At 70.5% G+C, this 57671-nt stretch carries 43 protein-coding genes and 1 pseudogene (2 of these 44 cut by a window edge); 14 read left to right on the forward strand and 30 right to left on the reverse strand.

Annotated features, from left to right (window positions below):
• The 8 genes from AB0I77_RS41860 to AB0I77_RS41895 all read right to left on the reverse strand — a co-directional run.
• Nucleotides 1-1342 carry the 5' portion of a proline--tRNA ligase gene (locus tag AB0I77_RS41860; RefSeq protein ID WP_363288093.1) on the reverse strand. The gene continues 359 nt to the left of window position 1, outside the view, so the window shows 1342 of its 1701 coding nt (coding positions 1-1342); its start codon is at nucleotides 1340-1342; its stop codon lies beyond the left edge, outside the window.
• A gap of 73 nt (nucleotides 1343-1415) precedes the next feature.
• Nucleotides 1416-1946 (reverse strand): GNAT family N-acetyltransferase, encoded by a 531-nt coding sequence (locus AB0I77_RS41865; RefSeq protein ID WP_363288094.1) that lies wholly within the window; start codon nucleotides 1944-1946, stop codon nucleotides 1416-1418.
• Between the two features lie 80 nt (nucleotides 1947-2026).
• On the reverse strand, nucleotides 2027-2875 hold the full coding sequence (locus AB0I77_RS41870) for a GNAT family N-acetyltransferase (RefSeq protein ID WP_363288095.1): 849 nt from the start codon (nucleotides 2873-2875) through the stop codon (nucleotides 2027-2029).
• Between the two features lie 220 nt (nucleotides 2876-3095).
• Nucleotides 3096-4253 carry a flavodoxin-dependent (E)-4-hydroxy-3-methylbut-2-enyl-diphosphate synthase gene (gene ispG / locus AB0I77_RS41875; RefSeq protein ID WP_363288096.1) on the reverse strand — a complete coding sequence of 386 codons (1158 nt, stop codon included), beginning with the start codon at nucleotides 4251-4253 and terminating at the stop codon, nucleotides 3096-3098.
• Between the two features lie 181 nt (nucleotides 4254-4434).
• Nucleotides 4435-5727 (reverse strand): site-2 protease family protein, encoded by a 1293-nt coding sequence (locus AB0I77_RS41880; protein ID WP_363288139.1) that lies wholly within the window; start codon nucleotides 5725-5727, stop codon nucleotides 4435-4437.
• 8 nt (nucleotides 5728-5735) lie between these two features.
• Nucleotides 5736-6992, reverse strand: a complete 1257-nt coding sequence (dxr, locus tag AB0I77_RS41885; protein WP_363288097.1) for a 1-deoxy-D-xylulose-5-phosphate reductoisomerase — start codon at nucleotides 6990-6992, stop codon at nucleotides 5736-5738.
• A 118-nt stretch (nucleotides 6993-7110) separates the two neighbouring features.
• Nucleotides 7111-9042, reverse strand: a complete 1932-nt coding sequence (locus tag AB0I77_RS41890; protein ID WP_363288098.1) for an acyl-CoA dehydrogenase family protein — start codon at nucleotides 9040-9042, stop codon at nucleotides 7111-7113.
• Nucleotides 9043-9154: 112 nt separating this feature from the next.
• On the reverse strand, nucleotides 9155-9397 hold the full coding sequence (locus tag AB0I77_RS41895; protein WP_363288099.1) for a hypothetical protein: 243 nt from the start codon (nucleotides 9395-9397) through the stop codon (nucleotides 9155-9157).
• Nucleotides 9398-9499: 102 nt separating this feature from the next.
• Here AB0I77_RS41895 and AB0I77_RS41900 point away from each other — a divergent pair, with 102 nt between their 5' ends.
• The 3 genes from AB0I77_RS41900 to AB0I77_RS41910 all read left to right on the forward strand — a co-directional run bounded on the left by AB0I77_RS41900 (nucleotide 9500) and on the right by AB0I77_RS41910 (nucleotide 13934).
• On the forward strand, nucleotides 9500-10519 hold the full coding sequence (locus AB0I77_RS41900; RefSeq protein ID WP_363288100.1) for a LacI family DNA-binding transcriptional regulator: 1020 nt from the start codon (nucleotides 9500-9502) through the stop codon (nucleotides 10517-10519).
• A gap of 71 nt (nucleotides 10520-10590) precedes the next feature.
• Entirely contained in the window at nucleotides 10591-12633 is a 2043-nt protein-coding gene (locus tag AB0I77_RS41905) for a glycoside hydrolase family 31 protein (RefSeq protein ID WP_363288101.1), read from the forward strand.
• A gap of 113 nt (nucleotides 12634-12746) precedes the next feature.
• Complete coding sequence (locus AB0I77_RS41910; protein ID WP_363288102.1) at nucleotides 12747-13934, forward strand: sulfotransferase; 1188 nt, start codon at nucleotides 12747-12749, stop codon at nucleotides 13932-13934.
• Nucleotides 13935-13965: 31 nt separating this feature from the next.
• Here the strand turns inward: AB0I77_RS41910 and AB0I77_RS41915 are convergent, their stop codons facing one another.
• The 7 genes from AB0I77_RS41915 to AB0I77_RS41945 all read right to left on the reverse strand — a co-directional run bounded on the left by AB0I77_RS41915 (nucleotide 13966) and on the right by AB0I77_RS41945 (nucleotide 25096).
• Nucleotides 13966-14676, reverse strand: a complete 711-nt coding sequence (locus AB0I77_RS41915) for a hypothetical protein (protein WP_363288103.1) — start codon at nucleotides 14674-14676, stop codon at nucleotides 13966-13968.
• Nucleotides 14677-14723: 47 nt separating this feature from the next.
• Nucleotides 14724-17057, reverse strand: coding sequence for a glycoside hydrolase N-terminal domain-containing protein (locus AB0I77_RS41920; RefSeq protein ID WP_363288104.1), 2334 nt, complete (start codon nucleotides 17055-17057; stop codon nucleotides 14724-14726).
• Nucleotides 17054-19021, reverse strand: a complete 1968-nt coding sequence (locus tag AB0I77_RS41925; RefSeq protein WP_363288105.1) for a beta-galactosidase — start codon at nucleotides 19019-19021, stop codon at nucleotides 17054-17056. Before AB0I77_RS41925 ends, AB0I77_RS41920 begins: the two co-directional genes overlap by 4 nt.
• Nucleotides 19021-21243 carry a 1,4-beta-glucanase gene (locus AB0I77_RS41930; RefSeq protein WP_363288106.1) on the reverse strand — a complete coding sequence of 741 codons (2223 nt, stop codon included), beginning with the start codon at nucleotides 21241-21243 and terminating at the stop codon, nucleotides 19021-19023. The genes AB0I77_RS41925 and AB0I77_RS41930 overlap by 1 nt, the downstream gene beginning before the upstream one ends.
• A gap of 150 nt (nucleotides 21244-21393) precedes the next feature.
• Nucleotides 21394-22356, reverse strand: coding sequence for a carbohydrate ABC transporter permease (locus AB0I77_RS41935; RefSeq protein WP_363288107.1), 963 nt, complete (start codon nucleotides 22354-22356; stop codon nucleotides 21394-21396).
• A complete protein-coding gene (locus AB0I77_RS41940; protein ID WP_363288108.1) occupies nucleotides 22353-23387 on the reverse strand; it encodes an ABC transporter permease subunit in 1035 nt (344 codons plus the stop codon). The genes AB0I77_RS41935 and AB0I77_RS41940 overlap by 4 nt, the downstream gene beginning before the upstream one ends.
• Before the next feature lie 26 nt (nucleotides 23388-23413).
• Nucleotides 23414-25096, reverse strand: coding sequence for an extracellular solute-binding protein (locus AB0I77_RS41945; RefSeq protein WP_363288109.1), 1683 nt, complete (start codon nucleotides 25094-25096; stop codon nucleotides 23414-23416).
• Between the two features lie 342 nt (nucleotides 25097-25438).
• Between AB0I77_RS41945 and AB0I77_RS41950 the strand changes: the two genes are divergently transcribed.
• The gene (locus AB0I77_RS41950) at nucleotides 25439-28336 is read left to right on the forward strand and encodes a glycoside hydrolase family 3 C-terminal domain-containing protein (protein WP_363288110.1); all 2898 of its coding nucleotides are present in this window, start codon (nucleotides 25439-25441) and stop codon (nucleotides 28334-28336) included.
• A 126-nt stretch (nucleotides 28337-28462) separates the two neighbouring features.
• Here the strand turns inward: AB0I77_RS41950 and AB0I77_RS41955 are convergent, their stop codons facing one another.
• From AB0I77_RS41955 to AB0I77_RS41965, 3 genes are all read right to left on the reverse strand, one after another.
• Nucleotides 28463-29908 (reverse strand): aldehyde dehydrogenase family protein, encoded by a 1446-nt coding sequence (locus AB0I77_RS41955; protein WP_363288111.1) that lies wholly within the window; start codon nucleotides 29906-29908, stop codon nucleotides 28463-28465.
• A gap of 267 nt (nucleotides 29909-30175) precedes the next feature.
• Entirely contained in the window at nucleotides 30176-31864 is a 1689-nt protein-coding gene (locus AB0I77_RS41960) for a PucR family transcriptional regulator (RefSeq protein ID WP_363288112.1), read from the reverse strand.
• 103 nt (nucleotides 31865-31967) lie between these two features.
• A complete protein-coding gene (locus AB0I77_RS41965; RefSeq protein ID WP_363288113.1) occupies nucleotides 31968-34403 on the reverse strand; it encodes an ATP/GTP-binding protein in 2436 nt (811 codons plus the stop codon).
• A gap of 231 nt (nucleotides 34404-34634) precedes the next feature.
• Between AB0I77_RS41965 and gabT the strand changes: the two genes are divergently transcribed.
• Nucleotides 34635-35969, forward strand: a complete 1335-nt coding sequence (gene gabT / locus AB0I77_RS41970; protein WP_363288114.1) for a 4-aminobutyrate--2-oxoglutarate transaminase — start codon at nucleotides 34635-34637, stop codon at nucleotides 35967-35969.
• A 151-nt stretch (nucleotides 35970-36120) separates the two neighbouring features.
• Entirely contained in the window at nucleotides 36121-36939 is an 819-nt protein-coding gene (locus tag AB0I77_RS41975; protein WP_363288115.1) for a phosphatase PAP2 family protein, read from the forward strand.
• A 105-nt stretch (nucleotides 36940-37044) separates the two neighbouring features.
• Here the strand turns inward: AB0I77_RS41975 and AB0I77_RS41980 are convergent, their stop codons facing one another.
• The 7 genes from AB0I77_RS41980 to AB0I77_RS42010 all read right to left on the reverse strand — a co-directional run bounded on the left by AB0I77_RS41980 (nucleotide 37045) and on the right by AB0I77_RS42010 (nucleotide 44801).
• The gene (locus AB0I77_RS41980) at nucleotides 37045-37497 is read right to left on the reverse strand and encodes a hypothetical protein (protein WP_363288116.1); all 453 of its coding nucleotides are present in this window, start codon (nucleotides 37495-37497) and stop codon (nucleotides 37045-37047) included.
• A gap of 140 nt (nucleotides 37498-37637) precedes the next feature.
• Nucleotides 37638-39050 (reverse strand): FAD-dependent oxidoreductase, encoded by a 1413-nt coding sequence (locus AB0I77_RS41985; protein ID WP_363288117.1) that lies wholly within the window; start codon nucleotides 39048-39050, stop codon nucleotides 37638-37640.
• A 3-nt stretch (nucleotides 39051-39053) separates the two neighbouring features.
• The gene (locus AB0I77_RS41990) at nucleotides 39054-39854 is read right to left on the reverse strand and encodes an ABC transporter permease (protein ID WP_363288118.1); all 801 of its coding nucleotides are present in this window, start codon (nucleotides 39852-39854) and stop codon (nucleotides 39054-39056) included.
• Nucleotides 39855-40790 (reverse strand): ABC transporter permease, encoded by a 936-nt coding sequence (locus tag AB0I77_RS41995; RefSeq protein WP_363288119.1) that lies wholly within the window; start codon nucleotides 40788-40790, stop codon nucleotides 39855-39857.
• Nucleotides 40790-41950: an ABC transporter ATP-binding protein gene (locus tag AB0I77_RS42000; RefSeq protein WP_363288120.1), complete on the reverse strand. Its 1161-nt coding sequence runs from the start codon at nucleotides 41948-41950 to the stop codon at nucleotides 40790-40792. Before AB0I77_RS42000 ends, AB0I77_RS41995 begins: the two co-directional genes overlap by 1 nt.
• Entirely contained in the window at nucleotides 41947-43194 is a 1248-nt protein-coding gene (locus AB0I77_RS42005) for a spermidine/putrescine ABC transporter substrate-binding protein (protein ID WP_363288121.1), read from the reverse strand. The genes AB0I77_RS42000 and AB0I77_RS42005 overlap by 4 nt, the downstream gene beginning before the upstream one ends.
• Before the next feature lie 71 nt (nucleotides 43195-43265).
• Nucleotides 43266-44801, reverse strand: a complete 1536-nt coding sequence (locus tag AB0I77_RS42010) for a gamma-aminobutyraldehyde dehydrogenase (RefSeq protein ID WP_363288122.1) — start codon at nucleotides 44799-44801, stop codon at nucleotides 43266-43268.
• A 208-nt stretch (nucleotides 44802-45009) separates the two neighbouring features.
• Here AB0I77_RS42010 and AB0I77_RS42015 point away from each other — a divergent pair, with 208 nt between their 5' ends.
• Nucleotides 45010-45579, forward strand: a complete 570-nt coding sequence (locus AB0I77_RS42015) for an NADAR family protein (RefSeq protein WP_363288123.1) — start codon at nucleotides 45010-45012, stop codon at nucleotides 45577-45579.
• Nucleotides 45580-45609: 30 nt separating this feature from the next.
• On the opposite strand, the gene AB0I77_RS42020 is transcribed toward AB0I77_RS42015, so the two are convergent.
• Together AB0I77_RS42020 and AB0I77_RS42025 are read right to left on the reverse strand one after the other, a co-directional pair.
• Nucleotides 45610-46104 carry a DUF4190 domain-containing protein gene (locus tag AB0I77_RS42020; protein ID WP_363288124.1) on the reverse strand — a complete coding sequence of 165 codons (495 nt, stop codon included), beginning with the start codon at nucleotides 46102-46104 and terminating at the stop codon, nucleotides 45610-45612.
• A 116-nt stretch (nucleotides 46105-46220) separates the two neighbouring features.
• On the reverse strand, nucleotides 46221-46928 hold the full coding sequence (locus tag AB0I77_RS42025; protein ID WP_363288125.1) for a DUF4190 domain-containing protein: 708 nt from the start codon (nucleotides 46926-46928) through the stop codon (nucleotides 46221-46223).
• 88 nt (nucleotides 46929-47016) lie between these two features.
• Between AB0I77_RS42025 and AB0I77_RS42030 the strand changes: the two genes are divergently transcribed.
• Together AB0I77_RS42030 and AB0I77_RS42035 are read left to right on the forward strand one after the other, a co-directional pair.
• Complete coding sequence (locus AB0I77_RS42030) at nucleotides 47017-48186, forward strand: adenosine deaminase (protein WP_363288140.1); 1170 nt, start codon at nucleotides 47017-47019, stop codon at nucleotides 48184-48186.
• Between the two features lie 43 nt (nucleotides 48187-48229).
• Nucleotides 48230-48967, forward strand: a complete 738-nt coding sequence (locus AB0I77_RS42035) for a glycerophosphodiester phosphodiesterase (protein ID WP_363288126.1) — start codon at nucleotides 48230-48232, stop codon at nucleotides 48965-48967.
• Here AB0I77_RS42035 and AB0I77_RS42040 read toward each other — a convergent pair.
• Nucleotides 48949-50613, reverse strand: coding sequence for a sigma-70 family RNA polymerase sigma factor (locus AB0I77_RS42040; RefSeq protein WP_363288127.1), 1665 nt, complete (start codon nucleotides 50611-50613; stop codon nucleotides 48949-48951). The genes AB0I77_RS42035 and AB0I77_RS42040 overlap by 19 nt on opposite strands.
• 349 nt (nucleotides 50614-50962) lie before the next feature.
• Between AB0I77_RS42040 and AB0I77_RS42045 the strand changes: the two are divergent.
• Nucleotides 50963-51978, forward strand: a pseudogene (locus AB0I77_RS42045) (serine hydrolase domain-containing protein).
• Here the strand turns inward: AB0I77_RS42045 and AB0I77_RS42050 are convergent.
• Both AB0I77_RS42050 and AB0I77_RS42055 read right to left on the reverse strand, forming a co-directional pair.
• Nucleotides 51971-52492, reverse strand: coding sequence for a hypothetical protein (locus AB0I77_RS42050; RefSeq protein ID WP_363288128.1), 522 nt, complete (start codon nucleotides 52490-52492; stop codon nucleotides 51971-51973). The pseudogene AB0I77_RS42045 and the gene AB0I77_RS42050 sit on opposite strands and share 8 nt — an antisense overlap.
• A 145-nt stretch (nucleotides 52493-52637) precedes the next feature.
• Complete coding sequence (locus tag AB0I77_RS42055; protein ID WP_363288129.1) at nucleotides 52638-54077, reverse strand: gamma-aminobutyraldehyde dehydrogenase; 1440 nt, start codon at nucleotides 54075-54077, stop codon at nucleotides 52638-52640.
• A 167-nt stretch (nucleotides 54078-54244) separates the two neighbouring features.
• On the opposite strand from AB0I77_RS42055, the gene AB0I77_RS42060 reads away from it, so the two are divergent.
• From AB0I77_RS42060 to AB0I77_RS42075, 4 genes are all read left to right on the forward strand, one after another.
• Nucleotides 54245-54757, forward strand: coding sequence for an Lrp/AsnC family transcriptional regulator (locus AB0I77_RS42060; protein ID WP_363288130.1), 513 nt, complete (start codon nucleotides 54245-54247; stop codon nucleotides 54755-54757).
• Nucleotides 54742-56133 (forward strand): aspartate aminotransferase family protein, encoded by a 1392-nt coding sequence (locus tag AB0I77_RS42065; RefSeq protein WP_363288131.1) that lies wholly within the window; start codon nucleotides 54742-54744, stop codon nucleotides 56131-56133. The genes AB0I77_RS42060 and AB0I77_RS42065 overlap by 16 nt, the downstream gene beginning before the upstream one ends.
• Nucleotides 56134-56316: 183 nt before the next feature.
• Nucleotides 56317-57057: an ATP-binding cassette domain-containing protein gene (locus tag AB0I77_RS42070; RefSeq protein WP_363288132.1), complete on the forward strand. Its 741-nt coding sequence runs from the start codon at nucleotides 56317-56319 to the stop codon at nucleotides 57055-57057.
• Nucleotides 57039-57671, forward strand: the start of a protein-coding gene (locus AB0I77_RS42075) for a hypothetical protein (protein WP_363288133.1). The gene runs 735 nt beyond the window's last position; only the first 633 of its 1368 coding nucleotides appear in the window; the start codon lies at nucleotides 57039-57041; the stop codon falls past the right edge of the window. Before AB0I77_RS42070 ends, AB0I77_RS42075 begins: the two co-directional genes overlap by 19 nt.

Genomic DNA, 57671 nt, shown 5'->3' on the forward strand with positions numbered 1-57671 from the left:
CGATGCCGTAGGAGCCCATGGTCACGCGGACGGGCTTGCCGTTCTGGCCGAGGACGTCGAGCTTGAGGGCGTCGGCGTACTTGCGGCCCAGCTGGAAGATGTGGCCGATCTCGATGGCGCGGTCCAGCTTGAGGCCGGTGCCGCACCTGGGGCAGGGGTCGCCCTCCTGGACGACCACGACGTCGACGTACGCGTCGACCTCGAAGTCACGGCCGGCGACCACGTTCTTCGCGTGCGTGTGCTCCTTGTTGGCGCCCGTGATCCACGCCGTGCCCGGCGCCACGCGCGGGTCGGCGATGTACTTGAGCTTCTCCCGGCCCTGCGGTCCCACGTAGCCGCGGACGAGGTCGGGGCGGCCCACGAAGTCCTCGGCGGTGACCAGTTCGACGGCGGCCGGGGCGAAGTGCGCCTCGACCTTGCCCAGGTCGACCTCACGGTCGCCGGGCACGCCGACGGCGACGATCTCGCCGTCCACCTTGACCAGGAGGTTCTTCAGGGTGGCGGAGGCCGGGACGCCGAGGGAGGCGGCGAGGGTCTCGATGGTCGGGGTGTCGGGGGTGGGGATCTCCTCGGCCGCGGGGAGGCCGGAGGCGTCCTGCATGTGCAACTCGTACGTGATCGCCTCGGTGTTGGCCGCGAAGTCGCAGTTCGGGCAGTCGGCGAAGGTGTCCTCGCCGGCCTCGGCCGGGGCGAGGAACTCCTCCGACTTGGAGCCGCCCATCGCACCCGCGGTCGCGGCACAGATGCGGTAGTCGAGGCCGAGGCGCTGGAACACCTTCTGGTACGCCTGGCGGTGCAGGGCGTAGGACTGGGCGAGGCCCTCGTCCTCGGTGTCGAAGGAGTAGGAGTCCTTCATCAGGAACTCGCGGCCACGCAGGATGCCGGCCCGGGGGCGGGCCTCGTCCCGGTACTTGTTCTGGATCTGGTAGAGGATGACCGGCAGGTCCTTGTAGGAGGACGCCTGGTCCTTCACGAGGAGGGTGAAGATCTCCTCGTGGGTGGGGCCGAGGAGGTAGTCGCCGCCCTTGCGGTCCTGGAGACGGAACAGCTCGGGGCCGTACTCGTCCCAGCGGCCGGTCGCCTCGTACGGCTCGCGCGGCAGCAGCGCGGGGAGCAGCACCTCCTGGGCGCCGATCGCGTCCATCTCCTCACGGACGACCCGCTCCACGTTGGCGAGGACCTTCTTGCCGAGCGGCAGCCAGCTCCAGAGCCCGGCGGCGGTACGGCGTACATAGCCGGCCCGGACGAGGAGCTTGTGGCTGAGGACCTCGGCGTCCGCCGGGTCGTCGCGCAGCGTCTTCGCCATCAACTGGGACATGCGCTGGACCGTTGCGTTCGCCATGGTTGTCGTACTCCTGCTGCGAGTGGGTGATGTGCAGGAGGTTAACCGGGGGGTCCGGTCCGGTGGTAATCGGTTAACGGCGGCGCAGGGGCAGAGTCGCGCCCATCACGGCGTACGGCTTGGGGGCGCTGGGGAAGAGGACCTGGCGGGCGAGGTCCACATAGCCGAGGGAGTGGTACAGGCCCCGGGCCGGGCTGTCGGTGTCGATCGCGGAGAGGATCGAGCGGGGCTCGGCGGCGCTGTCGGTGATCGTCGTGATCAGGGTGCGGCCGATGCCGCGGTTCTGGTAGCGCGGGTGGACGTGCAGTTCGGTGATCACGAAGGAGTTGTCGAGCCAGTCGTCGAGGCCGCGGGCCCGGAGGTACGGCTCCACCACGGTGGACCACCAGTGGGCGCGGTCGTTGGGCATGCCGTACACGAACCCGACGAGGTTGCCTCCGGCACTCGCACCGAGGGCCCGCGCTCCCGGGTAGGCCATGTGGCGCAGGACGATCTGGCGGCGTACGGCGATCTCGTCGGCGCCGAGGCCGAAGGCGACGGCTTGGACGGCCAGGGCCTCGTCCACGTGGGCGGGAAGGTCCAAGGGGCCGATGACGAGGTCCATGCGGGGAGCGTACAGGGGGGTACGGGTGTCACGCCGGGTGCGGGCCGTCGGTAGCCGGGTGCGCCCACATGCAGGCAGGTTCAGAACAGCACGCTCATGAAGGCGCCGATCTCCTGGAAGCCCACCCTCCGATACGTCCTTCTCGCCGACGTGTTGAAGTCGTTCACGTACAGGCTCACCAGCGGCGCCACGTCCGCCAGGGCGTAGCGCAGGACCGCCGCCATGCCCGGTGCGGCGAGTCCCCTCCCCCGGTACTCGGGAGCCACCCACACGCCCTGGACCTGGCACGCGCGGTCCGTCGCGGCGCCGATCTCGGCCTTGAAGACGACCTTGCCGTCCGCGCCGAGGCGGGCGAAGGAGCGGCCCGCGCCAACGAGTTCGGCGACCCGGGCCTGGTACAGCAGCCCGCCGTCCCCTGCCATGGGCGATACGCCGACCTCCTCGGTGAACATCGCCACGCAGGCCGGCATGATCGTTTCCATCTCGTCCTTGCGGATGCGGCGGACGTAGGGATCCGGGGCGATGTCGGCGGGCACGCGGTCGGTGACCATGAGGGGCTGGTGGGAGCGGACCTCGCGGGCCGGGCCCCAGCTGGGTTCGAGCAACCGCCAGAGCTGGGTGGTCGATTCGGCGGGCCCCACGATGGAGGAGCAGCGCCGCCCCGCCCTGCGGGCCCGGTCGGCGAAGGCTCGTACGGCACGCGGAGTCGCGCAGATCGGGACCAGGTTGGCGCCCGCGTAGCACAGGGACGTCAGCATGCCGTCCTCGTACCAGCCCCACATCTCGCCGCCGAGCCGCCACGGGTCGAGGCCCGCGACCTGCACCCGGGATGTCACGAAGGCGTTCGCGACCGGCTCGCGGTCGAGGACGGCGAGCGCGGCGTCCAGGTCGCTCGGTTCGAGGACCCGGGAGGTGGTCTGGGTCAACACGGGCGGGGCCTCACACTCGGTCTGCTGATCTCCGCACTGTACCTGCGGAAGCTGAGCAGCGTCGCCCCGTGTGTGGTGCCGCCCGTTTGTAGGTGACCGTCGGCTGGTGGTGCCGTCCCTGGGGGCTGCCGCCCCCAGACCCCCGCTGTCGGCCCTTAAGGGGCCTCGTCCTCAAACGCCGGACGGGCTGAAATACCCTGACCGGCGCTCGAAAGAACGGTCAGCCGGCCACCGCGACCGACGGCTCGCCCGAAGCGACGCCGTCCGCCTCCATCTGCTCGGCCAGCTTCATGGCCTCCTCGATGAGGGTCTCCACGATCTTCGACTCGGGGACGGTCTTGATGACCTCGCCCTTCACGAAGATCTGGCCCTTGCCGTTGCCGGAGGCGACGCCGAGGTCGGCCTCGCGGGCCTCGCCCGGGCCGTTCACCACGCAGCCCATGACGGCGACGCGCAGCGGGACCTCCATGCCGGTCAGGCCGGCGGTGACCTCTTCGGCCAGCTTGTAGACGTCGACCTGGGCGCGGCCGCAGGAGGGGCAGGAGACGATCTCCAGGCCGCGCTGCTTGAGGTTCAGGGACTCCAGGATCTGGTTGCCGACCTTGACCTCCTCGACCGGCGGGGCCGACAGGGAGACGCGGATCGTGTCGCCGATGCCCTGGGAGAGGAGGGCTCCGAAAGCCACCGCCGACTTGATCGTGCCCTGGAAGGCCGGGCCCGCCTCCGTCACGCCGAGGTGGAGGGGGTAGTCGCACTGGGCGGCGAGCTGGCGGTACGCCTCGACCATCACGACCGGGTCGTTGTGCTTGACCGAGATCTTGATGTCCCGGAAGTCGTGCTCCTCGAAGAGGGACGCCTCCCAGAGGGCGGATTCGGCCAGTGCCTCGGGAGTCGCCTTGCCGTACTTCTGCAGGAGGCGCCGGTCCAGCGAACCCGCGTTCACGCCGATGCGGATCGGGGTGCCGTGGTCCTTCGCCGCCTTGGCGATCTCCTTGACCTTGTCGTCGAACTGCTTGATGTTGCCGGGGTTCACCCGGACCGCGGCGCAGCCCGCCTCGATGGCGGCGAAGACGTACTTCGGCTGGAAGTGGATGTCGGCGATGACCGGGATCTGCGACTTGCGCGCGATGGTGGCGAGGGCGTCGGCGTCGTCCTGGGTCGGGCAGGCCACGCGGACGATCTGACAGCCGGAGGCGGTGAGCTCGGCGATCTGCTGCAGCGTGGGCCCGATGTCGGACGTACGCGTCGTGGTCATCGACTGCACGGACACCGGGGCGTCGCCGCCGACCGCCACGGATCCGACCTGGATCTGCCGGCTCTTGCGGCGCTCGGCGAGCCTGGTCGGAACGGACGGCATGCCGAGAGAAATCGCAGTCATCTGTTGTGCAACCCCAAGTCGTGGATCAAGGTCCAGGTCCCGTCAGCGGCGGGCTCCAGGCTTCGAGATTACGGCACGGGCGAAGGCGCGAGCACATCACAGCCGTAAAGACACCCGATGGGAGGCGAAACGGAAGGCGGCCCGGAAGAGAGCCTTCCAGGCCGCCTCGAACGCCGTATGGCTAGGAGATTCTCACCGGGTTGACCACGTCCGCCACCAGGACGAGGAGCGTGAAGCAGATGAAGATCCCCGCCACCACATAGGCGACCGGCATCAGCTTCGCCACGTCGAACGGGCCCGGGTCGGGGCGCCTCAGTACCTTCGCCAGATTCCGGCGCAGGGACTCCCACAGGGCGCCCGCGACGTGGCCGCCGTCCAGGGGCAGCAGCGGGAGCACGTTGAACAGGAACAGGGAGAGGTTGAAGCCGGCGACCAGCATCAGGGCCATGGCCAGTTGCTGGGTCGGCGGGATGTCCAGGGTGAAGATCTCGCCGCCGACGCGGGCCGCGCCGACGACACCCATCGGGGAGTCCGCTGCGCGCGGGCCGTCGTCGAAGGCCGCGTTCCACAGGGCGGGGATCTTGCTGGGCAGGGCGGCGAGGGAGTCGACGGCGTCGCCGATGCGGTCGCCCATCCAGGTCACGGAGTCGCCGAAGTCCTGTTTCACGATGCCGGTGGCGGCGCTGAAGCCGAGGAAGCCGGCGGTGACGTACTGGCCCTGGACGTACTGGCCGCTGGAGTCCTTCTTGGCGACCTGGTTGGAGGCGATCTTCGCCTCCAGGGTCAGTTCCTGGCCCCCCCGGTCGACGACGATCGGCACCTCCTTGCCGGGGTTGGCGCGGATCAGGTCGGAGAGCTTGTTCCAGTCGTCCGTCTTGACGCCGCCGAAGGAGACGATCTTGTCGCCCGCCTTCAGGCCGGCCGCCGCGGCCGGGGAGGCCGGGTCGGACTTCTTGCAGTCGTCGCGGTTCTGGCTCTGGGCGATGACGCACTTGGAGACCGAGCTGACGGTGGTGGTCTGCTGGGAGATGCCGAAGCCCATCAGGACGGTGAGGAACAGCGCCACTGCCAGGACCAGGTTCGCGAGGGGGCCCGCGGACATCACGATGACCCTCTTCCACGGCTTGCGCGTGTAGAAGAGGCGGTTCTCGTCGCCGGGCCTGAGCTCCTCGAACGCGGCCGAGCGGGCATCCTCGATCATGCTGCGCCAGGGCGAGGTGGAACGCACCTCCAGGCGGCCGTCGGGCCCCGGCGGGAACATGCCGATCATGCGGATGTAGCCGCCGAAGGGGATGGCCTTGATGCCGTACTCGGTCTCACCCTTCTTGCGCGAGAAGATCGTCGGGCCGAAGCCGACCATGTACTGCGGCACGCGGATGCCGAAGAGCTTGGCGAAGGACAGGTGCCCCAGCTCGTGCCACGCGATCGACACCAGCAGGCCGAGCGCGAAAAGCACTATGCCGAGGATGAACATCAGGGTCGTCATGCACGCGCCTCCGCCGTCTGTGCCGCCAGTTGCCGGGCCCGGGTCCGCGCCCAGGTCTCCGCTTCGAGGACGTCCGCGACGGTGAGCGAGGTTCCGGTGCGCGGGGCGCCGTGCTCGTCCACCACCCGCGTCACCGTTTCCATGATGCCGTTGAACGGCAGCGCGCCGGTCCGGAAGGCCTCGACGCACTCCTCGTTGGCGGCATTGAACACCGCGGGGGCCGTGCCCGCGAGCTGCCCCACGTGCCGGGCGAGGCCGACCGAGGGGAACGCGTCGTTGTCGAGCGGGAAGAACTCCCACGTCGACGCCTTGCTCCAGTCGAAGGCGGGCGCCGCTTCGGGGACGCGTTCGGGCCAGCCGAGGCCGATGGCGATCGGCCCGCGCATGTCGGGGGGCGTCGCCTGGGCGATCGTGGATCCGTCCGTGAACTCAACCATCGAGTGGACATACGACTGCGGGTGCACGACCACCTCAATCCGATCGAAGGGAATGTCGTACAGCAGGTGTGCCTCGATGACTTCCAGCCCCTTGTTGACAAGGGTCGCGGAGTTGATCGTGATCACCGGGCCCATGGCCCAGGTGGGGTGCGCGAGGGCCTCCTCGACCGTCACCTGGGCCAGCTCGGCCTTCGTACGGCCCCGGAAGGGACCGCCGGACGCGGTGACGACGAGCTTGCGTACGTCCGCTCTGGTGCCGGCCGCCAGCGACTGGAAGAGGGCGGCGTGCTCGGAGTCGACCGGGATGATCTGCCCGGGCTTGGCGAGGGCCTTGACCAGCGGGCCGCCGACGATGAGCGACTCCTTGTTGGCGAGCGCGAGGGTGCGGCCCGCCTCCAGGGCGGCGAGGGTCGGGGCGAGGCCGATGGAGCCGGTGATGCCGTTGAGGACGGTGTGGCAGCCCGAGGCGGCGACCTGCGTGGCGGCGTCCGGTCCGGCGAGGATCTCGGGGAGCGGCTCCCCGGCCGCGTACCGGTCGCTCAATGCCTCGCGCAGCGCCGGTACGACGTCCTCGCGGGCGACCGCGACGGTCCGCACCCGGAGCTGATGCGCCTGCTCGGCGAGGAGCGCGACCCGGCCGCCGTTGGCGGAGAGCCCGGTGACCCGGAACCGGTCGGGGTTGCGCAGCACGAGGTCGATGGCCTGGGTGCCGATCGAGCCGGTGGAGCCGAGGATCACCACATCCTTCGGCCCGTCGCCCGCCACGGGGTCGTAGACCAGGTGGGGGTCGGCGAGTGGGGCTGGACTGTCGGTCATTCCCCCATTGTGGCCGTAAGGACGGTGTGTGAGGACAGCGCGTCCCCCTCGTCCCCCGCACGGGGGGGAGCTGAGGGGGACGCCCTGTCAGCTGAGGGGGACTTCTGTCATGCGCCGCTCACCGGATCGGGCGGTGTACGTTCTCCTTCTCGCTCGGGCCCGGTGTCGCGTCCGCGATCCACGGGCCCTCGCCCGACGGGTCGACGATCCCCTGCTCCAGCCACTCGTACGTGCCCGACAGCACGCCCTTGACGACCTTGCGGTCGAGGTCGTCGGTGTTGGTCCACAGGCGGCCGAAGAGCTCCTCGACGCGGATGCGGGACTGGCGGCAGAAGATGTCGGCCAGTTGGTAGGCCTCGCGGCCGTGGTCCTCGGTGGAGCGCAGGAGCTCGGCGCGTACGCAGGCCGCGCTCATCGCGAACAGTTCCGCGCCGATGTCGACGATCCGGGCCAGGAAGCCCTGCTTGGTCTCCATCCGGCCCTGCCAGCGGGACATGGCGTAGAAGGTGGAGCGGGCGAGTTTGCGGGCGGCGCGTTCGACGTAGCGCAGGTGCGGGGAGAGATCGATCCCGTGTTTGAACTCGCTGTAGGAGTTCGGGAGTTGGCCCTGACCCGCGACCAGCTTCGGCAGCCACTTGGCGTAGAAGACGCCGGCCTGGGCGCCCGCCCTCGCCTTGTCCGACAGGGACTTGTCCGGGTCGATCAGGTCGCCCGCGACCGACAGGTGGGCGTCGACCGCCTCGCGGGCGATCAGCAGGTGCATGATCTCGGTGGAGCCCTCGAAGATGCGGTTGATGCGCAGGTCGCGCAGGATCTGCTCGGCGGGGACCGCGCGTTCGCCGCGGGCCGCCAGCGACGCGGCGGTCTCGAAGCCCCGGCCGCCCCTGATCTGGACCAGTTCGTCGGCCATCAGCCAGGCCATCTCGGAGCCGTAGAGCTTGGCGAGGGCGGCCTCGATGCGGATGTCGTTGCGGTCCTCGTCCGCCATCTGGGACGACAGGTCCAGTACGGCCTCCAGGGCGAAGGTCGTCGCCGCGATGAAGCTGATCTTCGAGCCGACCGCCTCGTGGAAGGCCACCGGCTTGCCCCACTGCTCCCGCGCCGCCGACCACTCGCGGGCGATCTTCAGGCACCACTTGCCGGCGCCCACGCACATGGCGGGCAGGGACAGGCGGCCGGTGTTCAGGGTCGTGAGCGCGATCTTCAGACCCGCGCCCTCCGGGCCGATGCGGTTGGCGGCGGGGACGCGGACCTGGTGGAAGCGGGTGACGCCGTTCTCCAGGCCGCGCAGGCCCATGAAGGCGTTGCGGTTCTCGACCGTGACGCCCTCGGAGGCGGACTCGACGACGAAGGCCGTGATGCCGCCCTTGTGGCCCTCGGACTTGGGCACGCGGGCCATGACGACGAGCAGGTCGGCGACGACGCCGTTGGTGGTCCACAGCTTGACGCCGTCGAGGACGTAGTCGTCGCCGTCCGGGACGGCGGACGTGGCCAGGCGGGCGGGGTCCGAGCCGACGTCCGGCTCGGTGAGCAGGAACGCCGAGATGTCCGTGCGGGCGCAGCGCGGCAGGAACTTCTCCTTCTGCTCCTGGGTGCCGAACATCTTCAGCGGCTGCGGTACGCCGATCGACTGGTGGGCGGACAGCAGGGCGCCGATCGCCGGGCTCGCGGAGCCGACCAGGGCGAGGGCCTTGTTGTAGTACACCTGCGTCAGGCCCAGGCCGCCGTACTTGGTGTCGATCTTCATGCCGAGGGCGCCGAGCTCCTTGAGCCCGTTGATCGTCTCGTCGGGGATCTGCGCGTCCCGCTCGATCCGCGCCGAGTCGATCTTCGTCTCGCAGAAGTCGCGCAGCTTGGCGAGGAACTCCTCGCCGCGCTGGGCGTCCTCGTCGGGCGGCATCGGGTGGGGGTGGATGAGGTCGAGCCGGAAGCGGCCGAGGAACAGTTCCTTGGCGAAGCTGGGCTTGCGCCAGTCCTGTTCCCGGGCGGCCTCCGCCACCTTGCGTGCCTCACGCTCGGTGACGGTGGGTTGGGTGGGTGCTGCGGACATTGAGGCTCACCTCGCCGCGAATCGGGATCTTGGGACCGTATGGTTACCGACGGGTTCTACCCGATCGTATGTACCCGATCCGGGGCGATGCCACCACCCCTGGCGCGGTCGTTCAGCCGATGTCGACGGAGTACGCCTTGGTGTCCAGACGGCCCGTTCCCTTGAAAACCTCGGTGCCGGACTCGATGCCGGAGACGTATGTGTCGTCGCCGAGCAGCTTGCGCCGGACGAGTGCCTGGGTGAAGCCGTCCAGGTTCAGCGTGGCCTCAGTGTCCGCCGGTCCGTGAAAGGTTGCCGTGGGGAGGATCCGGTACGAGCAAGGTCGCGGCGAAGTCGTGTCGAAGCGCTTCGACATCCTATGGACACCCACTCCGGGTGGAGCTACTGTCGAACCACCCTCACCCGCCCTTATTCCCACTGCGCACTGTCGAAGCGCTTCACAAACTTGGAGAGCTGGATGGTCACCCTCGCCGAGGTCGCCCAGCACGCCGGAGTCTCGGCGAGCACGGTGAGCTATGTCCTCAGCGGCAAGCGGTCCATCTCCGGGGCCACCCGGCAGCGGGTCGAGCAGAGCATCCGCCAGCTCGGCTACCACCCGAACGCGGGCGCGCGCGCCCTGGCCAGCAACAAGTCGAACATCATCGCGCTGATGGTTCCACTGCGCACCGACATGTACGTGCCGGTGATGATGGAGATCGCCATAGCGGTCGCCACCACGGCGCGTACACACGGGTACGACGTGCTGCTGCTCACCGGCGAGGAGGGCCCCGACGCCGTGCGCCGCGTCACCGGCAGCGGGCTCGCCGACGCGATGATCCTGATGGACGTCGAACTCGACGACGAGCGGCTGCCGTTGCTGCGCGGGACCGACCAGCCGTCCGTCCTGATCGGAATGCCCGCCGACACCAGTGGTCTGACCTGCGTCGACCTCGACTTCAGGGCGACGGGCGCGCTGTGTGTCGAGCACCTCGCGATGCTCGGCCACCGTGACATCGCTGTCATCGGCGAGGCCCCCGCGGTGTACGAGCGGCACACCGGCTTCGCCGAGCGCACCCTCGACGGACTGCGCTCGCGCGCCCAGGAGTTGGGCGTGCGGCTGCTGCACCGGCCGTGCGAGGGCGGGTACGACGCGATGGCCGTGACCCTCGCCCGCGTCCTCGACGAGCGCCCGGGCACCACCGGGTTCGTCGTGCAGAACGAGTCGGCGGTCGAGCCGCTGCTCGCCCTGCTGCGCCAGCAGGGCCAGGCCGTGCCCGAGGACATGTCGGTGGTCGCGATCTGCCCCGACCAGGTCGCCGTCCAGGCCTCGTTGCGGCTGACGTCCGTCGCCATCCCCGCCCAGGACATGGGCCGCCACGCCGTGGAGCGTCTGGTCGCCAAGCTCGACGGCCACGCAGCCGACGAAGTCGTGCTGATCGCCCCCGAGTTGACGGTTCGGACGAGCACGGGGCCGGCCCCGGCCCGGTCCGGATCCTGACGCCGGAATCCGCCCCTGCCTCGCCCCGCCGGGGTACCGCCATGCCCGCACTCCTTCAAGGAGCACGCCACGTGAATCTGCCCGCCGAACAGCAGCACCAGGTCAGCCTCGCGCAGTCGTCACCCACCGTCGGCACCTTCCGCGAGCGGGACGGCGCGCTGGAGTGGAGCGGCCGCCAGGAGACCGTACGGATCGAGCCGTGGGGCCCCGACGCGGTCCGGGTCCGGGCCCGGCTCGGCGGACCGGTCCTCGAGGGGCTGCCGGGCGCGCTTGTGGACGAGCCGCCGGCCACCGAGTCCGCCGTCAAGATCGAGGGCGGCCAGGGATCCCTGACCGTCGGCTCGCTGAGCGTCGAGGTCAGTGCCGAGGGGCTGATCCGCTTCCTGCGGACAGCGGACGGCGACGAGCTGCTCGCCGAGGAGCGCGCCCACTTCTGGTGGCCCGGCTCGCGCCTGTACACCGCCGTCGGCAATGGCCACCACCGCCTGGAGCAGCGCTTCGCCGCCTACGAGGACGAGAAGCTGTACGGCCTCGGCCAGCACCAGCACGGCCGGCTGGACCAGAAGGGCCTGGTCCTGGACCTGGTCCAGCGCAACGCCGAGGTCGGCATCCCGGTGCTCACCTCCAGCCGCGGCTACACCGTGCTGTGGAACAACCCGGCGATCGGCCGCGTCGAGCTGGCCGGCAACGGCACCCGCTGGGTGGCGGACTCGGCCCGCCAGATCGACTACTGGATCACCGCGGGCGCCCCGGCCGACGCACAGCGCCGCTACAGCGCGGTGACGGGCCGTACGCCGATGCTTCCTCAGTGGGCGGCGGGCTTCTGGCAGTGCAAGCTGCGCTACCGCACGCAGGACGAACTCCTCGCCGTGGCAAGGGAGTACAAGCGCCGAGGCCTGCCCCTCGACGTGATCGTCTGCGACTTCTTCCACTGGACCCACCTGGGCGACTGGAAGTTCGACCTGACCGAGTGGCCTGACCCGGCGGGCATGGTGCGCGAGCTGGAGGAGCTCGGCGTCAAGCTGGTCGTGTCCGTCTGGCCGTCGGTGTCCCCGCTGAGCGAGAACCACCAACTGATGGAGCAGCGCGGCTACTTCATCGGCACCCAGTACGGCCCGATGGCGCACGCCGACTGGCCCGACAAGGAGGTCGCCTCCACCGTCCAGGTCGCCTTCTACGACGCCACCAACCCCGAAGCCCGCGAGTTCGTGTGGTCCCGCGTCCGCGACAACTACCTCGCCCCGTACGGCATCAAGGCGTTCTGGCTGGACGCCTGCGAGCCGGAGCTGAAGCCGGGCTTCGCGGAGAACCTGCGCTACTGGGCGGGCCCGGGCCTGGAGGTCGGCAACATGTACCCGGCCGAGAACGCCCGCACCTTCTACGAAGGCCTGCTGGCCTCCGGCGAGGACGAGGTGATCACCCTCAACCGCTCGGCGTGGGCGGGCAGTCAGCGCTACGGCGCCGCCCTGTGGTCCGGCGACATCGGCACCGACTTCCCGACCCTGCGCCGCCAGATCGCGGCCGGCCTCAACACCGCCCTGTCCGGCATCCCCTGGTGGAACACCGACATCGGCGGCTTCCACGGCGGCGACCCGGACGACCCGGCGTACCGCGAGGTGATGGTCCGCTGGTTCCAGTTCGGCGCGCTGTCCCCGCTGATGCGCCTGCACGGCTTCCGCGACCCGGGCATGCCGCTGGGCCCCGAGATGACCGGCGGCCCCAACGAGGTGTGGGCGTACGGCGAGGAGGCCGGCGCCATCATGGAGCGGTACCTGCGGCTGCGCGAGCGCCTGAAGCCGTACGTCCTGCGGGTGATGCGCGAGGCCCACGAGGAGGGCCTGCCGGTCATGCGCCCGCTGTTCCTGGAGTTCCCCGAGGACCAGGCGACCTGGTCGGTCGACGACGCCTACCTCTTCGGCCGGGACCTGCTGGTGGCCCCGGTGCTGACGGCGGGCGCCACGGCTCGCACCACGTATCTTCCGGCGGGCGCGGCCTGGACGGACGCGTGGACCGGTGAGACGTACGAGGGCGGTGCGGCCGTGACGGTCGACGCCCCCCTGGACCGCATCCCGCTGTTCCTGCGGGACGGGGCGCGGCTGCCGGTGGCGGAATAGCGGCTCCCGGGCGGGCGGCTCCCGGGTGGGGCGGTGGTTTCGCCAACTTTCGTGTTCCGCACACTGATGGGTGAACCCTCCGCCCCACCTCCCGGACAAAGGAACCCCGCCTCGTGTCTTCCGCTTCCCTCCCTCTGACGCTGGCCAATCAGTTACTGCGGCCCGCGTTCGGTTCCCGGCGCGACCCGGACCGGGTCTTCGACCGGATCGCCGGCAAGGCCGGCCAGACGGACGGCGACGAGTGGTTCACCGACGGCTTCAGGCTCCTGTTGCGTGAGTGGGCGGCCGACGAGGGCCTGTCACCGGTCGGCTGGCAGTCGGCGCGGTCCCACGTCCGCAGGCATCTCACCAACCGGGCCCGGATCCGGCGGCTGCTCGCCGAGCACCCCGCGATCGCGCGGGAGCGCATCGAGAAGCCGGTGTTCGTTGTGGGTCTGCCGCGCACCGCCACCACGCTCACCCACAGCGTGCTGTCCCTCTCCGACGAGCACCGCTGCCCCCGGCTGTGGGAGCTGCTCGCCCCCGGCCTCGCCCCTTCGCCCCGGGAGCGGCAGAAGGCGATCACGTCCGCGCGCCGGACCCTGGACGGCACCTACCTGCTCACCCCGCGCTTCCGCGACATCCACCCCATGACCGCCGAGGGCCCCGAGGAGTGCACCTTCCTGCTGCCGCACGCCCTGGTGCCGCTGTCCCAGGCCCACCTGCCGGAGTACCACGCCCGGCAGTTCGAGCGGGACTTCGTCCCCGACTACCGGCACCTCAAGGAGTGCTTCCAGGTGCTCCAGTACGGCCGCCCGCGCCGCCGCTGGATCCTGAAGTCCCCCATGCACACCGGGAACCTCGACGCCCTGCTCAGCGTGTTCCCGGACGCCACCCTCGTGTGGACCCACCGCGACCCGGCGACCGCCGTGGCCTCGTTCTGCAGTCTGGTCGAGTGCGGTATGGCCATCTCCCGCCGCACGATCGACCTGCCCGCCCTGGGTGCCACCTGGCTCGACCTGCTGAGCCGCTCGGTGCGGCGCGGCCTCGCGGCCCGGGCGGCCGTCCCGCGCGAGTCACTGGTCGACGTCCCGTACTCCTGGCTCGGCTCCGACCCGGCCGCCGGCGCCCCGAAGCTCTACGACGCGATCGGCGCCCGCTGGACCGAGGCCGACGCCGCCCGGCTGCCCGAGGTGGCCGCCCGCCCCAAGGGCAGCCGGCCGCACAGCTACGACCTGGCCCGCTACGGCCTCACCCGCGCCGACGTGGACGCGGCCTTCGGGGAGTACAACGCCCTGCGGGCCGAGGTCGACCGGGCCTGAACGGCACGGCCGACCCCGGCCCTGCGCTTGGTCAGCTGCTGCTGACGGTCAGGTTGTTGGTGGTGAAGTCCAGACCGCCGTTCGACGAGGTGATCTCGTAGCCGAACTGGACGTCACCGATGGTCTCGTCGCCCATCCACTTCTTGTCCTTGATCCACTTCAGGATCGGCAGGATGTTCACCGTGCCGGAGCTGGAGTTGGAGGTGCGGATGAACGAGAAGACCTCGTTGGCTCCGTTGGTGCCCTTGTAGACGTTCCAGGAATGGTCGCCGACGGTGACGCTGCCCTGCGAGGTGCCGATCGGGCCCACGGCTCCGGTCTTGTTGACCCAGAGCATGATCTCGTAGTCGTAGTCCGTGTCCCAGATGTCGTACGACGTGTTGTACGCGCCGGACGACGGGACGCTGACGTTGTAGCTGCTGGAGAGCGAACCGAGCGAGGTGATCGACTTGTTGATCACCTTCTTGGAGTTGGGGTAGGACTTGATGCCGCCGGTGTTGGGGTGGTTGGCGTTGACGCCCCAGTTGGTACCGGAGTTGGCCCAGATGCACTGGCTGCCGGCGCCGGAGCCCCAGATGTTGTTGTAGAGGGTGTAGCCGTTCAGGCTGGTGTTGCCCCACTGCTCGCAGGAGTTCCAGACGGCGGCCGAGGCGGGGGCGGAGGCGAGGCCGACGGTCGCGCCGAGCGCGAGGGCCGGGGCCAGCAGGACCTTGCTGATCCTGCTCAGGGTGTGTGTTGCCATGGTGTCCCTTCCATGGGTGGGGGGAAATACGGGGGATTTGCGGGGGGTTACCACGCCCTCAGGTCGAGAACGCGGTCTTCTCCGGCGACGAGGTCGAGCGGCTGTGCGCCGGAGGAAGTCCGGAGTTCGACCCGGTGCGTACGCGTGGGGCGTACGACCGCGGTCGCTTCGTGGGGGCTCCAGGTGAGGTCGATCCGGGCCCCGAACCGCGTGCGGATGCCGAGCAGTTCGCCCTTGGGGTAGGCCGCCGGGAGCGCGGGCAGCAGGACCAGCCGGTCCGGGGTCGACTGCACGAGCGTCTCGACGAGCACGGCGGGCAGGGTGTGCGCGGCGTCCGCGTTGTAGACGTCGCGGTGCGGGTAGTGCGCGCTCATCAGGGAGGCGTGGAAGAAGTCCCCCTTGAGGACCTGGCCGAGCGCGTGCTCGACCCGGTCGCCGTCGCGCAGGCGGGCGGCGATGAGGGCGTGGTGCAGATGGCCGTGGGCCGAGTCGTTCTCGGCGCCGCGCAGTTCGAGGGCTCGGTGGGCGGCGGTCGCGAGGTGCGGGGTGTCATACGGGTTGATCTCGTCGAGCGGCCAGACGGCGTAGAGGTGGCTGAGGTGGCGGTGGTCGTAGGTGTCGTCGAGGCCGGGCCAGGCCCATTCGGCGAGGGCACCGTCGGCGTTGATCCGGTGGGGCGGCAGCCGGTCGGCGAGCGCGCGCCAGCGGTCGGCTTCGGGGGTGTCTGGGTGGTACGCGGCGGCCGTGAGCAGGGCGTGCCGGGCCGCCGAGAGGTCCATGGCGGCGTTGAGGGTGCCCCAGCTCGCGTTCGCCGGGCGGTTCTCGGGCGAGTAGGAGGGGACGATGACGAGGTTGCCGTCCTCGTCGGTGCGGGTGAGGAAGTCCTCGTAGAAGAGGGCGACCTGGGCGAGGGCGTGGGCGGTGCGGGGATCGCGCTCGCCGCGGGTCTCGTCGTGGTCGACGAGCGGTTTGAGCAGCCAGTCGGCGCCTGCCGTCCACAGGTGGAGGGGGTATTCGCGGCTGAAGTGGTACGTCAGCCCGGACTCGCCGTCGGTGTGCGCGGGCGCGACGACGCCGCGAGCGCCGAAGATCGTGCGGGCGTTGTCTGCCCAGTCTGAGAGTTGACGGTGAATCAGGGAGGCGTGGGCCTCGGTCACTTCGGGGAGTGCGGCGGCTGCCGCTGACGCTGTCTGGAGGTTGAGGTTGGCATCGTTGGTGAAGGCCCCCGCCCAGGCGGTGTTCCAGTCGCCGGTCCACAGGCCGGTCAGGCGGGGTGGGAGCATCCCGCTGGCGGACAGGAGGTGGTAGCGGCCTGCGGCGAAGAGGCGTTCGAGGAGTGCGGGGCTGTCGGGGTGCTCCAGCAACTCCGAGCCTGGGAGGGCGCGTTCGGCGGTGTCCGCGTCCAGGTCGAGGGTCACGCGCTCGTAGGCCGTGCGGTGGAGGGGGGTGTGGCGGGCCAGGAGGCGGGTGTACGGGGTCTGGTGTTGGGCGTGCTCGTCGTCTGGGGTGTTCGGAAGTTCTCCGGCGTCTGGGATCAGGTCGCCGAGGGCGCGGGCGTGAGCCAGGGCGTCCGGCTCGGCGGTGGCAGGCTCGGTGGTGTCCGGGCTGTCCACGTGCGGACCGACGGCGTCCGGGCGATCCGCGTCCGAGCCAACCGCGTCCGGCACGCCCGTGTGTCGCAGGACGCGGGTGAGCAGCAGCACGGATCTCGCGCCGGTGACGCGCAGGCCGGGGGGCGTGAGTGCCGTACGGCCGCCCGTGACCACGACGAGTGTCACTCCGGTGTACGCGCGGTCGGTGCCGGGGTAGCGGACGCGCAGGGTGAGCAGGGCGCCCTCGGGGGTGAGGACGGCGCCGTGGCCGACGGCCAGGTCGTGGGGGACGCCCGGGAGCCGGTGGTCGAGGGAGATGTCCAGGTCGGGGGCCGTGACCTCCTGGACGATCACGTCGTCGGCGCGTGAGACGAAGACGCTGCTGCGCCGGCCCAGGCACTCCGCCGTCGCGACACCGGTCGAGAAGTCGACGGAGCGGCGGTACCCGCGCCGCTCATCCGGCGTCGTCCCGCGCAGCCGTATCTGGAAGGCCGGATGGAAGGGCTGGACCCACTGGAGAGGACGGCCGTCGGTGAAGGTCTCGGCGGCGGTCGCCTCGCCGGCCAGCAACCGGTCCTGGAGGGCGGGGAGTTCGGTGGCCAGCGCGGGCGGGCGGGCGTGTTCGCCGCCGCCCGGACGGACCAGCGTGTGATGGGTGACGATGACCCGCTCGTCGTTCGGATCGCCGAACACGAGGGCGCCGTGGTGGCCGTTGCCGCTCAGGAAGGCGTCCTCCCAGCGGGCGGCCGGCCGCGGCTCCCAGGTGCCGTGGACGGGACCGGCGCTCATGGCTTCAGCACCGCCACTCCGTAGCGGCCGAGGGTGAGCTCGTCCTGGACGGTCGCGCTCGTCAGCAGGTCGCGATGGGCGCCCGGCACCGCGAGCGTCACGGACTCGCGCCCGTGGTTGAGGAGGAAGAGCAGGTCACCGCGGCGGATCGCCTCCACTCCGGCGGGGAGCGCGTCGAGCACGGGGCGGGTGCCCGCGTCGGCGGCGATACGGCCGAGCAGGTCGCGCATCGCCTCCGGCTCGGGGAGCGTCGAGACGTACCAGGCACGTCCCTTGCGGAGTACGGCGGGCAGACCGTCGAGCTCACCGCCCTTGTACGCGACCTCCGCTTCGGCGTCCTCGGCCTTCTCGATCTCCTCCGACCACAGGGTGCCGCGGAAGCCGTCGCACTCGACGTGCTCCCCCGCGTCCAGCGGCCACCACTCGTGCAGCGTGCGGATGCCGAACAGCGCGCGCAGGCGGGCGTCCATGCCGCCGGGCCGTACCCGGTCGTCCTCGTCGGCGACGCCGGTGAGGAAGCCGCTGACGAGGGTGCCGCCACCGCGGACGTAGGAGAGGAGGTTGTCGATCGCCGCGTCGGAGAGGGCGTAGAGCTGGGGGACGACGACCAGTTTGTACGCCGTGAGGTCGTGCTCGGGGTGGGCGAAGTCCGTGGTGAGGTGGGCTTCCCAGAGGGCGCGGTGCCAGGCTCTCAGGAGTTCGGGGTAGTCGACCTGCGTGGACAGGCGGCCGTCCTGGGCGCCGGCCCACCAGGCGTGCCAGTCGTGCAGGACGGCGATGTCGTTGGGGGTGTGAGTGCCCGTCACTTCCGGGGCGATCCTGGCCAGTTCGGCGCCGAGCTGCTTGACCTCCTGATACGTACGGCCCTCCTCCCCCGCGTGACTGACCATCCCGGAGTGGAACTTCTCCGCGCCCTGCCGGGACTGGCGCCACTGGAAGTAGCAGACGGCGTCCGCGCCCCGGGCCACGGCCTGGAGGGACCAGAGGCGGTTGAGGCCGTGCGGCTTGGGGTGGTTGACGCCCCGCCAGTTGACCGGTCCTGCCGCCTGTTCCATCAGCATCCAGGGGCCGCGGGCCTGGGAGCGGGTCATGTCCTGGACGAGGGCGCCGTTCTGGGCACCGAGGGGGTCGCGCGGGTCGGGGTACATGTCGACCGAGACGACGTCCTCCTCCTCGGCCCAGCGCCACGCGTCCTGGCCGACCCACAGCGGCATGAAGTTGGTGGTGACCGGAAGGTGCGGGGTCGCCCGGCGGACGATGTCACGCTCGGCGACGTAGCACTCCAGGAGCATGTCGGAGGTGAACCGCTTGAAGTCCAGCACCTGGGTGGGGTTCTTCAGGTAGTGGGCGTGGCGGGGCGTGTGGATCTCGGCCCAGTCGCCGTAGCCCTGGCTCCAGAAGGCGGTGCCCCAGGCCTCGTTGAGCTCCGCGAGCGTGCCGTACTTGCTCCGCAGCCAGGTGCGAAAGCGGGCGGCGGCCTCGTCGCTCCAGTCGTAGGTGCAGTACTCGTTGTTGATGTGCCACAGGGTGAGGGCCGGGTGGGTGCCGTAGCGGGCGGCGAGGTCCTCGGTGATGGCGGCGGCGTAACGGCGGTAGGTGGCGCTGGAGTGCGAGAAGTGCTGCCGGCCGCCCCACCACTCGGTACGGCCCTCCTGGTCGACGGGCAGCGTGTCGGGGTGGAGGTGGCCCAGCCAGGGCGGGGGCGAGGCGGTCGGGGTGGCGAGGACGACCCCGATGCCGTTGTCGTGCATCAGGTCCATCAGCCGGTCCAGCCAGCCGAACTCCCTCGCTCCTGGGCGGGGTTCGAGCTTCGCCCAGGAGAAGACACCGAGGGTGACGGAGTTGACGCCGGCCGCCTTCATCAGGCGGACGTCCTCGTGCCAGGTCTCCTCGGGCCACTGCTCGGGGTTGTAGTCGCCGCCGTAGAGGATCCGGCCGTTCACCGCCGTGCTCAGGTCGGGCATCAGACGGGCTCCCCGTACTGGATGCCCCGCCCGTTGGTGGCGAGGTACACGCGGCCGTGGATCCGCGGGTCGCCGGTGATCACCTCACCGGTCCACCCCCATTGATGCTGGTCGTCGTTGATCCGCACCCAGGTCTTGGCCTCGTCGTCGGAGCGGTAGACGGCGGTGATGCTCTCGGTGGCGCCGACCTGATAGATGGCGGGGTACCGGGCTCCCTCGGCCGCCTTGCCGAAGCCGAGGGTGTGCGAGGCCCAGCAGCTGTCGACCTTGGCGAAGGTGGCCCCGCCGTCGGTGGACCGGTAGAGGCCGTTGGTCTTGGTGGAAAGCCACAGGTCACCGGACCTTCCGGGGGCGGCGACCAGCTTGAACTGGCTGTCGCCGGACGGCAGCCCGGTCGCACGCGCGGTGAAGGTCCGGCCACTGTCAGTGCTGGCGAGTAGCGTTCCTGTGTCGGTGTCGTACGCGTAGAAGAGCGTCGGGTCGGCCGGGTCGGCGACCGGCGTGGCGCCCTTCGGGAAGGAGGAGATCTCGGTCCAGGTGGTGCCGTTGTCCGCCGAGCGGTGGGCTGGGTACTTCGTGCCGTCCCAGTGCACGAAGGACCACAGCAGCACGCTGCCGTCGGCGTTGGCGGCGATCGGCCCCGGTGCGTCCTTGGCGATGGTGGGCTGGGCCTCGAAGGGCGCCCAGGTCTGTCCACCGTCGTTCGAGTAGGCCCCGTTGCCGTGGTCGCCCCAGCCCGCGCGGACGACGTACGCCGGCCTGGCCGCGGCCTGCGCGAGTCCCGTCGCCGACCCGAACACGGGGTTCGTCGCCATGCCGCGCGACGGAGACGCCGTGAGCCGCTCGTGGTACATCACGCCGATGTCCCCGAGTCCGCTGATCAGGTGCGCCTCCCCGACCGGGGGCGAGATCAGCTGGCGCACGGCCGTCTCCTCCAGACCGCGGATCTGCGGGGCCCAGTTCTTCAGGTCCCGGGTGCCGTAGAGGGTGGCGCCGGTGCCGTAGACGACGTGCTTCGAGTCGTACGGGTCGACGCCGACCGCCTGGATCCACCAGCCGAACTTCGGCTTGTCAGCACCCCAGTTGAGGAAGGGAGTCTCGGATACGTCGAATACGGCAGCGTCCTTGAGGGACGTCCAGGTAAGGCCGCCGTCGGTGGTGCGGTACAGGGTGTCGATCGCCGCCCAGCGGTTGTTGGTGGAGACGACGACGGTGCCGGGGCGGCGGGCGTCGACGGCGACCCCGCCGTAGCCGAAGCTGTCGGCGGAGCCGTCGCTCGTGGTCCCGCCCGGCTTCACCGGCGTGACCTCGGTCCACTTCCCGTCCGTGGTGCGCAGCTTGTGCACACTGCCGTCGGACTGGCCGTTGGGGCCGGGAGCGTTGGCGTACGACAGGTACAGCTCGCGGGTGTGTCTGTCGTACGCGGCGCGGATCGGGACCTTGGCGGCGGTGCCGGTGGGCCGGCCGGGGACGGCCTCCCAGGTGGTGCCGTCGGTGGTGCGGTACAGGTTGGCTCCGGCGGACGTCCCGTCGGAGTCGCCCCAGCCTGCGTAGAGGGTGCGCCCGGCGGCGACGAGAAGGGTGACGCCCTGCCCGGTGGCGCTCGGGGTACCCGGGAAGCCGCTCGCGGCTGCCCAAGTGGCGCCCCGGTCGGTGGACTTGAGGAGCCCGTCGTGCCGGGTCCCCAGCCACAGGGTGTCGCTGTCACGCGGATCCACCAGGAGCCGCTCCCCCGCACCCCGGCCGTCCTCGTTGGCGCCCAGCTTCACGGTGAGGTCGGTGCGGGCCCAGGTGGCACCACGGTCGTCGGAACGCAGCACCGCACCGTTGCCGGCCCAGGACTGGGCGTAGGTGCCGAGGGCGAGGTAGAGACGGTTGGGGTGGGCGGGGTCGACAGCGATCGCCTCCACGCCGAGGAGGTTCCAGTCGTCCCAGCCGAGGTGGTCGGTCAGCGGAGTCCAGCGGGCGGCGCGATCGTCCCAGCGGTAGGCGCCGCCGATGTCGGTACGGGCGTAGGCGAGGCCGCGGACCGAGGGGTGAAAGAGGACACAGGTGACGAATCCGGTGCCGCCGATGGCTGCGGTGCGCCAGCGGTAGGTGGGGGTAGCGGCCGGAACTTCGGCACCGTACGCACGTCCGTGTACTACGGGAACGGCGGTCAGCGCAGCGGCGGCCGCGGTCCCGGCGAGAACGGCACGACGACTCAGACGGGACGCGTACATGACACATACCTCGCTATACGAGAAAGGGTTTGGGGAAGTACCTCAGGGGCGCGGGGCTGTATCAATATGCGGCTCCGCCGCGTGGGCGCGACCAGCCACATACAACCCGCAGCCGCCGGACAACAGGAGCCCCCGTTGGGAACGCGCTGGTCAACCCTTGACCGCGCCCGTCAACATGCCCTTCTTGAAGTGCCGCTGCACAAACGGCGACAGCACCGCAACCGGCACCAGCGCCAGAACCATCACAGCCATCTGCACGGCCAGCGGCGCGAGCTGCCCCGTGTTGATCTGGGTGGCCAGTCCGATCGGCCGTTCCTGCTTCTGGACGAGCTGGATCATGACGTTCTGCAACGGCATCATGTCCTGGTCGCTCAGATAGATCGACGCGTTGAACCAGGCGCTCCAGTACCCGACCGCGTAGAAGAGCGCGATCACCGCGAGCACGGCCCGCGACAACGGCATCACGATCTTCCAGAGAATCCGCCAGTCCCCGGCCCCGTCGATGCGGGCGCTGTCGATGAGTTCCGGCGAGATGCCCATGAAGAACGCGCGCAGGACCAGGATGTTGAAGACGCTCACGGCACTGGGCAGGATCAGCGCGAGGTAGGTGTCGGTCAGCCCGAGGCCCTGCACCAGCAGGTAGGTCGGAATGAGGCCGGCGCCGAAGAACATGGTGGCGAGGATCAGCATCAGGAACCAGCGGTGACCGAGAGAGCCGACGCGCGAGAGGCCGTAGGCGCACAGGACGGACACCGCCATGCTGAACAGCGTGCCGACCAGGGTCACGCCCACGCTGACCAGGGCAGCGCGCTGGACCTGCCCGCCGCTGAGGAGTTCCTGGTAGGCGATGAAGGTGATGCCCTTGGGGACCACCACCAGACCGCCGGTCGCGTCGATGGTCTTCTTCGACGAGAGGCTGGTGACGATGACGATCCACAGCGGGAAGAGGATCGCGAAGCAGGCCAGGGTGAGGACGATCCCCTTGCCGGCGAGGCCCGCCTTCGAGGGCTCTTCCTCCCAGGCCGGCCGCTCCGGGGCCGCCCACGGGCTCGGCTTGGACGCGGCCCGGCCGGGCGCCGCGGTCTTGTCGGTCTTGTCGATGACGGCGCTCACTTCTTGTACACCCCCTGCTCACCCATGAGATGGGCGACCTTGTTCGCGGTCAGCACCAGGGCCAGACCGACCACACCCTTGATCAGGCCGGCGGCCGCGGCGTAGCTGAAGTCCTGGTTGCGGATGCCGTTCCACCACACGTAGGTGTCGAGGACCTCGGAGGCGCCTGGACCCACGGAGTCGCGTTGGAGCAGGAGCTGCTCGAAGCCGACCGTGAGGGCGTCACCGACGCGCAGCACCAGCAGCAGGGCGATCACCGGGCGCAGCGCGGGCAGCGTGATGTGCCACATGCGGCGCCAGCGTCCGGCGCCGTCCATCGCGGCGGCCTCGTACAGGTCGTTGGAGACGGCGGAGAGCGCGGCGAGGAAGACGATGATGCCCCAGCCGGCGTCCTTCCAGACGCCCTCGGCGGTCACCAGGAACTTGAAGATTCCCGGGTCGGTCATCAGGTCGAAGCCGTTGTGGCCGTGCTGGCGCAGGGTCTGCGCGATGATGCCGGCGCCGCCGAAGATCTGCTGGAAGACGGTGACGACCAGCACCCACGAGAAGAAGTGGGGCAGGTACATGATCGCCTGGGCGACCGCGCGGACCCGGGGCCTGATCACGCTGTTGATGACCAGAGCGAGCAGGATCGGGATGGGGAAGAACAGCACGAGCTGGAGGGAGAACAGCACGAAGGTGTTCTGCAGTGCGTGCCAGAAGCCGGAGTCCTGGAAGATCCGCTCGAAGTTCTCCAAACCGATCCAGGGGCTCTCGAACATGGCGACGAAGCCGTTGTCGCTGAGATACGGGTCGTAGTCCTGGAAGGCGACCACGTTGCCGAAGATCGGTATGTAGTTGAAGACGAGGAGCAGCAGAATGGCCGGCAGGGTCATCAGGATCAGCGTGCGGTCGCGTCTGAACCTGAGCCGCAGGCTCAGCTTTCCCGAGGGCCGCTCCCTCTTGGGTCCGGCGGCGCCACCGGACGCCGCCGGGGTCTTCTCGTCGGTCTTCGCCTCGGCCCTGGGCCGAGGCACCGTGCTGTGGGACACGGCTTTCTCCTTGCCTCAGCCCTGGGTCAGTTGGCCGTGGAGCCGTTGTCGTCGAGCAGCTTCTGGTACCAGTCGCGCAGCCCGTCGCCGCCCTTGGACTTCCAGTCGGACACGGCCTGCTGGACGTCGCTGATCTTCTTGCGGCCGCGGACGACGTCGTCCTCCAGCTGCTCGAAGTCGTTGGCGAGATTGGTGAAGCGATTCGGCTCGGTGATGGTCAGGCCGTAGAAGGAGGACTTCTTGGTGAAGGCGCCCATGCGCTGCTGCCACTCGACCTGGAGCTTCGCGATCTCGGGGAGGTCGGGGTGGGCGAGGTAGGAGGCCGGGTCGCCGGTGTAGTCGTAGGCGCCGAAGACCTCGTTGTTGCCCTTGGTGGTCTTCGTGGGCATGCCGTCCTTCAGCGTGTAGTCGGTGCCCTCGACGCCGTAGACGGTGAGCATGTACTCCTTGGTGCCGTACGGCGCGGCGCAGAAGTTGGCGAGCGCCAGGAAGTCCTTGATCTGCTGCTCGGACGCCTTCTTGTTGACGAAGGTGAAGATGCCCGCGGGCTGGGTCGCCCAGATGGTGGGGTCGCCGCCGTCGGGGCCGAAGATGTCGAACGCGCCCATCTCGAAGTCGGTCTTCTGGATGCGCTGTTCGGCCGTCGAGCTGTACCAGTAGGAGATGTCGCCGTTGAAGACGAGGGACTGGCCGGCGGTGAAGCGGTTGGACGCGTCGCCCTTGGCGGCCTTGGCGTCGGGGTGGACCGCGTCGGCCGCGTAGAGCTTGCGCATCCACTCCAGGGCTTCGAGGTACTCGTCGGTCTCGATGCGGTTGACGAGCTTGCCGTCCCTGAGGTTCCACCACAGCGCCTTGTCGCTGCCGTTGAAGACGCCGTAGATGTTGAAGGCGGTCCACTTCAGGTCGTCGCAGGCCCAGACCTTCGCCTTGGCGTCGGTGGCCTCCTTCGCCCAGGCCAGGAACTCGTCGGGGGTCCCCGGGAGTTCGTAGCCCTTCGCCTCGAAGATGTCCTTGCGGTAGAAGGGCAGGATGTTGGGGACGTACGAGGCGGGCATCGGGATGGCGCGCAACTGGCCGCCGAAGATGGAGCGCTGCCAGGCGTCGGTCGGAACCGCCGCGAGGTTCGGGTACTCCTTGACCTTGTCGCCGGACAGGTAGGGGCCGAGGTCGGCGAACTTGGCGTTGATGGCGCTGGGTATCTTGCCGTTCAGGTTCCAGCCCGGGACGACCACCACGTCCGGGATGTCGCTGGAGGCGAGGACGGCGCCCAGCTTCTCGTCATAGGTGTTGCCGTCCTGGTTCTGCCAGGTGACCTTGACGCCGACGGCCTTGTTCACGGCCGTGTAGTACGGGTTGCCGTTGGAGGGCGGGCTGCCCCACATCGGCGCCATGATCTTCAGCTGGCTGCCGCCGCCCAGTTTCTTCGGTACCGAGGTCTTCAGCGCGTCCAGGTCGATCGGCTTGGTGAAGCCGGCCGACGAGCCGTTCTTCGAGGGGATGTCCGGCACGACGACGTTCGACGCCACGAAGGTCGGGAGGAGCTTCTCGGCCGCCTTCCCGGAGGTGGTGCCGTCCTTGCTTCCGCTCTGGCCCCCGCCGCAGGCGGCGAGCAAGGGCATCCCTCCGGCCACCGCTGCGGTGGCGACCGCGGTGGAGGCGAGGAAGCTTCTCCGACTCGGGGCGGAGGAGGCGGCGGCGTTCGGCGTCATTGCGTCAACCCTTCATGGCGCACCAGGACACCCGGCGGTGGAGCCGTCGGCTGCGGTGTCTTGAGTGGAACTGGCTGAGCTGAAGCGGTCGTAGCGACTGGTCGAAATAGTCGAAGCGCTTCGATGTTGCTGCGAGGTTAAGTGAACACCCAGGGGTGCACAAGAGTCGCTCCCAAGATTCCTCCGAGGTATGGAGGAAACAACCGAGCGCTTACGCGACTTGAAATGTCGGTCGGGAGTCCGACTTGTTGCCCAGTGGTGTCTTGACACCCACCCCCGAGTCGAATGAGCATCGAAGCGCTTCGAAAGCGCTTCGCCGCTCCATCGCAAGGGGATCCCCACGTGACCGCACATACGCCGCCTACGACGCCTTTCCGCGATCCGCGCCTGCCGTTCGCGAAGCGCATCGACGACCTGCTGTCGCGGCTGACCCTCGACGAGAAGGCCGGGTTCCTGCACCAGTTCGCCCCGGCCGTCGAGCGCCTCGGCATCGCCGCCTTCCGCACCGGCCAGGAGGCGCTGCACGGAGTGGCGTGGATGGGCCCGGCGACGGTGTTCCCGCAGGCGGTGGGCCTCGGCGCGACCTGGAACACCGATCTCGTACGACGCGTCGGCGAGGCGGTGTCCAAGGAGACGCGGGCGATGCGCGCCCGTGACGACCGGGTCGGGCTGAACGTCTGGTCGCCGACCGTCAACCTCCTCCGCCACCCCCTGTGGGGCCGTAACGAGGAGGGCTACTCGGAGGACCCGAAGCTCACCTCGGCCATCGCCACCGCCTACACCCATGGCCTGCGCGGCGACCACCCGACGTACTGGCGCACCGCTCCCGTCCTCAAGCACTGGCTGGCCCACAACAACGAGACGGACCGCTCCACCGCGTCGAGTTCGGTCCGCCCGCGCGTGCTGCACGAGTACGACCTGCGCGCCTTCCGCGAGACGGTCGAGGCGGGCGCGACGGCCGGTGTGATGCCGGCGTACAACCTGGTCAACGGCCGCCCGAACCACGTCTCGCCCTACCTGCGCGAGCACTTGCGCACCTGGACCGACGAGGACCTGCTGGTCTGCTCGGACGCGGGCGCGCCCTCCAACCTGGTCGACTCCGAGCACTACTTCGACACCCACGAGGAGGCCACCGCGGCCTCGCTCCTGGCCGGTGTCGACAGCTTCACCGACCACGGCACGGACAGTTCGGAGATCGTCGCACGGGTCCAAGGCGCACTGGAACAGGGTCTGTTGACCGAGGCCGACATCGACACCGCCGTCCGCCGCCAGCTCTCGGTCCGCTTCCGGCTCGGCGAGTTCGACCCGCGCTACGACCCCTACGCGGACACCTCGGACTTCGACACCCCGGCGCACCGCGCGCTCGCCCAGGAGGCCGCAGAGCAGGCGATCGTCCTGCTCAAGAACGACGGCGTGCTGCCGCTGGCCCACGACACCCGCATCGCCGTCGTCGGCCTGCTCGCCGACGAGTGCAAGCTCGACTGGTACAGCGGCACCCTCATCCACCGCTCCACCCCGCTGGAGGGCCTGTACGAGCGGTTCGGCGCGGAGCGCGTGGAGTTCGCGGAGGGTGTGGACCGGGTCCGGCTCAAGACGCGTGAAGGCACGTTCCTGCAAGTGCCGGTGGTGGACGACTCCGGCAACGACGACGTGCGCGGCGCCGAGGGCGCCCTCGACCCGGCGTTGCTCGCGGGCCGCACGGACCTCCCCCCGCTCACCACCGACTCGACCGGCACCGAGTTCGCACTCGTCGACTGGGGCGAGGGCGTCCTGACCCTCCGCGCCCCCGACGGCCGCTATCTCTCGGTCGCCGAGGACGGCTACGTCCGCGCCTCCGCCGACCAGCCCGGAGGCTGGGTCGTCCAGGAGACATTCCGCCTGGAACCGCACGAGAACGGATACCTCCTCAGGCATGTCGGCACCGGTCGCCACGTCTCTGTCGCCGCCGACGGCGTCAGAGTTGCCGACGAGAACGACGACGGGAACGACGACCGGAACGACGACCGGAACGAGAGCGGTCCCGAAGTCTTCGAGCTGATCATCGCCGAGCGCGGTGAGGACGCGGTGGCCCGGGTCGCCGCACAGGCCGACGTGGTCCTGGTGGTCGCGGGCAACGACCCGCACATCAACGGCCGCGAGACCGAGGACCGTACGACGCTGCGCCTGCCCGCCCAGCAGGAGCGGCTGCTGCGCGCCGCCCACTCGGCGAACGCGAACACGGTGCTGGCGCTGGTGTCGGCTTACCCCTACGCGGTCGACGTCGCCGCCCTCCCGGCGGCGCTGTGGACAGCACACGCCGGCCAGGCGGCCGGCACCGCGCTGGCCCGGGTCCTGGCCGGCGACGTCTCCCCCGCGGGCCGGCTCCCGCAGACCTGGTACGCCGACGACACCGACCTGCCCGACCTCCTCGACTACGACGTGATCGGCACCCGCCAGACGTACCTCTACTTCGAGGGCACGCCGCTGTTCCCATTCGGCCACGGGCTGTCGTACGCGTCCTTCTCGTACGGCGATGTGGCGGCGCGGGTCGACGACGGGGCGGTGCACGTCTCGTTCACGGTCACGAACACCGGTGACAGGACGGCCGACGAGGTCGCCCAGCTCTACACCCGCGCCGTGGACCCGACGGTCCCGCGCCCGCGCCGCGAACTGGTGGCGCACCGGCGGGTCACGCTCGCGCCGGGGGCACGGGCCGAGCTGGCCTTCGAAGTCCCGTTGCGCGCCTTCGAGTTCTGGGACGTGGCGCAGGGCCGCTGGCGGCTGGAGCCGGGCCCGTACGAGTTGCTGGCCTCAGCCTCCAGCGAGGACGTCCGCCGGCGTACGACGGTCCTGCTGGACGGCGAGCCCGCCGCCCCGCGCCCGCTCCTCGAACGCGGCCTGGACGCGGCCGACTTCGACGAGCAGAGCGGCATCGACATCGTCGACCGGACGAAGGCCTCGGGCGACGCGGTGACGGCGACGCCGGGCCGGACGGGCGGTGAACTGCTCTACCGGAACTGCGACTTCGGCGCCGGCGTCACGAGGGTGATCGCGACGGTGGCGGGCGAGGGCACGCTCGAGGTGTCGCTGGACGGGGGCCCGGCGCTCGCCGTACTGACACCGGCCACGCCCACCACGGACCCGTACGACTACGGCACGCTCACCGCCGCGCTGGCCACCTCCGGCGTGCGCGGCTTGCACGACGTACACCTCAGACTGCGCGGCCCGCTGCGGCTCGCGCACGTCGGCTTCTCCGGTTGAGGGGCTGGAGAAGACCGACGCAGAGAAGGGGCCCGGCACCGGAAGGCATCGGTGCCGGACCCCTTCGCGGAGCCTACATGAAAATGGTTCCCATGAGCTAGATGCTTGGGGCGGCCGGGGTTCAGGTCAGAGCGCGAGCCCGGTCAGTACCAGCACCCGCTCGTACGTGTAGTCGTCCATCGCGAACTTCACGCCCTCGCGGCCCACGCCGGACTGCTTGGCGCCGCCGTACGGCATCTGGTCGGCGCGGTAGGAGGGAACGTCGCCGATGACGACACCGCCTACCTCCAGGGCACGGTGGGCGCGGAAGGCGGACTGGAGGTCGTGCGTGAAGACGCCCGCCTGAAGGCCGTACTTGGAGTCGTTGACGGCGGCGAAGGCCGCGGCCTCCCCGTCCGCCCTCGCCACGGTGAGGACGGGTCCGAAGACCTCCTCGCAGGAGATCGTGACGTCGGCCGGTACGTCGGTGAGGACCGTCGGCGCGTAGGAGGCACCGTCGCGCTTGCCCCCGGTGCGGAGGTTCGCCCCGGCGTCGACGGCTTCCTGGACCCATGCCTCGACCCGCTTGGCGGCATCCTCGCTGACCAGCGGTCCGACGTCGGTCTTGTCGTCGGCCGGGTCGCCGGTGACCTGGGCCTCGACGGCCGCGACGACGCGGGGCAGGAGGCGGTCGTAGACGGAGGCGTCGGCGATCACCCGCTGCACCGAGATGCAGGACTGCCCGCCCTGGTAGTTGGAGAAGGTGGCGATACGGGTCGCGGCCCGGTCGAGGTCCTCGTCGCTCGCGTAGTCGCCGAGGACGACGGCCGCGCCGTTGCCCCCCAGCTCCAGCGTGCAGTGCTTGCGCGGCACCGAGTCCATGATCGCGTAGCCGACCTTCTCGGAACCGGTGAAGGAGATGACCGGCAGGCGCGCGTCCTGGACGAGGGCCGCCATGCGGTCGTTGGGAACGGGGAGGATGCTCCACGACCCGGCGGGGAGCTCGGTCTCGGCGAGGAGTTCGCCGATGACAAGGCCGGAGAGGGGGGTGGCGGGTGCCGGCTTGAGGATGATCGGCACGCCTGCCGCGATGGCCGGGGCGATCTTGTGGGCGCACAGGTTGAGCGGGAAGTTGAAGGGCGCGATGCCCAGGACGACGCCCTTGGGGAAGCGCCGGGTGAGGGCGAGACGGCCCTGGCCGCCGGCGTCGGTGTCGAGGCGCTGGGCCTCGCCGCCGTTGAAGCGGCGGGCCTCTTCGGCGGCGAACCGGAACACGGAGACGGCGCGGCCGACTTCACCCCGGGCCCACTTGATCGGCTTGCCGTTCTCGGCGGAGATCAGCCGGGCGATCTCCTCGGTGCGCTCGGCGAGCCGCCTGCTGACGTGGTCGAGGGCGGCGGCGCGTATGTGGGCGGGGGTGGCGGCGAAGTCCTCGCGGACGGCGTACGCGGCGGCCACGGCCTCCTCGATCTGGGCGTCGCTCGGCACGGCGACCTTGCCGACGAGGCTGTCGTCCCAGGGGGAGGTGACGTCGAAGGTGTCCTCGCCGGTGGCTTGGCGGCCGGCGAGCCAGAAGGCGTGAGCGGGGGTCACATTTTCCTTTGGCATGGTGGGGTCCGGCCCTTCCTGTGGTCTTGGGAGTCGGGGTCCACGGTAGGGCGGGGGCGGGTGATGGGTGCTTGTCCGAGTCGTAGGGGTGGGGCGTGGCAGTGTGCCGGAATGGCAGGGTGGGGGTTGGACCGGTCCCGCCCGGTTGGCTGTGTGGCTGGCCATTCATCCAAGCGAGTCGGGTGGTGGGTGGGCATAGGCCGGGGGTCTGGGGGCGGAGCCCCCAGCAACGCCCGCACCAACCCCCCGCACCTACCCACCAGACGTAGCCTTCAACGCCAGCCACAACTCCATCCGCACATCCGGATCATCCAGCGACCGCCCGAGAATCTCCTCCACCCGCCGCATCCGATACCGCAACGTATGCCGATGCACCCCAAGATCCGCGGCAGCGGCATCCCACTGCCCATGCCGCGACAACCACGCCCGCACCGAGGCCACCAGATCCCCCCGCCCGTTCGCGTCATGCTCGTGCAGCGCCCGCAGCAACCCGTCCGCGAACGCCTTCACCGCGTCATCGGCCAGCAGCGGCAGCACCGACCCGGCCGCCATCTGCTCGTGCTCGACGAACACCCGCCCCCGCCGCCGGGCCACCGACAGCGCCTGCTCGGCCTGCTTGTACGCGGCCGCCGCGGCGATCGGACCGGCCGGTGCCGACAGCCCCACGACCAGTTCGTCCTCGGCACCGCCGACGGCCTGCTCCCGGCCCGCACCGCCACCGCCGGCCCGCGCCGCCTCCAACGCCGCCGCATACTCCCCGCACGCGGCCACCGCGGCGCCGCCGTCCACGGCCAGCACCACCAGCCGCTCCGCCTCGCCGCCGTTCTCCGGCACCACCAGCACGGCCTCACCGGACCGGGCCGCCGCCGACTCCAGGACCTCGACCAGCGCCCCGAGCGGATCCCCGTTGGTGTCGGCGGCGGCGAGCGTGGCGGCCGTCGGCTTGGTGAGCGGCACGCGCGCGTGGGCGTCCCTGTGCGTCCGCCCGGCCGACGCCGAGACCGACTCGGCGACGATCATCCGGAAGGGCGCGTCCAGCAACCCGCCGTACAGCTCCCCGGCCACCGTGCGCGCATGGTCCGGCTCGCCGGCCAGCAGCATGCGCAGCACCGCCGCTCCGATCCGCTGCTCGGCCTCATGCAGGGACCGCGAGCGTTCCGTGGTGAGCGTCAGCAGGGCGATGGCCGAGTGGAGGGCGTACCGCTCGGCCGTGCCGAGAGCCGCGGCCGTCCCGACAGCCAGCGCCGCCCGCGGTCGCCGTCCCGTGCCGAGCGAGTGCAGTTCGACCCGGTCCTCGTGCTCGGGGCCTCCCACGACCGACGAGGCGGGCGCGGGCCGTTCCCGCAGCCGTTCGACGTCCGCCGTCAACCGGGCGGCCCGGCGTCCCGCCCACTCCGGTGCCGTCGCGACCACCGCGCCCGAGGCGTCGTACAGCGCCGCCCATCCGTCCACGTGCGAGGCGAGCGCGGCGAGCAGCCCCTCCGGTCCGTCCGCCAGCGTCTGTCTGGTCAGTTCGCGCTGGGCGGCGAAGCCCGCCGTCACCGCCTGGTACTGGTCGGCGGCGATCGCCGCCGACACGGCCTTGCTGATGGCGAGGAAGGGCGTGCGGCGCGGCACCTCCAGCAGCGGCAGCCCTTCCTGCTCGGCCGCGTCGACGAGCGCCGCGGGGATCTCCTCGTAGTTGACCCCGACGCCGAAGCCGAGCCCGACCACCCCCGCGCCCACCAGCCGCTTCACATAGCGCCGCATCGCCTGCGGATCCTCGGCGTCCAGCTTCAGCGCGGTGATCAGCAGCAGCTCCCCGCCCTCCATGTACGGCACGGGATCGGCGAGCTCGCTGACGTGCGCCCAGCGGACGGGGACGTCCAGGCGGTCCTCGCCCGCCCGCACGGTGAGCTTCAGCGCGGAGTGGTGGACGAGCGAGGCGAGCGTGGGAGGCATGGGGCCTTCAGGTGTGTGACCGTCGTGATCTTTGTGAGCATTTGGCCGCCGAGTATGAACGGCCTGTGCCGATTCTGCCTCACCGTACGGTCATCACGTGACCTCAGCCGCGCAGGTCCACCAGCAACGGCGGCGCGTGCTCCCCCTTCACGTTCGTCAGCGACAGCACCGCGTGCCCCGGCGGCACCCCGTGCGCCAGCTCGGACGCGGACCACCGCTCCCGCTCGACCTGGCGGACGGTCACCGCCTCCGTGGTCACCGCCTTGCCGGTGACCATCTTGCGCAGAGCGTGGATGGCGCGGGTCATGGGCTGGTCGGCGAAGACCGTGTGCTTGGCGACCTCCGTCGTCTCCACCCACTCGGTGCCCCAGGTCTGCGCGAACCGGCTGCCGTCCCACGTGGTCAGGCCGGAGAACGCCATCCGGCAGCCGAAGGCCCCGTACAGCGGGCCGTGCAGCGGTGCGGGGACGTCGCCGATGGTGCGCAGCGCGAGCACCACGCCTGCGTTCTTGGAGCGCAGCCGCTGGATCCGGCGCACCGACTCGGCGGTGAGTGCCCCGGTGGCGTCGTCCAGGACCAGGCAGGCGAAGTGCGTGCGTCCGCTCTCCTGTACGACGGTGTCGAACTGGGCAAGGACCAGCCGGGTGATCAGCCGGGCGGCCTCCTCGTGCCCCCGTTCCGGCAGATCGATACGTACCCGCAGCGGATGGTGGGCGATGGCACGCAGCGAGAACCCCCGGTGCGCGCCGCCCGCCGCGGGTGCGGGCCGAGCCGCGCCGCCCCCGCCGAAGAACTCGGCGAAGGCCGGCCGGTTCAGCAGCGCGAGCCGTTCGGCGAGGACGCGGCCCGCATCGCCCGGGGCACCCGTCTGCCGGATGCGCGCATCAAGTTCGCGGCGCATGACCTCGTCCCCCGCCACGGCCTCCCGCAGCGCGGACAGCGCGGTCGGCTCGCCCTCCAGAAGCTCGCGCAGCTCCAGCAGGGAGGGGAAGCGGCCGTGCACGGACCGATAGGGGCCCAGCAGCTGGGCGAGCGCGGTGGCGGGGCTCTGACCGGGCATGGTGTCGAGGTCACCCATCAGGGCCTCGGCGAGGACGGCCGCCGCCTCGTCCGGGTCGTCGGCCTCCGCGTACGGGTCGAGGTCGTGGACGGACGACGGGTCGCCGATCCGGACGATCACGTCGAACGCGGAGTCAGTGCCGAGCGGGCTCCCGGCGGCGGAGACCGCTACGACCGCGCACCCTCCTGTGAGGGCCTGCAGGGCCAGCGCCTCGGTGACAGGTTCGATGAGGGTCCGCGTCTTGCCCGAGCCGGACGGCCCGACCGCGAGCAGCGAGGTGCCCAGCACCTCCGGACCGAGCGCGGCGCCCGCGTCGCGGTAGACGGCCGGGGCGCGTTCTGCGGCCACCCAGCTGCCGATACGCACCTGGCCCGCGAGCAGATCGTGGCGCGCGGCGGTGCGCCGGGGCAGATCGCGGGCGCCGGAAGGGTGGGTCCAGGCCGCGCCGCCCTCCCGCAGCACGGTGTCCCGGAAGTCGGCGGGTCCCATGTCCCACACGCGCGCCACGCGCGCGCAGTCGACGTCGTTCATCCGCCCGGCGGCGACCTCTGCGGTCAGGAGCTCGGCCGCCTCGTACTGCCCGGCGTCGCGTAGCTGGGGCCACTGGGCGCGCGGCCGCACGACGGCCGTCGGCGCGGTGCTGTGGGCCGCCGCCGAGCGGCGGGCGGCGAGTCGTTCCTTGGCGTACGGCCACCAGCCGCCGACCCGGGCGAACGGCCACACCACCAGCAGTGTGACGACCACGTCCAGCGTGTCCTCGAGCCGGCCACCAGCGAACACCTCGTAGCCGCCGGAAATCAGGATGATGAGGGACATGAGCGGGTCGATGACCGGCAGCGGGTTCCAGCCGATGCCCGGGAAGGCTTCGGGGAACACGAGGCTCAGCGCGGCCAAGGCGCACAGGAGGGCGAGCAGGGCCCGCGCGGGCTGCGGCCGGCGGCCGATGACGTGGCGGACAACCGCAGGCCAGCCGCCCAGTCGGCTGACGGCCGAGACAAGCAGAGCGAAGAAGACACCGTCGTTGACCACCAGGGCGTATCGCCCTGGCCATACCACCGGCTGCCCCTCGAACTCCTTGGGCGAGGCGATCGTGCCGCCGTACCACCAGTCATCCGGGGTCACCAGCCGCAGAGGCGCGAACTGGTACGGGATGACGCCCTGCCGCCAGAAGGACCACACCACGAGCGCCACCACCAGCGGGATCAGCATCCCGACGACCGTGATCGTCGCGAGCCGCTCCGACGCCCGCGCGGCCTTCGGCATGCGGTACCCGAAACGCCAGATGCCGGGCCGGGCGGCCGGACGGTCCTCGTCGAGCCACTCGGCGACGGCTGACCGCCTGACCTGCGCGGCCTCCTGCGGAACCCCCGGGGCCGCAGGCGGCCGCGGCGGCATCGCCGGAACCTGAGGAGGTCCCGCCGGACGTGGCACAGGGTTCGCATGCGTACCCCGCGTGTCCCTCGTCCCGTCGCTGTCCATCGCCCTCGCCCCTTGACCAGCCGTTCCGTCCACCATCAGCCGTCAATCTAACGCCCCCGCCTGGGGAGTTCACCGCTTACGCGGCCGAGCCCGCTCCACTCCGCCATGTCCACCGCGGACAACCGGCACCTCCGACACCGCCCACATGGAGCATGCCCGCCCTCCGCTCCCCGCCCTAGCCTGCGAGAAAGAGAGCGAAGGCAAGCGTCCGCGACACCCCAGGAGCCCCTCATGACCGCACTTCCGCAGGAGCGCCGCGTCGTCACCGCCATCCCCGGCCCGAAGTCGCAGGAGCTGCAAGCCCGCCGCGTCGCCGCGGTCGCGCAGGGGGTGGGTTCCGTGCTGCCCGTGTTCACCGCGCGCGCGGGCGGCGGGATCATCGAGGACGTCGACGGCAACCGCCTCATCGACTTCGGCTCCGGCATCGCGGTGACGAGCGTCGGCGCCTCCGCCGAGGCCGTCGTACGCCGGGCCTCCGCGCAGCTCGCCGACTTCACCCACACCTGCTTCATGATCACGCCGTACGAGAGCTACGTGGAGGTCGCCGAGGCGCTCGCCGAGCTGACCCCGGGCGACCACGCCAAGAAGTCGGCCCTGTTCAACTCGGGCGCCGAGGCCGTCGAGAACGCCGTCAAGATCGCCCGGGCGTACACCAAGCGGCAGGCCGTGGTCGTGTTCGATCACGGGTACCACGGGCGCACCAACCTCACGATGGCGCTGACCTCGAAGAACATGCCGTACAAGCACGGCTTCGGCCCGTTCGCGCCCGAGGTCTACCGAGTGCCGGTGGCCTACGGCTACCGCTGGCCGACCGGCCCGGACAACGCCGGTCCCGAGGCCGCCGCGCAGGCCATCGACCAGATCGCCAAGCAGGTCGGACCGGACAACGTGGCCGCGATCATCATCGAGCCGGTCCTCGGCGAGGGCGGCTTCATCGAGCCGGCGAAGGGCTTCCTGCCGGCCCTCGCCCAGTTCGCGCGGGACAACGGCATCGTCTTCGTCGCCGACGAGATCCAGTCCGGCTTCTGCCGGACCGGCCAGTGGTTCGCCTGCGAGGACGAGGGCATCGTCCCCGACCTGATCACCACCGCCAAGGGCATCGCGGGCGGTCTGCCGCTCGCCGCCGTCACCGGCCGCGCCGAGATCATGGACGCCGCGCACGCGGGCGGCCTCGGCGGCACCTACGGCGGCAACCCGGTCGCCTGCGCGGGCGCGCTCGGCGCGATCGAGACGATGCGGGAGCTGGACCTCAACGCCAGGGCCAAGGCCATCGAGGCCGTCATGAAGCCCCGCCTGACCGCCATGGCCGAGAAGTTCGACGTCATCGGCGACGTCCGGGGCCGCGGCGCGATGATCGCCATCGAGCTGGTCAAGGACCGTACGACGAAGGAGCCGGACCCGGAGGCGACCACCGCCCTCGCCAGGGCCTGTCACCAGGAGGGCCTGGTGGTCCTGACCTGTGGCACGTACGGCAACGTGCTGCGCTTCCTGCCCCCGCTGGTCATCGGCGAGGCTCTGCTGACCGAGGGTCTCGACATCATCGAGCAGGCCCTCGCGCGCATCTGATCGACAGACCGCACAGCTGATTCCGCGAGCGGCAGACCGTGTGAAGAAGGTGTGCGAGGTGGATGGGAGGACGCCCTTCCGCCTGTCTTCCGCCCATCCCCTGTCGTAGGTTCTATTCCAGATGAGAGATACACCCCGCCCACAGGGGACTGTGGGTGATTTCAGGCCGGGGCCTCCCCAGCTTCGACCTGGTCGTGCCCTCGCGCACACAACCGGGGCCTCCGGCTCCGGATCTCCTCACCGATCGGACAGTCGCCCGCCCCAAACCCCCCGGGGCGCGCGACCATCCGATCCGATCGACTGCCCCGGAACTACCCCCCCTGTTCCGGGGCAGTCGACCTCCTTTCTTCTTCTCGGGCTATTCGGCTTTCCGGCCCTTCTCTTCGCGCTGATCACCTGGCAGGTCGTCGTCGACGGCCCGCTGGCGCGCGCGGACGAGCGCGCCAGCCGCGCCCTGGTCCACCCGGACCGCGTCTCCGGACTCCTGGCCGACCTGGGCAATGTCCAGGTCGCGGTCCCTGTTCTCGTCGTCGCCCTGGGGTACGCGGCCTGGCGGGCCCGCCGCATTGGTGCAGACCGCTGGTGGCTGCCCGCGACCGCGGCGGCCCTCCTCATGGCCTTCCTCCCGGCGCTGATCGTCCCGCTCAAGGAACTGATAGCCCGCCCGAGCACCCCGGTCATGCCGCCCAGCACCGGCTACTACCCCTCCGGCCACACCGCCACGGCCACCATCGCCTACGGCGCCGCGACCCTGCTCCTCCTGCCCTGGCTGCGCTCGGCGTACGCCCGGCGCATCCTCCTCGGCGGGTGCGCCGCCCTCGTGCTCGGCGTCTCCTTCGGCCTGGTCCGCAGCGGCTACCACTGGCCACTGGACGTGGTGGCCAGTTGGTGTCTGTGTGGGGTGCTGCTCTCGTCGCTGTGGCTGTTGCTCGGGCGGGGGACGCCCGGCCCGGCCGAAGAGCCGAAGTAGCTGATGAAGTAGCCGAAGCAGCCGCTGAATCGGCTGGGGAGCCACGGGAAGAGGCCGTCCGCGTCGGCCGCACGGGCGGCCGACGAGAGCCCAGTGATCATGTGCCTAGTCGTTGTCCTCCGTCACCCGCCCCGCCGCCGCCTCGTGCATCGCCAGTTCGAGCAGTCCCGGGTCGGTGAGGGTGCCGGAGCCGTCCGGGGGGACCAGCCAGCGGACTCCGCCGGTCGTGCGTCCCGGGTACGGCACCACGATCCAGGTGCCGGCACCCGCCGTACGGATGCCCGTGCCGAGCCAGCGGGCCGCGGTCCCCGGCGGCACCAGGAAGCCCATCCGGGCGTCGCCGAAGTCGACCAGTACCGGGCCCGGCTGGTCGAGGATGCGGGTGAGGACGTCGAGCGTGGGGTAGCCGAGTTCGCCCGGCAGGATCAGTACGTCCCAGGCCTTGCCCGCGGGCAGCAGCGCCACCCCGAGGGGGTTGCGTTCCCACTCCCAGCGGCAGGCCTGGGGATCCGGTGCCACGGATGCGAGCCACTCCACCGCCGTCTTCGACCCAGCCATGAGGAGACCTCCTTCTTCGTCGGGACGCGAGTCGCGTCACGAGAGAGAGGGAGGTCCCTGGCAGGCATTACGCGGGTTTCGGCACCCCGTTGGAGTGAACCGGCTCACAGGCGGCGGTTCACCGGATCACGGGCGACGGCTCAGCTGTCGAAGCCCAGCCCCAGCTTGTCCATCGTCCGCAGCCACAGGTTGCGCCGGCCGCCGTGCGTGTCGGCCCGGGCCAGCGACCACTTGGTGAGGGCGATGCCGGTCCAGGCGAAGGGCTCGGGCGGGAAGGGCAGCGGCTTCCTGCGGACCATCGCGAGCGAGGTGCGCTCCGTGGACTCCCCCGCCAGCAGGTCCAGCATCACATCCGCGCCGAACCGGGTCGCGCCCACGCCCAGGCCCGTGTAACCCGCCGCGTACGCCACCTTGCCCCGGTGCGCGGTGCCGTAGAACGCCGAGAAGCGTGAGCAGGTGTCGATCGCGCCGCCCCACGCGTGCGTGAAGCGGACGTCCTCCAGCTGCGGGAAGCAGGTGAAGAAGTGCCCGGCGAGCTTGGCGTACGTCTCGGGGCGGTCGTCGTACTCGGCGCGCACCAGGCCGCCGTACGGATAGATCGCGTCGTAGCCGCCCCACAGGATCCGGTTGTCCGCGGACAGGCGGAAATAGTGGAACTGGTTGGCGCTGTCCCCGAGCCCCTGTCTGTTCTTCCAGCCGATCGACGCCAGTTGGCCGGCGGTCAGCGGTTCGGTCATCAGCGCGTAGTCGTAGACCGGGACCGTGTACGCGCGCACGCGCCTGACCAGGTTCGGGAAGATGTTCGTGCCGAGCGCGACCCTGCGGGCGCGGACCTGGCCGTACGGAGTGCGTACGGCCATTCCGGCGCCGTACGGCTTCAGGGTGAGCGCGGGGGTGTGCTCGTGGACGCGGACGCCGAGGCGGAGGCAGGCGCGTTTGAGGCCCCAGGCGAGCTTGGCGGGGTTGAGCATGGCTACGCCGCGGCGGTCGTGGAGCCCCGCCTGGAATGTCGGTAAGTCGACTTGTTCCCGTACCGCGTCGGCGTCCAGGAACTCCACGCCGTCGGCGAGGCCCCGGCGGTCCATCTCCTCGTACCAGTCGCGCAGTTCCCACGCCTGGTACGTCTCGGTCGCGACGTCGATCTCGCCGGTGCGCTCGAAGTCGCAGTCGAGCTCGTGCCGGGCGACCGCCTTCTCGATCGCGTCGAGGTTGCGGGCGCCCAGCTCCTGGAGCTTGTGGATCTCCTCCGGCCAGCGGGCGAGGCCGTTGGGCAGGCCGTGGGTGAGGGAGGCGGCGCAGAAGCCGCCGTTGCGGCCCGAGGCGGCCCAGCCCACCTCGCGGCCTTCCAGCAGGACGACATCCCGCCCCGGGTCGCGCTCCTTGGCGAGGAGCGCGGTCCACAGTCCGCTGTAGCCGCCGCCGACGACCAGCAGGTCGCAGGTCTCGGCGCCGGTGAGCGCGGGCTCGGGGTGGGGCTTGCCGGGGTCGTCCAGCCAGTACGGGACCGGCTGGGCGTCGGACAGGGACTTGGTCCAGTCATTGCCACGACGCATCGGTCACGCCTTCTGTTTGGTGCGGCGATTGCCGATGACCATCGACGCCAGGACGAACAGTACGGCGATCAGGAACATGGCCGTACCGATGACATTGATCTGAACGGGCGTTCCGCGCTGGGCCGAGCCCCAGACGAACATGGGGAAGGTGACGGTCGAGCCCGCGTTGAAATTGGTGATGATGAAATCGTCGAAGGAGAGCGCGAAGGCGAGCAGTGCGCCCGCCGCGATTCCGGGGGCGGCGATCGGCAGGGTGACCCGGACGAAGGTCTGGAACGGGCCGGCGTAGAGGTCCTGGGCCGCCTGTTCCAGCCTCGGGTCCATCGACATCACGCGTGCCTTGACGGCCGTCACGACAAAGCTGAGGCAGAACATGATGTGGGCGATGAGGATCGTCCAGAAACCCAGCTGCGCGCCCATGTTGAGGAACAGGGTGAGCAGCGAGGCCGCCATGACGACCTCGGGCATCGCCATCGGCAGGAAGATCAGCGAGTTGACGGCGCCCCGCGCGCGGAAGCGGTAGCGGACGAGCGCGAAGGCGATCATCGTGCCGAGGATCGTGGCGCCGAGCGTCGCCCAGACGGCGATCTGGAGGCTGATCGACAGCGAGCCGCACAGGTCGGAGACGCCGCACGGGTCCTGCCAGGCGTCCGTGGAGAACTGCTGCCATTCGTAGTTGAAGCGCCCCTTCGGTTTGTTGAAGGAGAACACCGTGACGACGACGTTCGGCAGGAGGAGATATCCGAGGGTCAGGAGTCCCGCGATGACGACGAGATGGCGCTTGAGCCAGTTGACGAAGGTCATTTAAACCAGATCCTCCGTGCCGGACTTGCGGATGTAGACCGTGACCATCACGAGAATCCCGGCCATGAGGATGAAGGAAAGTGCCGCAGCTGTCGGATAGTCGAGGATCCGCAGGAACTGGCTCTGGATGACGTTTCCGACCATGCGGGTGTCCGTGGAGCCGAGCAGGTCCGCGTTCACGTAGTCGCCGGCCGCCGGGATGAAGGTCAGCAGCGTGCCGGAGACCACGCCCGGCATCGACAGCGGGAAGGTGACCTTGCGGAAGGTCGTCAACGGCCGCGCGTACAGATCGCCCGCCGCCTCGTGGAGGCGTCCGTCGATGCGCTCCAGGGAGCTGTAGAGCGGCAGGACCATGAACGGCAGGAAGTTGTACGTCAGACCGCAGACGACGGCGAGTGGCGTGGCCAGCACCCGGTCGCCGGAGGTCCAGCCGAGCCAGCCGGTGACGTCCAGGACGTGCAGGGTGTTGAGGGCGCCGACGACCGGGCCGCCGTCCGCGAGGATCGTCTTCCAGGCGAGGGTGCGGATGAGGAAGCTGGTGAAGAACGGCGCGATGACCAGGATCATGATCAGGTTCCGCCAGCGGCCCGCGCGGAAGGCGATGAGGTACGCGAGCGGGTAGCCGAGGACCAGACACAGCACCGTCGCGGCGGCGGCGTAGGCGATCGAGCGCAGGAACTGCGGCCAGTACTCGCTCAGCGCGTCCCAGTAGGTCGCGAAGTGCCAGGTGACCTTGTAGCCCTCCTCCAGGGAGCCCGTCTGCACGGACGTGGAGGCCTGGTAGATCATCGGCAGCGCGAAGAAGACGATCAGCCAGAGGAGACCGGGCAGCAGCAGCCAGTACGGGACGAGACGGCCGCGTCTGCGCGGGGGCTTCTTGTCCGGGGCGGGCGGGGCGAGGGGCGGGGGCGCCTCGGCTTCGGTGAGCGTCGACATCAGGAAGCCACCACTTCATCGGTGCCCGCGTCGATGTCCTGCGCCGCGTCGAGACCGAAGGTGTGCGCCGGGCTCCAGTGCAGGACGACCTCGGCGCCGGGCACGAGCCGGGCGTCGCGGTCGATGTTCTGGGCGTAGACCTCGAACTCCGGGCAGACCGGGCTGTCGATGACGTACTGCGTGGAAACGCCGATGAAGCTGGAGTCGGCGATCTTGCCGGTGATGCGGTTGCGGCCCACCGGGATCTCGCCCGCGTCGTCGGCATGAGTGAGGGAGACCTTCTCCGGGCGGACGCCGACCAGCACCTTGCCGCCGGTCGCCGTCGGCGCGGAACAGCGCGCCTGGGGGAGGACGAACTTGCCGTCGCCGGCCTTCAGCACGATCTCGTCGCCGCTCTTGGAGTCGACCTCGGCCTCGATGAAGTTCGACGTGCCGAGGAAGTTCGCGACGAACGTGGTGTTCGGGTTCTCGTAGAGGTCGGTGGGCGAGCCGAGTTGTTCGACGCGGCCCGCGTTCATCACGGCGACCGTGTCGGCCATGGTCATGGCCTCCTCCTGGTCGTGCGTGACATGGATGAAGGTGATGCCGACCTCGGTCTGGATGCGCTTGAGCTCCAGCTGCATCTGGCGGCGCAGCTTGAGGTCGAGGGCGCCGAGGGGCTCGTCGAGGAGGAGCACCCTGGGGTGGTTGATCAGGGCGCGGGCGACGGCGACGCGCTGCTGCTGACCGCCGGAGAGCTGGTGCGGCTTCTTGCGCGCCTGCTCGCCGAGCTGGACCAGCTCCAGCATCTCCTCGACCTGCTTCTTCACCGACCTGATGCCCCGGCGGCGCAGGCCGAAGGCGACGTTCTCGAAGATGTCCAGGTGCGGGAAGAGGGCGTAGGACTGGAAGACCGTGTTCACCGGGCGCTTGTAGGGCGGGAGGTCGGTCACCTCCTGGTCGCCGAGGAAGACCGTCCCGGAGGAAGGTTCCTCCAGGCCCGCGATCATGCGCAGGGTGGTGGTCTTGCCGCAGCCGGAGGCGCCGAGCAGGGCGAAGAAGGAGCCCTGGGGGACGGTCAGTTCCAGCGGATGCACGGCGGTGAAGGAGCCGTAGGTCTTGCTGATGCCCGAGAGGCGGACGTCGCCGGAGGTGTCGGTCTTGTTCGTCATGGTGGTCACGCCCCAGTCAGCTTCGCGAACTGCTCTTCAAATGCCGTGTCTTCCTTCGAGCTCAGCGAGCGGAAGGCATGGGACTTGGCGGCCATGGCCTTGTCGGGGATGATCAGCGGGTTGTTCGCCGCATCCTTGTCGATCTTCTCCAGCTCGGGCTTCACACCGTCGACGGGACATACGTAGTTGATGTACGCGGCGAGCTCGGCGGCCGGCTCGGGCTCGTAGTAGAAGTCGATGAGCCGTTCGGCGTTCGTCTTGTGCCGGGCCTTGTTGGGGATCAGCAGGTTGTCGGTCGACGTCATGTAGCCGCTGTCCGGGATCAGGAAGTCGATGTCCGGACTGTCCGCCTTGAGCTGTACGACGTCACCGGCCCAGGCGATGCAGGCGGCGAAGTCGCCGCTGGTGAGGTCGGAGGTGTAGTCGTTGCCGGTGAAGCGGCGGATCTGCCCCTTGTCGACGGCCTTCTGGAGGCGGGCGATGGCCGCGTCGTAGTCGTCGGCGGTGAAGGTCGCCGGGTCCTTGCCCATGTCGAGCAGAGTCATGCCGATGCTGTCGCGCATCTCGGACAGGAAGCCGACGCGGCCCTTGAGCTTGGGGTTGTCGAGCAGGTCGGAGACCGACTTCACCTCGACGCCGTCGAGCGCCTTCTTGTTGTAGGCGATGACGGTCGAGATGCCCTGCCAGACGTACGAGTAGGCGCGGCCCGGGTCCCAGTCGGGTTCGCGGAACTGCGCCGACAGGTTGGCGTAGGCGTGCGGCAGATTGGACGCGTCCAGTTTCTGGACCCAGCCCAGGCGGATGAGGCGGGCGGCCAGCCAGTCGGTGAGGACGATCAGGTCGCGGCCGGTGTCCTGCCCCGCGGCGAGCTGCGGCTTGATCTTGCCGAAGAACTCGTTGTTGTCGTTGATGTCCTCGGTGTACTTGACCTTGATGCCGGTCCGCCGGGTGAACTGGTCGAGGGTGGGGTGGCGCTTGCCGCCGTCGTCGACGTCCATGTACTCGGTCCAGTTGGAGAAGTCGACGGTCTTCTCCTTCGCCGAGTGGTCGTCGGCGGAGACACCGCCCTGCGTCTTGCCCGCCGCGGGGATGCCGCAGGCGCTCAGCGCCCCGAGACCGCCGACGGCGAGCGCGCCGCCCGCGGAGGCGCGCAGCAGGGACCGGCGGGTCAGGGCGGCCCGGCCGTTCCTGAAGCTGCGCCGCATGGCGGCCAGTCGGGCCGGGGACAGGCGGTCGGGCTCGTACTGCTCCATGCGCGTGATGCCCTTTCGGGAGTGCCCTTCTGGGCGGGTGTGCGGCCGCGGGTCAGGCGGCCCGAATACGGCTATCGGTCCCCGAAGATCGTGCGGTGCCAGTCCTTCCGGGCCACCGCCGTGTTGTCGAACATGACGTGCTTGATCTGCGTGTACTCCTCGAACGAGTACGCGGACATGTCCTTGCCGAAGCCGGACGCCTTATATCCGCCGTGGGGCATCTCACTGATGATCGGAATGTGGTCGTTGACCCACACGCAGCCCGCCTTGATCTCGCGGGTGGCGCGGTTCGCCCGGTAGACGTCACGGGTCCAGGCGGACGCGGCGAGGCCGTACGGGGTGTCGTTGGCCAGCCGGATTCCCTCGTCGTCGCTGTCGAAGGGCAAGGCGACGAGGACCGGCCCGAAGATCTCGGACTGCACGATCTCGCTGTCCTGGGCGGCGTCCGCTACCAGGGTGGGGCGGTAGTACGCGCCGTTCACGAGATCCCCCTGCGGGGCCTCGCCGCCGGTGACCACGCGCGCGTAGGCACGCGCCCGGTCGACGAAACCGGCGACCCGGTCGCGCTGGACGTGCGAGATCAGCGGGCCGAGGTCGGTGCCCGGCGCGAAGGGGTCGCCGAGCCGGACGGTCTCCATCAAGGGGGCCGTCCGCTCGACGAACGCCTCATAGAGGGGACGTTGTACGTACGCGCGCGTGGCGGCCGTGCAGTCCTGCCCGGTGTTGATGAGCGCGCCCGCGACCGCGCCGTGGACGGCCGCCTCCAGGTCGGCGTCGTCGAAGACCAGGAAGGGTGCCTTGCCGCCCAGCTCCAGATGGAGGCGCTTGACGGTGGCGGTGGCGATCTCGGCGACGCGCTTGCCGACGGCGGTGGAGCCGGTGAAGGAGGTCATGGCCACGTCCGGGTGGCCGACGAGGTGCTCACCGGCCACCTTGCCGGTGCCGACGACGATGTTGACGACGCCGTCCGGGATCCCGGCGTCGGTCGCGGCCTGGGCGAAGAGCAGCGAGGTGAGCGGGGTGAGCTCGGCGGGCTTGAGGACGATGGTGTTACCCGCGGCGATCGCCGGGAGGATCTTCCAGGCGGCCATCTGAAGGGGGTAGTTCCAGGGGGCGATGGAGCCGACGACACCGATGGGCTCGCGCCGGACGTACGAGGTGTGGTCGCCGGAGTACTCGCCCGCGGACTGCCCTTGGAGGTGCCGGGCGGCGCCCGCGAAGAACGCGGTGTTGTCGACCGTGCCCGGGACGTCGAACTCGCGGGTCAGCTTCAGCGGCTTGCCGCACTGGAGGGACTCGGCGCGGGCGAAGTCCTCGGCACGGTCGGCGAGCACGGCGGCGAAGCGGTGCAGGGCGTCGGAGCGTTCGCCCGGGGTGGCCGAGGACCAGCCCGGGAAGGCCGCGCGGGCGGCGGCGACGGCCGCGTCGACATCGGCGGCGCCCGCCAGCTCGTAGGTGTACACGTCCTCGCCGGTCGCCGGGTCGACGACCGCGTGCGTGCGACCGGAGGTGCCCTTGGTCAGGCGGCCCGCGATGAACTGGGCGCCGTCCGCGAAGCGCTCCTGGGCCGCGAACCGGTCCGGGGTGCCATTGCCCGGATTGTGCATGCCGCTCCCCTCCGCCGTCGCCCCGCTCCCTGGGGCGGATGACGTAGCTCTGGCTTGATTTGAGTGCCGATCCTGACAGAGCTAAGGGCGTCCAACAAGTGATTCCGTTGTTGCCTTTTGGTTACGCGACGGAATCTGTCGACCGGGTGTCGAGTCGGCACCGAAAAGGAGGGACGGATTGTCAGTGGTCCCTGCCAGACTCGCCTGCATGGAAAGGATCACGGGGAAGCTCGATTCGCGGGAAGCGCTGGTCAGGCGGTTCCGGGCCGGGGAGCGGATCAGGTATCTGTACTTCTGGGGGCACCGGCCGCGACCGGACGGCCAAGTGGGCTCGAGCTGCCTGAGCCAGTGGTGGCCGTCGCCGTTCGAGGTGGACGGGGTGACCTATGCGACCGCCGAGCACTGGATGATGGTGCGGAAAGCGCGGCTGTTCGGCGACGCGGAGGCGGAGCGGCGAGTGCTGGCGGCGGAGCATCCGGCCGAGGCCAAGAAGGCGGGGCGGCTCGTGCGCGGCTTCGACGAGGCGATATGGGAGCGCGAGCGGTTCGGGATCGTGGTCGAGGGCAGCGTCCACAAGTTCGCCGCGCATGCCGAGTTGCGGGACTTCCTGCTGAACACCGGCAAGAAGGTGCTGGTGGAGGCGAGCCCCGTGGACCGGGTGTGGGGCATCGGTCTGGCCGCGGACGACGAGGCGGCCGAGAATCCCGAGCGATGGCGGGGGCCGAACCTGCTGGGGTTCGCGTTGATGGCGGCGCGGGAGCGGTTGCGGCCGCGGTGAGGGCGGGACCGGCCCGCCCTCACCGCGGATTCAGAGGGCGCTCATGAAGCTCGCGAAGAACAGGAGCCCGATCAGCGGGAGGATCACGGTGGCGACGATCCCGCAGACGAGCCCGCCGGTCGCCGCGCCCTTGTTGGTGGCCTCGCCGCGGTTGGCCTTGCCCCGGCCGATCGCGCCGAAGATGATCCCGAGGACCCCGAGGACGACCCCGAAGAACGCCAGGAAGAACGTCAGGCTGCACACGACCCCGATGATGCCGAGCACCAGCCCGGTCGTGCCCATGCCGTTGCTCGGCTGCTGTGCCATGGCGTAGCCGGGAACCTGGGGGTAGGCAGGCGCGGGAGCGGCCGGGTAGGCCGGTGCCGGGCTCTGGTAGGCCTGGCCCGGGTTCGGGTAGCCGTATCCGGGAGCGGACTGCGGATAGGCGTATCCCCCGGCCGGCTGCTGCGGCGACTGGGACGGCTGCGGCGGCGGCTGCTGCTGCGGCGGCCCGAATCCACCGGTTCCGGGATGGGCGTCGGACATGAACTGCTCTCCCCTCGTTGACTGCCAGGGCATCGTAATGGCCCTGATCACCTCGGAGGACACCGTTGGCGCGGGCCGCTGCCGCGCACGGCAACGGCCCCCGGACGCGCCTGGATTCAGCGATTCACCACCGCGGACACCGACAGCATGGAGGAGGCGCCGTAATAGGGGTCGTCGTAGTCGTCGCCCTCGTTGATGGCGACCGCGATCCCGATGACGATCAGCGCGATCACGACGACGCCGAGGATGATGCCGATGATGCCCGTGATCAGGCCGGCCTGCGCCTGGCCGCGGTTGTCGGCCTCGCCGCGCTCGGCCCGCTTGCGTCCCTTGATCCCGAAGACCACGGCAAGGATGCCGAGGATGACCGAGAGCACGCCGTAGACGCAGAACAGGCAGCAGGACAGGATGCCCAGCACCATCGCCGCGGTGCCCATGCCGTTCTGCGGGGGCGTCGGCATACCGGGCCAGCCGTAGCCGGGAGGATAGGAGGGGTATCCGTATCCGCCGGGGCCCGCGGGGCCGGTGGGCGCGACGGGCGGCGGAGGAACGCCGGGACCGGGGCCGCCGACGGGAGCGCCCGCGCCGGACGCGGGGTACGCGGGGTAGCCGGGCTGGGCGTAGCCGGGGGCGGGTGCGGGTGCGGGTGCGGGGAAACCGTCCGCCGGCAGGGAGGTGACCGTGGCCTGATCGTGCACGGCCGGCGGCTGCCCGGTACCGGGCCTCTGGTCCTTGTCCAGCGACGGCTTGCTCTCGGGCGGTGCCCAGGGGTCGTGTCCCCCTCCGGCTTCCCCGCTCGGCCGCCCTGCGTCCGCGTCTGTCATGTCCCGTCCCCCTCGGTCGTTCTCGCCGACATGCTACGGCCTCACCTCCCACGCTTCACCGCCCGGTACCGCCGCACCCCGCACCGGGATTCCCCCCGCTCCCGCCGCCTACGATGTCCCTGCACTCGATCAGCCGATCACCCGCGCCGCACCGCACACGGTGCCCGGCGCCCTGTCCGGGGAGGCCCCCTTGACCGACCACCTCGACGCGCTCAGCGCTTTCGCCCCGCGCGACCCGCACGCCTTCATCGCGTCGCTGCCCAAGGCCGAACTGCATGTGCACCATGTCGGCTCCGCCTCCCCGCGGATCGTCTCCGAACTGGCCGCCCGCCACCCCGACTCCAAGGTGCCCACCGACCCCGAGGCACTGGTCGACTACTTCACCTTCACGGACTTCGCCCACTTCATCGAGGTGTACCTGTCCGTCGTCGACCTGATCCGCACGCCGGAGGACGTACGGCTGCTGACGTACGAGGTGGCCCGCGAACTGGCCCGGCAGCAGGTGCGCTACGCCGAGCTGACGCTCACCCCGTTCTCCTCGACCCGGCGCGGCATCGACGAGCGTGCCTTCATGGACGCGATCGAGGACGCCCGCAAGGCGGCCGAGGCCGAGTTCGGGACCGTACTGCGCTGGTGCTTCGACATTCCCGGCGAGGCCGGTCTTGAGGCCGCCGAGGAGACGACACGGCTGGCCACCGACGACCGCCTGCGCCCCGAGGGACTGGTCTCCTTCGGGCTCGGCGGGCCCGAGATCGGCGTACCCCGGCCGCAGTTCAAGCCCTACTTCGACCGGGCGATCGCCGCCGGACTGCGGTCGGTGCCGCACGCGGGCGAGACCACCGGGCCCGAGACCGTATGGGACGCCCTCACCCACCTGCGCGCCGAGCGCATCGGCCACGGCACCAGCTCCGCCCGGGACCCGAAGCTCCTCGCGCACCTCGCCGAGCACCGGATCGCGCTGGAGGTGTGCCCGACGTCCAACATCGCCACGCGCGCGGTCCGCACCCTCGACGAGCACCCCATCAAGGAGTTCACGAAGGCCGGCGTCCTCGTCACGATCAACTCCGACGACCCGCCGATGTTCGGCACCGACCTCAACAACGAGTACGCGGTCGCCGCCCGGCTCCTCGACCTCGACGAGCGGGGCCTGGCCGAGCTGGCCAAGAACGCGGTCGAGGTGTCCTTCCTCGACGAGGCCGGCAAGACCCGGATCAAGGACGAGATCGACACATACACCTCGGCCTGGCTCGCCCCCTGATACCCCTGACACCGCACGCGGGACGCCCAGCACAATGAGCCCTATGCAGAACCTGACCGCCGTGGCCCACCGCGGCGACCCCTACCGCGTCCGCGAGAACACGGTCGACTCGCTGCGTTCCGCGCTCCGTCAGGGCGCGGACGCGGTCGAGATCGACGTACGGCTCACCCGGGACGGCGTCCCCGTCCTGCTGCACGACGAGACCCTGAAGCGGCTGTGGGAGCACGACCGGCCGCTGCTGTCGCTGTCGGCCGACGAGGTGCACGGGCTCACGTCCGCCCTGGTTCCGACGCTGGCCGAGGCGCTGGCCGCGACCGACGGCAGCCGGGTGATGCTCGACCTGCCGGGCACCTCCGACGTGCGGGTGGCGCGCCGGGTCGTGGACGTCGTACGGGAGTGCGGGGCGCAGGACCGCGTGTACTACTGCGCGGACGCCCGGGCCATGCTCGCCGTACGCGCCGCCGACCCGGCCGCCGAGATCGCGCTGACCTGGACGACGCTGGCGCCGCCGCGGCCCGCACTGCTGGACGCGGTACGGCCGCGGTGGCTCAACTACCGCTTCGGACTGGTCGAACGTGCCCTCGCCGACCGCGTCCACGCCGACGGCTACCTGCTGTCCGTCTGGACCCCCGACACCCGCCGCTCCATGCGCCGCCTGTTCGCCATGGGCGTCGACTCGATCACGACGAACCGCATCGACACCCTGTGCGCACTGCGCGACGGCGGCGGACCGGAACAGGGCGAGGACGCCGGGCGGGAGCGCTACACACGTGACTCCTGAGGCACCGTCGCCGGATCGGCCGGCGTCTCGCGCGTGACGTACTGCGGCACCGGCGCCGTGTCCTTGCCGGTGTCGCGGACCAGTCCGTAGCGGATCACGCCCTGCTCGGGGCCGGTCAGCACGTCCTTCTCCGCCGCTTCCCAGCTCGAGGGGAAGACGGTCAGGCCGTAGTCGGCGCCGCGCTCGTTCACGGTGAGGGTCACGCTGCCGTCGACGTAGAAGTACTCGTTCTGCCACATCTGCTGGGTGCCTTCCGGCAGGACCGTGTAGCCGATGTCAGGGCCGCCCATGCCGGTGGCGTAGCCGTCCGAGCCGCCCGCCAGCGGATCGTCCATACGACGGCCGCCGCCGGACGCGACGTGGAAGAGCTTTCCCTTCAGACCGGTCCAGGACGGCATGACCAGTCCGCCGGGCCGTGAGTGCGGCGAGATCTGCCAGCGCACCAGGACATAGCCCTGGCCGCTGAGCGTCACGCTGTCCCCGCGGTGCTGCATCACGGCCTGCCGGCCGCCGGTGCTGGTGATCCCCGACTCGGGCCGGTGCGGCAGGGCCGCGGGCTCGGCGTTCGGGTCCGGCGCCCGGTCGACGGCGTCGACGACGGTGCCGTACAGGTCGGGCTGCTGCTGTCGCCGGGTCGCCGACGGTGAGGGTGAGGGTGAGGGGGAGGCCGAAGGGGTCGGCGGGCCGGGCGTGGCGCGGGCGGTGGGGGTGACGGCCGCGCGCGGGGGCGGGGCGTCCGGGGTCTGGGTGACGACGTACGCGCCGCCCGCGACGATGGTCGCGCCCGCCGTCATGGCCACGGCGGGCTTGGCGAGCGCGGTCAGCACCTTCGCCGACCAGCCGACGGAGGTGCCGGCGGCGGTGGCGGCCACGGCCGTCTTGCCGCCGAAGGCCAGCGAGAGCGTGAAGCCGACCGGGATCGGGACGAGCGCGATCCCGACGAGCAGGCGCTCCGCCGGTACGACGGGCTCGCGGGCGTCGCCGCAGTAGCCGCAGCCCCGGATGTGCCGGGCCAGTCGCTTGCGCCAGACCGAGTCGGGGCGCCCGTTCCAGCGGCCGGTCAGTTCGCGCAGGTCGGGGCAGGCGCCGTCCAGCGCGCGCACGATGCCGCGTGAGGTCTCCAGGCGCTCCTTCATCCGCTGGACGCGCACGGCGGCGTGCTGCCGGCTGATGCCGACGGCCGCGGCCAGCTCGCGCCGGGACAGCTCGCCGGCGACCTCCAGCCACCACAGGGACAGCAGCTGCCGGTCCTCGTCGTCGAGCCAGCGCACCGCCTCCGCGACCTCGCGCCGCTCCCCTTCCAACTGGAGCCGCAGCACGGTCAGTTCGGCGAAGTCGGCGGCCTCGTGCGGCACCGACTCGTCCAGCCGGGCCGGCGTCCGGCGGCGGGCCCGGTCCCGGATCTGCCGCATGGCGATCGCCACCAGCCAGGACCGGAAGCTGTCCGGGTCGCGCAGGGAGCCGAGGTGGTCGACGGCCCGCAGCATCGTCTCCTGGACGACGTCATCGACGTCGGCGTGGCCGTTGAGGGCACGGCCGACGATGTTGTAGACCAGCGGCAGCCAGCCCGCGACCAGCTCGTCCAGCGCCTGCCGGTCGCCGGCCTGCGCGGCGGCGATGGTGGAGCGCCAGTGCCGCGTGTCCACGTCGTCCTTTCCGAGGCTGTCGCTTGCGTGGCTGTCACTTCGTTTCTGCACGCACCCTCTCAGGCAGGCCGGGGATGTTGGCTATGTCCGGGATCACAGTGGGGATCACAGTGCGGAGACGGTGTGAAGGCACCCGGGATAACAGTTTTTTGGCGCCCTTAGGGGTGCTCCCCGACAACCCCCTTACCGGGCACGGCACTTACTCGGGGTCGCGCCAGGGACAGGGGTCCTACCAGCCGACGATCCGGGGGACGGCGTACGGCCGGAAGATGATCACAGACACATCCCGTCACACCTCGCCACATCCCGCCACACCCCACCAGACCCCTTCGACCTCTGGAGCAGCCGCATGCGCGCTCGCCGTCGCACGAGTGTCCTCGTCGCCTCCGTCGTCCTCGCCCTGGGGGCGGGTCCGCTGGCCGTCCCCGCGTTAGCCGCGTCCGCACCGGCGGCCGCGCACTCCACGACCTCCACCTCTACGACCGGGCTCGACACCAAAGCCCTGAAGGCCGCGCTCAAGGGCCTCCCGGACGACGACGCCACCGCCGCCCTCGTCCGGGTCGGCGGCACGGACGGCACCTGGCGCGGCAGCGCGGGCGTGCACGATCTGGAGAGCCGCCGGGCGGCGGACCCGGACGCCCGCTTCCGGTCCGGTTCGACGACGAAGGTGGTGACGGCGGCCGTCGTGCGCCCGTGCAGCACTACCTCCCGGGGCTGCTCACCGGGAACTTCGAGCCGGTCACCGTACGGCAGCCGCTGAACCACACCAGCGGCATCCAGCCGGGCGCCGGCCTCGGCACCACCTTCGAGGAGTTGTACGCCCACCGCTTCGACACGCTGGTGACGGGCCACTCGTACGCCTCGGAGGCCACACGGCGGATCCTGCTGCCCGCCGGGATGGGGGACACGTACTTCCCCGGGACGGACCCCTCCATCCGGGGCCCGCACAACCTCGGCTACCAGGCGGTACGGCAGCCGGACGGCACGACGGCCTTCGTCGACGTCACCGAGTGGAACCATGCGGACCGCTGGGCGGCCGGCGACATGATCTCCACCACCGTGGACCTGGAGCGGCTGCTGACCCGCCTGTTCCGCGGCGACCTGGTCCCCCGGCCGCAGCTGAAGGAGATGTTCACGGTCCCCAGGCACATCAAGGACGCCACCATGAGCGCCGGTCTCCAGCGCTTCGAGTTCGAGGGCCAGCTCTACTGGCTCAAATCAGGCGCCCGATACGGCTACGGCACACTGATCGCCGCGACCCGCGACCTGTCGCGCACGCTGGTCGTCTCCGTCGGCGCGACGGACGCGAAGAGCGAGGACATGAACCCCGTCACCGAGCGGATAGCCCGGGCGGCCCTCAAGTAGCCAGTACCGCGGGCGCGTTCACGGTCAGCCCCTCCAACCGCTTGATCTTCTTCCGTACGAGGTACAGGGGGATCACCCCGAAGACGCCGAACGACATGTCGATCACGGTCCACCAGAAGGGAATCCCCCGTACCGGCCCGCAGATCAGCGCGAGCGGGACGATCCCGGCGCAGGCGATCATCCCGAACTCGACGACCCAGATGTTGCGGACCGGGTCGCGGTAGGGGCCGTAGAAGGCGACCGCGATGACGAGGTGCGCGAAGGCCAGCCAGTCCGTGCCGTAGAGCACGAACGGGTACTCGGCGTCGACGGTGTCGATTCCGCTCCGGACGCGCTCGATCCAGTCCATGAGCGCGGGCAGGTACTCCGGGACCGACAGGGCCCGGAGCGCTTCCTCGGTCCAGCGCAGTTCGTGCACCAGGGGGAAGGCCGTGGCGCCGCTGAGCACCAGGCAGACGACGAAGATGACCAGCCATGCGCGGATGCCCTTGAGGAGGGCGGCTCTGTCGCTCATGACAGGAGGGTACGCCTGTTATTGAACACGTTCAAAACCACCCTCCGGCCTGCGCGCCACACCCACCCGCCAGGGAGGGAGAACACCGTGGCCCCGGGCGGGACATCCCCGCCCGGGGCCACGGTTCCGCGAGACCTCCTGAGGCTCACGCGTCCAGCGACGTCATCACATGCTTGATCCGCGTGTAGTCGTCGAAGCCGTACCCCGAGAGGTCCTTGCCGTAGCCGGACTTCTTGAAGCCGCCGTGCGGCATCTCCGCGACCAGCGGGATGTGGGTGTTGATCCACACGCAGCCGAAGTCGAGCTTCTTGGACATCCGCATCGCGCGGGAGTGGTCCTTGGTCCACACGGAGGAGGCGAGGGCGTACTCGACGCCGTTGGCCCACTCCACGGCCTGGTCCTCGTCGGTGAAGGACTGGACGGTGATGACCGGGCCGAAGACCTCCTTCTGGATGATCTCGTCGTCCTGCTTGACGCCGGAGACGACGGTCGGGGCGAAGAAGTACCCCTTGTCGCCGACGCGCTTGCCGCCGGTCTCCACGCGCGCGTGGGCGGGCAGGCGGTTGATGAAGCCCTCGACCTGCGCGAGCTGGTTGGGGTTGTTCAGCGGGCCGTACAGGACGTCCTCGTCGTCCGGCTGCCCGGTCTTGGTATCCGCGGCGGCCTTGGCGAGCGCCGAGACGAACTCTTCGTGGATGGCCTCGTGGACGAGGACGCGGCAGGCCGCCGTGCAGTCCTGCCCGGCGTTGAAGAAGCCGGCGACCGAGATGTCCTCGACGGCCTTGGCGATGTCGGTGTCCTCGAAGACGACGACCGGCGCCTTGCCGCCCAGCTCCAGGTGGACACGCTTGACGTCCTTGGACGCGGACTCGGCGACCTGCGTGCCGGCGCGCACGGACCCGGTGATGGACGCCATCGCCGGGGTCGGGTGCTCGACCATCAGGCGGCCGGTGTCGCGGTCGCCGGTGATGACGTTGAAGACGCCCTTGGGCACGATCGAGCCGATGATGTCGGCGATCAGGACGGTGGAGGCGGGAGTCGTGTCCGAGGGCTTCAGGACGACCGTGTTGCCCGCCGCGAGCGCCGGGGCGAACTTCCACACGGCCATCATCATCGGGTAGTTCCACGGCGCGACCTGCGCGCAGACACCGAGCGGCTCACGGCGGACGATCGAGGTCAGCCCCTCCATGTACTCGCCCGCGCTGCGCCCCTCCAGCATCCGGGCCGCGCCCGCGAAGAAGCGGATCTGGTCGACCATCGGCGGGATCTCCTCGGAGCGGGTCAGCCCGATCGGCTTGCCCGTGTTCTCCACCTCGGCCGCGATGAGCTCCTCCGCCCGCTCCTCGAACGCGTCCGCGATCTTCAGGAGTGCCTTCTGCCGCTCGGCGGGCGTCTGGTCGCGCCAGGCGGGGAAGGCCGCGGCGGCGGCCGCCATCGCGGCGTCGACATCCGCCTGCCCGGACAGCGGCGCGGTCGCGTACGCCTCGCCCGTGGCGGGGTTGACCACCTCGGTGGTCCGTCCGTCGGCGGCGTCCCGGAACTCACCGTCGATGTAGTTGCGCAGACGACGTAGCTCGGTGCTCACTGCCGGCCCTCCAATGTCGGTGTCCAGTGACTGAGATGACATCCACCCTAATCCGCTGCTCCACGTTTTCAACACCCCCGATCCCGCCGTTTCTACGAAATCCGCAAGTCGCATGCTCGTAAACAACGAATTTCATTGATCGAGCCTTGCGAAACTGTCGACTCCTCGTGCACAGTGAGCTGGTGGCCAGTCGAAGCGCAGATCAGAGGGACACGGCGTCCAGGAACGGCACTCCCCACCTGGACGCCGTCTCCCTCGCCATCATCGAACAGCTCCAGGAGGACGGCCGCCGGCCCTACGCCGCCATCGGCAAGGCCGTGGGCCTGTCCGAGGCGGCCGTGCGCCAGCGGGTGCAGAAGCTGCTCGACCAGGGCGTGATGCAGATCGTCGCCGTGACGGACCCGCTCACCGTGGGTTTCCGGCGCCAGGCGATGGTCGGCGTCAATGTCGAGGGCGACGTGGAGTCCGTGGCCGACGCGCTGGCCGCCATGTCCGAATGCGAGTACGTGGTGATGACCGCGGGCTCCTTCGACCTGATGGTGGAGATCGTCTGCGAGGACGACGACCACCTCCTGGACGTCATCAACAAACGCATGCGAGCCATCCCCGGCGTGCGCTCCACCGAGAGCTTCGTCTACCTCAAGCTCAAGAAGCAGACCTACATGTGGGGAACCCGATAGCCGTGAGCACCGACAGCCCGAAGGACCTCAGCAAGGCCGCGTACGACCACCTGTGGATGCACTTCACCCGCATGTCCTCGTACGAGAACGCTCCCGTCCCGACCATCGTCCGGGGTGAGGGCACCTACATCTACGACGACAAGGGCAGGCGCTACCTCGACGGGCTCGCGGGTCTGTTCGTGGTCCAGGCCGGGCACGGCCGCACGGAGCTGGCCGAGACCGCCTTCAAGCAGGCGCAGGAGCTGGCCTTCTTCCCGGTGTGGTCCTACGCCCACCCGAAGGCGATCGAGCTGGCCGAGCGCCTCGCGCACCACGCGCCCGGCGACCTGAACAAGGTCTTCTTCACCACCGGCGGCGGCGAGGCGGTCGAGACCGCCTGGAAGCTCGCCAAGCAGTACTTCAAGCTGACCGGCAAGCCCACCAAGTACAAGGTCATCTCCCGCGCGGTCGCCTACCACGGCACCCCGCAGGGCGCCCTGTCCATCACCGGCCTGCCGGCCCTGAAGGCCCCCTTCGAGCCGCTGGTCCCGGGCGCGCACAAGGTCCCGAACACGAACATCTACCGGGCGCCGCTCTTCGGCGACGACCCCGTGGCCTTCGGCCGCTGGGCCGCCGACCAGATCGAGCAGCAGATCCTCATGGAGGGCCCGGACACCGTCGCCGCGGTCTTCCTGGAGCCGGTGCAGAACGCGGGCGGCTGCTTCCCGCCCCCGCCCGGCTACTTCCAGCGGGTCCGCGAGATCTGCGACCAGTACGACGTGCTGCTCGTGTCGGACGAGGTCATCTGCGCCTTCGGCCGCCTGGGCACGATGTTCGCCTGCGACAAGTTCGACTACGTCCCGGACATGATCACCTGCGCCAAGGGCATGACCTCGGGCTACTCCCCCATCGGCGCCTGCGTCATCTCCGACCGCCTCGCCGAGCCGTTCTACCAGGGCGACAACACCTTCCTGCACGGCTACACCTTCGGCGGCCACCCGGTCTCCGCCGCCGTCGGCGTCGCCAACCTCGACCTGTTCGAGCGCGAAGGCCTGAACCAGCACGTGCTCGACAACGAGGGCGCGTTCCGCTCCACCCTGGAGAAGCTGCACGACCTGCCGATCGTCGGCGACGTCCGCGGCAACGGCTTCTTCTACGGCATCGAGCTGGTCAAGGACAAGGCGACCAAGGAGTCCTTCGACGCCGAGGAGACCGAGCGGATCCTCTACGGCTTCCTGTCCAAGGCGTTGTTCGACAACGGCCTGTACTGCCGTGCCGACGACCGCGGCGACCCGGTCGTCCAGCTCGCCCCGCCGCTGATCTCGAACCAGGAGACCTTCGACGAGATCGAGCAGATCCTGCGCGCGACACTGACGGAGGCGTGGACGAAGCTGTAGCCTCCGGCGGTTCCGCGGCCCGGGTGCACCCGTACGAGTGAGAAGGGGTGCGCCCGGGCCGCGTGCTGTCCGGTGTTGCGGCCCCGGATCCCTAGCGTGCCCTGTAACCGATCGGCCCTGCCTTCGTTCCCCCGCACGGGGGATCGGCACGGGGAATTACGGATCTGAACGAGGTGTACGCCCATGGTGGCCCAGCCGGACAACGACGTGCTCTGGGCACGCGCCCTGCACTTCACCCACAAGGACGGCTCCCCCGCGCTCAGCGGCGTCTCGATCGGCGTCCGGGTGGGCGAGATCCTCGCCGTCAGCGGCCCGCGCGGCAGCGGCAAGACGACCCTGCTGCGGTGCCTGTCCGGCCTGGTCCCGGCCCGGCGCGGCGAGGTCTGGTTCAACAGCGTGCCCGTGCACACCATGGGCCCGATGGCCCGCGAGAGACTGCGCCGCGACCGCTTCGGCTGGATCGACCCGGTACCGGGGCTCGTCCCCGAGCTGAGCGTCTGGGAGAACGCGGCCCTCCCCCTGATGCTGCGCGGCACCAGCCGCCGCCGCGCCAAGACGGCCGCCCTGGAGTGGCTGGAGCGCCTCGACATCGGCGACACCACCCGCAAGCGCCCGCACGAACTGCGCCAGTCCGAGCGCCAGCGCGTCTGCGTCGCCCGCGCGCTGGCCCCCGCCCCCACGATCCTGTTCGCGGACGAGCCGACGGCTCCCCTGCACCGCGCGGACCGCGCCCAGGTCCTGCGCACCCTCACCACGGCGGCCCGCTCGCACGGCATCACGGTCGTCCTCGCCACCCACGAGGCTCAGACGGCGGCCCTCGCCGACCGCACGGTGTCACTGCTGGACGGGCGGAGCGTCAACACCGTGCACCTCCCCGCGGTGACCGAGACGGAAGGCCGGGCCGCGTGCTCGCTCTCCGTCTGACCCGCGGCGCCCGCCCCGTCGTCCAGGTGCGCCGCCTCCTGGTGGCCACGGCGTCGGCGGGCACGGGCTTCCTCCTGCTGTGCACCCTCGGCTACGCGATGAGCCACCCGGACGACCCCACCGCCTCGCTCCTCCGCCTGGCCTGGTGCGCGACCCCGCTGGCCGCCACGGTCCACTTCGCGGTCGCCGTGGCCCGCACCGACCCGGCCACCGCACCCCGCTCCGGCCTCTCCGCGGCCGGCCTCGGCCCGGCCCGCCTGATGGCGACCTCGGCGACGACGACGGCCCTGTCCTGCACCCTCGGCTCGATGCTGGCCCTCCTCCTCTTCCTCCACCTCCGAGGCGACCTGACGGGCCTGCCGTTCGACGGGGCGGCGGCGGAGTTCCTGGCCGCCGAGGAGCCCCTGCCCCTGCCGGCCGCCCTGACCTTGCTGACCCTGACCCCGGCGATCTCGTCGGTGGCGGTGGGCTGGGTCCTGCGCCCCCACGAGGACAGACCGGCGTCGACAGGCGCGGCGGGCAGGTCGTACGGCCGTTTCGGCGCGTACGGCAACTCGGTCGCCAGGGAGACCTTCGGAGCGTACGGCCGCTTCGGCGCCCGCCTGCGAGGCGCG

The sequence above is a fragment of the Streptomyces sp. NPDC050619 genome, from assembly GCF_040654815.1.
GTDB lineage: Bacteria > Actinomycetota > Actinomycetes > Streptomycetales > Streptomycetaceae > Streptomyces.

What these genes read in the sequence shown, in the direction of transcription:
- AB0I77_RS41865 (WP_363288094.1), bottom strand. Translation starts at nt 1,946, where the DNA reads ATGGACCTCGTCATCGGCCCCTTGGACCTTCCCGCCCACGTGGACGAG.
- ispG (WP_363288096.1), bottom strand. Translation starts at nt 4,253, where the DNA reads ATGACTGCGATTTCTCTCGGCATGCCGTCCGTTCCGACCAGGCTCGCC.
- AB0I77_RS41880 (WP_363288139.1), bottom strand. Translation starts at nt 5,727, where the DNA reads ATGTTCATCCTCGGCATAGTGCTTTTCGCGCTCGGCCTGCTGGTGTCG.
- dxr (WP_363288097.1), bottom strand. Translation starts at nt 6,992, where the DNA reads ATGACCGACAGTCCAGCCCCACTCGCCGACCCCCACCTGGTCTACGAC.
- AB0I77_RS41890 (WP_363288098.1), bottom strand. Translation starts at nt 9,042, where the DNA reads ATGTCCGCAGCACCCACCCAACCCACCGTCACCGAGCGTGAGGCACGC.
- AB0I77_RS41895 (WP_363288099.1), bottom strand. Translation starts at nt 9,397, where the DNA reads ATGTCGAAGCGCTTCGACACGACTTCGCCGCGACCTTGCTCGTACCGG.
- AB0I77_RS41900 (WP_363288100.1), top strand. Translation starts at nt 9,500, where the DNA reads ATGGTCACCCTCGCCGAGGTCGCCCAGCACGCCGGAGTCTCGGCGAGC.
- AB0I77_RS41915 (WP_363288103.1), bottom strand. Translation starts at nt 14,676, where the DNA reads ATGGCAACACACACCCTGAGCAGGATCAGCAAGGTCCTGCTGGCCCCG.
- AB0I77_RS41920 (WP_363288104.1), bottom strand. Translation starts at nt 17,057, where the DNA reads ATGAGCGCCGGTCCCGTCCACGGCACCTGGGAGCCGCGGCCGGCCGCC.
- AB0I77_RS41925 (WP_363288105.1), bottom strand. Translation starts at nt 19,021, where the DNA reads ATGCCCGACCTGAGCACGGCGGTGAACGGCCGGATCCTCTACGGCGGC.
- AB0I77_RS41930 (WP_363288106.1), bottom strand. Translation starts at nt 21,243, where the DNA reads ATGTACGCGTCCCGTCTGAGTCGTCGTGCCGTTCTCGCCGGGACCGCG.
- AB0I77_RS41945 (WP_363288109.1), bottom strand. Translation starts at nt 25,096, where the DNA reads ATGACGCCGAACGCCGCCGCCTCCTCCGCCCCGAGTCGGAGAAGCTTC.
- AB0I77_RS41960 (WP_363288112.1), bottom strand. Translation starts at nt 31,864, where the DNA reads ATGCCTCCCACGCTCGCCTCGCTCGTCCACCACTCCGCGCTGAAGCTC.
- AB0I77_RS41965 (WP_363288113.1), bottom strand. Translation starts at nt 34,403, where the DNA reads ATGGACAGCGACGGGACGAGGGACACGCGGGGTACGCATGCGAACCCT.
- gabT (WP_363288114.1), top strand. Translation starts at nt 34,635, where the DNA reads ATGACCGCACTTCCGCAGGAGCGCCGCGTCGTCACCGCCATCCCCGGC.
- AB0I77_RS41980 (WP_363288116.1), bottom strand. Translation starts at nt 37,497, where the DNA reads ATGGCTGGGTCGAAGACGGCGGTGGAGTGGCTCGCATCCGTGGCACCG.
- AB0I77_RS41985 (WP_363288117.1), bottom strand. Translation starts at nt 39,050, where the DNA reads ATGCGTCGTGGCAATGACTGGACCAAGTCCCTGTCCGACGCCCAGCCG.
- AB0I77_RS41990 (WP_363288118.1), bottom strand. Translation starts at nt 39,854, where the DNA reads ATGACCTTCGTCAACTGGCTCAAGCGCCATCTCGTCGTCATCGCGGGA.
- AB0I77_RS41995 (WP_363288119.1), bottom strand. Translation starts at nt 40,790, where the DNA reads ATGTCGACGCTCACCGAAGCCGAGGCGCCCCCGCCCCTCGCCCCGCCC.
- AB0I77_RS42005 (WP_363288121.1), bottom strand. Translation starts at nt 43,194, where the DNA reads ATGGAGCAGTACGAGCCCGACCGCCTGTCCCCGGCCCGACTGGCCGCC.
- AB0I77_RS42010 (WP_363288122.1), bottom strand. Translation starts at nt 44,801, where the DNA reads ATGCACAATCCGGGCAATGGCACCCCGGACCGGTTCGCGGCCCAGGAG.
- AB0I77_RS42015 (WP_363288123.1), top strand. Translation starts at nt 45,010, where the DNA reads ATGGAAAGGATCACGGGGAAGCTCGATTCGCGGGAAGCGCTGGTCAGG.
- AB0I77_RS42020 (WP_363288124.1), bottom strand. Translation starts at nt 46,104, where the DNA reads ATGTCCGACGCCCATCCCGGAACCGGTGGATTCGGGCCGCCGCAGCAG.
- AB0I77_RS42025 (WP_363288125.1), bottom strand. Translation starts at nt 46,928, where the DNA reads ATGACAGACGCGGACGCAGGGCGGCCGAGCGGGGAAGCCGGAGGGGGA.
- AB0I77_RS42035 (WP_363288126.1), top strand. Translation starts at nt 48,230, where the DNA reads ATGCAGAACCTGACCGCCGTGGCCCACCGCGGCGACCCCTACCGCGTC.
- AB0I77_RS42050 (WP_363288128.1), bottom strand. Translation starts at nt 52,492, where the DNA reads ATGAGCGACAGAGCCGCCCTCCTCAAGGGCATCCGCGCATGGCTGGTC.
- AB0I77_RS42070 (WP_363288132.1), top strand. Translation starts at nt 56,317, where the DNA reads ATGGTGGCCCAGCCGGACAACGACGTGCTCTGGGCACGCGCCCTGCAC.